Raw genomic sequence first — 56673 nt, forward strand, 5'->3', positions numbered from 1 at the left:
TCGGGCTCCAGCTTCAGCAACGGGCCAAACCAGATGCTTTGCGGAATGATGTGCTGGCTCTCCAGCTGCGCTTCCAGCACCACGCGACCGCTGCCGGCCGGCAGGGTATACAGGGTTTCCTGGTGAATGGTTAATGGCGTCGCGGCAAAGCGTTCAATCTGCCAATAGCTAAATGCGGCAGCCAGACCAGCGATGACTACGGCGCCGGCAACTATTTTTTTCATTCGGGTCATGATGCTTCCATCGTCTGGCAACTGGCGAGCAGTTGCTGGTACAGCGTGCGTGCGGAAAAGGTGACATCGTCAATTTGCCGCACGGGTAATACTGGCATCAGCGCGTTACAGATCACCACTTCATCGGCGCTTAACACCGCCGATCGGCTGGCCTCCACCTGCTGGCAGTCGTAACCGGCCTGTGCCAGCTGTGCCAGCAGATAACGACGCATGATGCCATCAACGCCAGCCAGCGCGAGGCGCGGCGTGAAAATGGCCTCACCGCTGCGCCAGAATAAATTGGCCGCACAGCATTCCACTACCGTCCCGGCGGTGTCAAGCACCAGCGCTTCGTCTGCGTCGCACGCATCCAGCTGCTGGCGAATCAGCACCTGCTCCAGCCGGTTGAGATGTTTGATGCCGGCCAGCAGCGGGTTCTGCGCCAGCCGCACCGGGCTGGTCACCAGCCGCGCGCCCTGCTGCTGCAGCGTGGCGTAGTGCTGTGGCCAGGGGGCGAGCGCGATGATACGCGTGGGTTGTGTGCAGCCGGCGCGACTGTAGCCGCGTCCGCCCGCGCCGGGCGTCAGGATCACTTTGAGCACCGCTTCGCGCTGGCCCGCCGCCGCGCGGCGCATCTCTTCCGCCAGTAAGGCGCGATCCGGCGCGGCCATCAGCAAACGCTGGCAGCCGTCCTGCAGACGCTGCAGATGCGCCTCCAGCAGCTGGATACGGCCCTCTCTGACTGCCGCCGTGGTGAAACAGCCGTCACCAAACTGCACCGCGCGGTCGCGGGCAGAAAGGGTGTCCTGTGCCACTCCGTTAATCCACATGCGCTTCTCCTCTGCCGCTGGCGTCAGCGTTGAATAGCACTGTGGCGCGTAACATTCCACGCCACTGCGTGACAAAATATAAAAAAGGCCCGCATTGCGGGCCTCTGTTCGGCTGGATAGCGCTTAAACCTTGCGGAAGATCAGCGAGCCGTTGGTGCCGCCGAAACCGAAGGAGTTACACAGCGTGTACTCCAGTCCGCTGACCTGGCGCGCCGTGTGCGGCACGAAATCCAGATCGCAACCTTCGTCAGGATTGTCGAGGTTGATGGTCGGCGGAACCGCCTGGTCGCGCAGCGCCAGAATCGAATAAATCGCTTCTACCGCGCCCGCTGCACCCAGCAGGTGACCGGTCATCGATTTGGTCGAGCTGACCATTACGCTGTGCGCGGCCGCACCAAACACCGACTTCACCGCCTGCGCTTCGGCTTTGTCACCGGCCGGCGTTGAGGTGCCGTGCGCGTTAACATAGCCAATCTGCGCCGGGTCCAGCTGCGCATCACGCAGCGCGTTGACCATCGCTGCGGCTGCACCTGAACCGTCTTCCGGTGGTGATGTCATGTGGTAAGCGTCGCTGCTCATGCCGAAACCAACGATTTCCGCATAAATCTTCGCACCGCGTTTTTTCGCGTGTTCGTACTCTTCCAGCACCACGATACCGGCACCGTCGCCCAGCACGAAACCGTCACGATCTTTATCCCACGGACGGCTCGCCGCCTGCGGATTATCGTTACGGGTAGAGAGCGCACGCGCCGCGCCGAAACCGCCTACGCCCAGTGGCGTACTGGCTTTCTCAGCACCGCCGGCCAGCATCACATCCGCGTCGTTATACGCGATGATGCGCGCCGCATGACCAATATTGTGCACGCCGGAGGTACAGGCGGTCGCAATCGAGATGCTCGGGCCTTTCAGGCCGTACATAATGGTCAGGTGGCCAGCGACCATGTTAACGATGGTTGAAGGCACAAAGAATGGGCTGATTTTGCGCGGACCGCCATTGACCAGCGAGGTATGGTTATCTTCGATCAAACCCAGACCGCCGATGCCGGAACCGATAGCCGCACCGATGCGTCCGGCATTCTCGTCGGTTACGACCAGACCGGAGTCCGCCATAGCCTGAATACCGGCCACAATGCCGTACTGGATGAAGTCATCCATCTTGCGTTGATCTTTGCGCGAGATGTATTCATCGCAGTTAAAATCTTTCACCAGACCCGCAAAACGCGTTGCGTAGGCACTGGTATCAAAATGGTCGATCAGGTTAATGCCGCTCTGACCGGCAAGGAGAGCACGCCAGGTAGACTCTACGGTATTGCCGACAGGAGACAACATGCCAAGACCGGTCACAACTACACGACGCTTAGACACGTTCGTCCTCCAGGGAGGGAAATAATGACGCTATGTGGGGCAAACATAAAACTCAGGCGGTCGAATGACCGCCTGAAGATATTCATTAACCTTTATGGTTATTGATATAGTCGATCGCTGCCTGAACGGTAGTGATTTTCTCAGCTTCTTCGTCTGGAATTTCAGTATCAAACTCTTCTTCCAGAGCCATTACCAGCTCAACGGTGTCAAGAGAATCTGCACCCAGGTCTTCAACGAAAGAAGCGCCGTTAACCACTTCGTCTTCTTTAACGCCCAGCTGCTCAGCTACGATTTTCTTAACGCGTTGTTCGATATCGCTCATACTATTTAATTTCCTATCAAAACTCGCTTTCGCGATGGTTTTCGTAGTGTATAAAATGTTGAAAAAGATGCAACAAAATCCCGGCTGGTCGAACCACGATTTTGCGTTATTCTGCGGTGTTTACCGCAGATAATGCAAATGATTTCGTGATTATCAGACCATGTACATGCCGCCATTGACGTGCAGCGTCTCACCCGTGATGTAGGCGGCTTCGTCAGAGGCTAAGAATGCAACAGCATTGGCAATCTCCTGCGGGTCGCCTAAACGACCTGCCGGCACTTCTGCCAGAATGCCCGAGCGCTGATCTTCGTTCAGTGCACGCGTCATGTCCGTCTCAATAAAGCCCGGAGCCACGACGTTTACGGTAATGCCACGTGACGCAACTTCTCGCGCCAGTGATTTGCTAAAGCCAATCAAACCTGCTTTTGCTGCAGCATAGTTTGCCTGACCCGCGTTACCCATGGTTCCAACTACCGAACCGATGGTAATGATACGGCCCACGCGCTTTTTCATCATGGCACGCATGACCGCCTTCGACAGGCGGAACACCGATGTCAGGTTGGTATCGAGGATATCCGCCCACTCATCGTCTTTCATGCGCATCAGCAGATTGTCACGCGTAATGCCTGCATTATTGACCAAAATGTCAACTTCGCCAAATTCGGCGCGAACTTTCTCGAGCACGCTCTCAATAGAGGCCGCATCGGTCACGTTCAGCAGCAGACCTTTGCCCTTGTCGCCGAGGTAAGCACTGATGGCTTCCGCGCCGCTTTCGCTGGTGGCAGTACCCACCACTTTTGCACCGCGTGCCGCCAGCGTTTCCGCGATGGCACGTCCGATACCGCGGCTGGCGCCGGTCACCAGCGCTACTTTACCTTCAAAGCTCATGATTTTCCTCTTATTCCTGGCCAGGCGCCGCAGCCAGTGACGACGGATCGTTCACCGCTGCAGCCGTCAGGCTGTCCACAATTCGTTTGGTCAGGCCGGTCAGCACTTTACCCGGGCCGATTTCCAGCAGTACGGTCACGCCCTGCGCAGCGATAAACTCAACCGCCTCAGTCCAGCGTACCGGGCTGTAAAGCTGACGCACCAGCGCGCTGCGGATTGCTGCAGCGTCGCTTTCGCATTTAACGTCAACGTTATTCACCACCGGCACCGAAGGTGCATTGAAGGTCACGCTTTCCAGCGCCACCGCCAGCTTATCAGCGGCCGGCTTCATCAGCGCACAGTGCGACGGCACGCTGACCGGCAACGGCAGCGCGCGTTTGGCGCCTGCGGCTTTACAGGCGGCACCGGCACGTTCTACCGCTTCTTTATTGCCGGCGATCACCACCTGGCCCGGCGAGTTGAAGTTGACCGGCGAAACCACCTGGCCCTGCGCGCTCTCTTCACAGGCTTTGCGAATTGCCGCGTCGTCGAGACCGATAATCGCCTGCATGGCGCCCGTGCCTTCCGGCACCGCTTCCTGCATCAGTTTGCCGCGCAGTTCAACCAGCTTGATGGCGTCAGCAAAATTCAGTACGCCCGCACACACCAGCGCAGAGTATTCACCGAGGCTGTGTCCGGCCATCAGCGCGGGCTGCGCGCCATTTTTGCTCTGCCAGACGCGATAAATCGCGACCGAGGCTGCCAGCAGCGCCGGCTGGGTCTGCCAGGTTTTGTTCAGCTCTTCAGCCGGGCCCTGCTGGACCAGCTGCCATAAGTCGTAACCCAGCGCGTCAGAAGCTTCACGGAAAGTGGCTTCAACCTGTGGATTTTCCGCTGCCAGATCGGCCAGCATGCCGACGGTCTGCGATCCCTGTCCCGGGAAAACAAAAGCAATTTGCGTCATCTTGCGTTCCTGTCAATCAAAAGCGAACCAGCGCCGAGCCCCAGGTGAAACCGCCACCAAAGGCCTCGAGCAAAATCAGGTGTCCGGGCTTGATGCGGCCATCACGTACCGCTTCGTCCAGCGCGCTTGGCACCGACGCTGCCGAGGTGTTGCCGTGTCGATCCAGCGTCACCACCACTTTATCCATGCCCATGCCGAGCTTTTTGGCGGTGGCGCTGATGATGCGCAGGTTGGCCTGATGCGGCACCAGCCAGTCAAGCTGTTCACGATCGAGATTATTCGCCTGCAGCGTTTCATCGACGATATGCGCCAGCTCAGTGACCGCGACCTTAAACACTTCGTTGCCGGCCATGGTGAGGTAAGCCGGCTCATCCTGATGCGCGCGATCCTGGTACGGCAGCGTCAGCAGCTTACCGTAGCGGCCATCGGCATGCAGATGCGTGGAGAGAATGCCCGCTTCTTCGCTTGCGCCGAGCACCACGGCACCCGCGCCATCACCAAACAGGATGATGGTGCCGCGATCGTCAGGATCGAGGGTGCGAGCCAGCACATCCGCGCCGATCACCAGCGCGTGCTTCACCGCACCGTTTTTGATGTATTGATCGGCCACGCTCAGTGCATAGGTAAAACCGGCACAGGCTGCGGCGAGATCGAAGGCGGCGCAGTCGTTGATTTCCAGCATCTGCTGAATCATGCACGCTGAGCTCGGGAAGGCGTGGCTGGACGAGGTGGTTGCCACGATGATCAGGCCAACGTCGCTGGCTGCCACGCCCGCCATCTCCAGCGCACGCTGGGCAGCGGTGAAGCCCATGCTGGCTACCGTTTCATCCGGTGCCGCAATGCGACGTTCACGAATACCGGTCCGGGTGACAATCCACTCGTCCGAAGTCTCCACCATTTTTTCCAGGTCCGCGTTGCTGCGAACCTGCTCAGGCAAATAGCTGCCCGTACCGATAATTTTGGTAAACATCTACGCTTTGTCACTCCTGGCTAATACAGCGTCAAGGCGCGCGGCAATTCTCTCGGGAACTTGCTTGCGCACCGCCTGCTCTGCCTGTTCTATCGCCACGGCAAACGCGCGTTGATTCGCCGCGCCGTGGCTCTTGATCACTGTCCCGCGCAATCCTAACAGACAAGCGCCATTGTACTGGTCGGGGTTGAGATGACCGAAACGTTTAGCCAGACGCTTTTGGATCCAGCGTCCCAGCCATTTCAGCCACCAGGCCCGTTTTTTTCCTTCGCCTGACGATTTGAGCAGAGAAAGAAACATTCTTACCACGCCTTCCATGGTCTTCAACGTGACATTACCCACGAAGCCATCACAGACCAGCACATCCGTCTTGCCGGTGAGGAGATCGTTCCCCTCAAGGTAACCAATATAGTTGATCTGCGGCGAGGCCCGCAGCACCGCCGATGCGGCGCGGATCGTCTCCAGCCCCTTCGTCTCTTCCTGACCGATGTTGAGCAGCGCGACGCGCGGCTGGCTGATTTCCAGCACTTCTTCCGCCATCACCGCACCCATCACTGCAAACTGCACCAGCATTTCACTGTCGGAATCGACGTTAGCGCCCAGATCCAGCACCACCGTCTTGCCGTGCTGCTGATGCGGCAGCACGGTCATCAACGCCGGACGCTCAATGCCATCCAGCGGCTTCAGTAATAATTTTGCCAGGCCCATCAGCGCACCGGTATTGCCGGCACTGACGCACGCCTGCGCTTTCCCCTCTTTCACCAGCTCTAACGCCACGCGCATGGAGCTGCCGCGGCTGTTACGAATCGCCTGCGAGGGTTTGGCATCACTTGCAATAACCGATTCGGCAGGGATTACCTGCACACGCCCCAGTAACGAGGAATCCGCTTTGGCAAGAAATGACGAGATGATGTCGGGATCGCCGACCAGAAGAAGAACCAGCTGCGAATGAGAGGCCAGTGCCTGCAAGGCTGCAGGCACTGTCACGCAGGGACCGAAGTCCCCGCCCATGGCATCAACTGCCAGGGTCAAACGTGTCAAGGTATCGCCTTGCGTAACCGCAAAGAATTACTTGGTGATAACCTTGCGACCGCGGTAGTAACCATCCGCAGTGATATGGTGACGCAGATGAGTTTCACCAGAAACTTTATCTACTGACAGAGTGGTAGTGGTCAGCGCATCGTGCGAACGACGCATACCACGCTTAGAACGGGTTGGTTTATTCTGTTGTACGGCCATGGACCTTACTCCTATTACTTACGCTTTAAACTGGCTAATACGGCAAATGGGTTTGGTTTTTCCGCCTCTTCAGGCAGCTGGCCAAAGACCATGTCCGCGTCGGACACTTCACAGTGTTCAGAATCATGCACCGGAACGACCGGCAGCGCGAGGATGAGTTCATCTTCGATCACCGCCAGCAGGTCGATTTCACCGAAATCGTTGACATCGACCGGCTCGTAGGCTTCCGGCAGTGCCTCGGCCTGCTCATCAGAAGAGGCAGGACTGAAGCAATAGCTTACGTGCACAGCATGCGGGAACGGTTGGTTGCAGCGTTGACATAACAACGTTACCTGCACATCGGCTGTTCCTTGCAGAACCGCGAGGCGCTGGTTGTCAACCGCAAACGACATGGCACATTCCACATCACTGTCCACACTCACGACCGTTTCGGCCAGGCGCGCCACCAATTCAGGTGCGTAAACACCGTGATAATCCAGGCGTTTTTGCGCGGCGCGGACCGGATCGAGCGTCAGGGGTAATTTTACCTTTTGCATAGGGCGCGCATATTAACTTTGTAACGTCATAGAGTCAAAGAAAAAGGCCGGTTTACAGCATCTTTCACCCGTTAGTCGCATCCAGTGCGGCGCATAGTTTAAAATGCCTGTCATCTTTACGCTATCACTTCTGCAAAAAAATGATGACACCGCTGGTTTTAGCCTCAACCTCTCCTTTCCGTCAGGCGCTGCTGCGCAAGCTCGGCCTGCCGTTTATCACTGCCGCCCCTGAAAGCGATGAAACGCCGCTGCCGGGAGAAGCCGCGCCGCAGCTGGTGCAGCGGCTGGCCATCGCCAAAGCGCAGGCGCTGGCCGCGCGCTATCCTGCGCACTGGATCATTGGGTCCGATCAGGTCTGTGTACTGGACGGCCGCATCGCCGGCAAGCCGCATACCGCAGAGAACGCCTGCCAGCAGCTGGCGCTGGCGAGCGGTAAAGCCATTACCTTTTATACCGGCCTGGCGCTGATTCACCCCGCCAGCGCGCAGCAGCATGTGCTGTGTGAACCCTTTACCGTGCATTTTCGGCAACTGAGCACGGCTGAGATCGCGCGCTACGTCGAGCTGGAGCAGCCGCTGCAGTGCGCCGGCAGTTTCAAAAGTGAGGGACTGGGGATTTGTCTGTTCGAACGGCTGGAAGGGCGCGATCCCAATAGCCTGATTGGCTTACCGCTGATCGCGCTGAATGGCCTGTTAAGGCAGGCGGGCATCAATCCGCTGGGCTGATGCCACGCTGTCAGGCTTTTTTCTGCTGGCGCAGCTGGGACAGGCAGTGCTTTAGTGCCTTATCCAGCGGCGCTTCCATACGCAGGCTTTCGCCGGTGTTGGGATGGGTAAACGTCAGCGCGGCAGCATGCAGGAACAGCCGCGCCAGACCGGTTGGTGCCAGCTGGCGATCGAATTCGCGATCGCCATAACGATCGTCAAAGGCAATCGGGTGTCCGCCATGCAGGGTATGCACGCGAATCTGATGCGTACGTCCGGTCACCGGACTGGCTTTAACTAATGTCGCCAGGCCAAAACGTTCTTCAACTTTAAAGCGCGTTTCTGAGGGCTTGCCCTCAGCGCTGACCCGCACCACGCGCTCGCCGCTTTGCAGAATATTTTTCAGCAGCGGTGCCTGCACTACTTTCAGGTGCGATGGCCAGTCGCCGCGCACCAGCGCCAGATAATCCTTCTGCATGCCCTTCTCACGCAGCTGCTCGTGCAGTGAACGCAGCGCCGAGCGCTTCTTCGCCACCAGCAAAATGCCGGACGTGTCACGATCGAGACGGTGCACCAGTTCAAGGAAACGCGCCTCCGGGCGCAGCGCGCGCAGCCCTTCAATCACGCCGAAGCTCAGCCCGCTGCCGCCGTGCACCGCGGTGCCGGACGGTTTGTTCAGCACCAGCAGATAATCGTCTTCATACAGAATGCACGACTCCAGCGCCGCTACTTTATCCAGTTTGGGCGACACTGCCTGCTCTTCACGCTCGGCCACGCGCACCGGCGGCACGCGCACTTCGTCGCCGTCTTCCAGCTTATATTCAGGTTTTACGCGCTTCTTATTCACCCGCACCTCGCCTTTACGCAGAATGCGGTAAATCATGCTTTTCGGCACCCCTTTCAGCTGGGTGCGCAAAAAGTTATCAATGCGTTGACCGGCATTTTCAGCCGTGATGGCGACAAATTGTACGCCGGGATTCTCTGTTTTCATGGCGGCGATTCTAAATAGTGTCCCCGGATAGCGCCACCCCTTTTTCTGTGCTTAACTCTGACTTTATCGCCGCGTTACGCGGCCAGAATGCTGGCTTTTTCAACGATGCGATGATTACCCCTGCAAATGAACAGGTTAAGGATGAACAAACTTCACAGCTCGGTAAAAGTCGCCTTGCTATAAGTTGCTAAGCAATGGAATAATGCAGAGGTTTCTGTCCTGGAAAGAGTCAGGCAGGAAAAAGAGCGAAATTAAGGTATTTTGCCGGATGAAACGGACACGCAGCAATGGCGTAAGACGTGATGTTTAATCAGGCACTTAGCGGGCTGCGGGTTGCGGCCTGGACGACAGACTGGGATGTGTGGATTTTTGAATACTCTGTAGCACTTCCACCTTCAGGCGCTGGTTTTCCTTATGAAAAACAGGCCACCGACAAGATTTGCGCCCCTTTAGCCGCCGACAACCGTGAGGTTGACGTCAGTGCATGCAGACACGGGGCCATCGGTTGATTCTCGTCCAGGGTAACGATGCCCGCAGCTTTATCACTCATGTGAGAATAACGAGTAAGTCACGATGAAAAGAATGTTAATCAACGCAACTCAGCAGGAGGAGTTGCGCGTTGCCCTTGTTGACGGACAACGTCTGTACGATCTGGATATCGAAAGCCCCGGACACGAGCAGAAAAAAGCCAACATCTACAAAGGTAAAATCACCCGTATTGAACCCAGCCTCGAAGCTGCGTTTGTTGATTACGGTGCCGAGCGTCACGGTTTCCTCCCTCTGAAAGAAATTTCCCGCGAATACTTCCCTGCTAATTACAACGCGCATGGCCGTCCGAACATCAAAGATGTGCTGCGTGAAGGCCAGGAAGTGATCGTACAAATTGATAAAGAGGAGCGCGGTAATAAAGGGGCAGCACTGACCACCTTTATTTCGCTGGCTGGTAGCTATCTGGTGCTGATGCCCAACAATCCGCGCGCCGGCGGCATTTCCCGCCGTATCGAAGGTGACGACCGTACCGAGCTGAAAGAGGCGCTGTCAGCGCTGGAGCTGCCGGACGGCATGGGCCTGATCGTGCGTACCGCTGGCGTCGGCAAATCTGCCGAATCGCTGCAGTGGGACCTCAGCTTCCGTCTGAAGCACTGGGAAGCCATCAAAAAAGCCGCAGACAGCCGCCCGGCACCGTTCCTGATTCATCAGGAAAGTAACGTGATTGTGCGCGCCTTCCGCGACTACCTGCGCCAGGATATCGGTGAAATCCTTATCGATAACCCGAAAGTGCTGGAGCTGGCGCGTCAGCACATCGCCGCGCTCGGTCGTCCTGACTTCAGCAGCAAAATCAAACTGTATACCGGTGAAATTCCGCTGTTCAGCCATTACCAGATCGAATCGCAGATTGAATCGGCGTTCCAGCGCGAAGTGCGCCTGCCGTCCGGCGGTTCTATCGTTATCGACAGCACCGAAGCGCTGACCGCCATTGATATCAACTCCGCCCGCGCGACACGCGGTGGTGATATCGAAGAGACCGCCTTCAACACTAACCTGGAAGCCGCCGACGAGATTGCCCGTCAGCTGCGTCTGCGCGACCTCGGTGGTCTGATTGTTATCGACTTCATCGATATGACGCCTGTGCGCCATCAGCGCGCCGTGGAAAACCGTCTGCGTGAAGCGGTACGTCAGGATCGGGCGCGTATCCAGATCAGCCACATTTCACGCTTTGGTCTGCTGGAGATGTCGCGTCAGCGCCTCAGCCCGTCACTGGGTGAGTCCAGCCATCACGTCTGCCCGCGCTGTAGCGGCACCGGCACCATTCGTGATAACGAATCGCTGTCGCTGTCGATCCTGCGTCTGATTGAAGAAGAAGCGCTGAAAGACAACACCAAAGAAGTGCACGCCATTGTGCCGGTTCAGGTGGCCTCTTACCTGCTGAACGAAAAACGTGAAGCGGTCAGTGCGATTGAGAAACGTCAGGGCGGCGTGCGTGCCATCATCGTGCCAAACGATCAGATGGAAACGCCGCACTACTCGGTGCTGCGCGTGCGCAAAGGTGAAGAGACGCAAACCCTCTCCTATCACCTGCCGAAACTGCATGAAGCTGAGATGGCGCTGCCTTCGGAAGAAGAGCACGCTGAGCGTCGTCGTCCGGAGCAGCCAGCACTGGCCGCCTTCGTGATGCCAGATGCACCACCGGCTCCGGTTGAAGTAAGTGAAGAGAGCCAGCCGGCAGCGGTTGACGTCAAAGCCAAACCGGCGGTCGCAGCACCCGCGACCGTCAGCACCGGTTTTGTTGCGCGCCTGCTGGGTGGCCTGAAAAAACTGTTTGCTGGTGATGCCCCCGCCGCGGCCCCTGCTGAAGAGAAGACCGAAGCGAAAACGGCTGACGGTGAGAATACGCAGCAGCGTGGTGAGCGTCGTAACAATCGTCGCAACAACAACAATCGCCGCGAGCGCACACCGCGCAACGGTGAGCATGCGCAGAGCCGTGAAGGCCGTGAGCCACGTGAAGCGCGCGAGCCGCGTGAACCACGTGAGCCTCGTGAAGCCCGCGAGCCACGCGATCAGGATAACCGCCGTAACAAGCGTCAGAATGACGCGCGCGGCGAGCGTCCGGCGCTGACTGAAGAGCAACTGCAGCAGCGTGATGAGCAGCAGCAACAGCGTCGCGAACAGCGTGCTGAGCGCCAGCGTCGTCGTCAGGAAGAGAAGCGTGCGCAGCAGGAGCCGCAAGTGGCTGAGCAGGTGCCTGTTGTTGATAGCGTTGATGACAGCGTTGCGCAGGAAGACGAACGCGTTCAGGTTATGCCGCGTCGCAAACAGCGCCAGCTCAGTCAGCGCGTGCGCGTAGGTGACAACGCTGAGGCGATCCCTGCTGAGCTGCCTGCCGCCGCCGTTACTGAAGCGGTGCAGGAAAACAGCCAGCGCGCCCAGCTGAAAGAGCAAGCCGAAACCGCTCAGGATGAGCAGGATGACAGCGAGAACCGTGACGGGGCCAACATGCCGCGCCGTTCACGTCGCTCACCGCGTCATCTGCGCGTCAGCGGTCAGCGTCGTCGTCGCTATCGTGACGAGCGTTACCCTACGCAGTCTGCGATGCCGCTGGAAACAGCTGCAGCCTCACCAGAGATGGCGTCAGGCAAAGTGTGGATCACCTATCCGGTCACGCAGACTCACGAGCACTTCACTTCTAACCAGGCGCTGAACGAAATGCCAGACTATGGCTATCAGGATGCCGCCCCGGCGGAAGAACTGCCTGTGGCTGTCGAAGCCGCAGCCGTGGCACAGCCAGAAACGCCAGCGCCAGAAGTGGTGCATCAGGCTGAACCGCAGGCGCACACTGAGGTGCCGGTGGTGAATACTGATGACCTGACGCCAGTGGCGGTACCGGTTGATCACCAGCCAGCAGTGATTTCCGCAGCCGATGAAGCAGTTGCACAGGAAACCGCAGCAGAAGCGCAACCGGCTGTTACGCCTGCCGAAGAGACGCCGCCAGTGGTTACCGAAGCGGTTAGCGCAGCGGAACAGGCTCCGATCGAGGTGTCACCCGCAGTCGAAGCGCAGGTAGAAGAAGTGCTGTCCGCGCCGGTAGCGGCCGAAGCACCTGTCGCGCCGGTCACCGAACCGCACGCACCGGTTGCCGCCCGTGATACCGGGGTCAGCCATGCTGAGACCCGCTTTAAGCATCACGCTACGGCGCCGATGACCAAAGCACCGGCACCGGCATGGGAACCTGAGCCCGTGCGTCACAGTGACTGGGTCCGTCCGGCCTTCAACTTCGAAGGACGCGGTTCAGCCGGTGGTCACAGCGCCACGCATCAGGCTACCGCACCGGCTACCCGTCCGGAAAGCGCGTAAGTCTCTGCTGTAGAGCACTACCGTCTCCAAACCCCGGCTGGTCCGGGGTTTTTTATTGCCCGCATTCTCCCCTTCCACCTGACTGAACACTCTGAATAAAAGCCAAAAAAAATCCCACGGCCCTCGCAGGCAGTGGGAAAAACTAAGCGTACCCGGTTTAAGTACGCTCAAACAGTCAGGTTTATTTATTCATCTGGAACAGCGACATCTTCGACATATCGCTAAAGGTGGTGTACGACGCCTGCAGCAGCTGCTGCTGCATGGTGTAGGTAGAAATGGCTTCGGTGTAATCGACGTTAACCAGCGTGCTCATCTGATCTTTCAGCGTCACCTTGCGGTCGTCACCTTTTGCATCCAGCGTATCCAGTTCGTCCAGCTGGGTACCAATCTCAGAACGCACCGCCAGCACATTGTTCAGCGAGTTGCTGAAGCCACGGTTGGCTTTGTCCATCGCCGCGCTGAAGGTCTGTTTAGTGGCATCGTCAGCATCATTCTGCGGCACTTTCAGCGCCGCAATGGCGTCATCCAGCATATCGAACAGGTTAGTCTGGCTGGCGCTGCCATCCGGCTCTGGCTTGGCGTTGCTGGTCAGCTGGTCAAAAATTGAATTACCGGTATGGCCCACCGTCATGGTGCGTTCGCTGTCGACTTTCTGGGTGATCGCGTCGCTGCCACCGCTATAGATGATTTTACCGCTGGCATCTTCGGTGAACGGCGGCTTGTCGGACGCATAGCCGGCAAACAGGTAGCGGCCGTTCCCGTCTTTGCTGTTGGCCAGGTTGAGCAGCTGCGAGCGAATGCCCTCCAGCTGGGTAGCATAAGAGGCGCGGTCATCGTCACTCAGCGAGCCGTTACCGGCGCTGATCAGCGTGGATTGCGCCGACTGAATCGCCGTCGTGACATCACTCAGCGTGCTCTCTTCCAGCGACAGGCCCTGATTCGCGAACGAACGCGCCAGCGCGAACTGGCTGTCGCGCGCCTGCGTCTGCGACAGCACCACGGCGCGCGAAGCGGCGATCGGATCGTCAGACGGATTGGTCACGCGGCGACCGGTTGACAATTGTTCACCCGCTTTCAGCCAGGAGGATTGCGCATCAGTGACGCCGCGCACCTGCTGGTCGAAAATCATATTGGTACTGAGTCTCATCGGTCAGGCCTCCCGTATTAACCGCGAATGCTCATCAGAGCATCGAAAATGGTATTGGCGGTTTGCAGTACCTGCGCGTTCGCCATGTAAAATTGCTGATATTTGCTCAGGTTGGCGTACTCTTCGTCGAGGTTTACGCCAGAAACCGACTGCTGACGTTCGGTCAGCTGCGTCACCACGCCCTTCTGGGTGGTAGCGGCGGTTTCGAGGTTTTTGGTTTTGTTGCCGACGGTGCTCACCAGGCTGGCATAACCCTGCGCCAGCGTGGCGTTACCGTTAATCAGTTTGGCATCCTGCAGGTCCAGCAGCTTTTGCGCGTTACGGTTATCGCTGGCGCCACCCGCAGCCGAAGCTGCCGCGATCTGCGATTCACTGGTGATAGCCACTGACATGCCGCTAATCACATCCTGCAACGGTTTGACCAGGAAGCTGTCTTTGGCGTTAGCCGTTCCGTTTACCGTTAATGACAGTCCGTCAAAGCTCATGGTGGTATTGCCGGCACCGTCGCTGCCCATGGTCGGCGTCACTTTCACGTTGTCCGAAAGACGCGTCACCGACCAGTTGCTGCCGTCATAGCTCACGCTGTAATTAGAGGCTTTCATCGCCCCGGTGTCGGTCCAGCTGGCACTGACGGTGGCGGCAGAAGTGTTTTTGCTGTTGGTCACCACTGTCGGGCTACCAATATTGAAGAAGTTGATGCCGGTGTTGCCTTTGCTGTCATAGCCCTGGCTGTGCACCTGGTTGAAGCTGGTGGTGAATGCCGCTGCCAGCTGTCCGAGCTGGTTCTGCGCGTTATCCAGATCCTGGGTACGGAACGCCAGCAGGCCCCCGAGCGAACCGGTGGTCAGCGTTTTTTCCGGGATCTCAACGTTACCGGCCTGCTTATCGACATAGCCCACGGTAATGCGCGACGCATCGCTGCTGGAAGGCATGGCGATCAGCGAGGTGGTTTTGCTGCCGTTGACCAGCGTGGTGTTACCCATCGAGACGATATAGTTACCGTCCTGCTGCGACACGTTCACGCCGACCAGGCCATTCAGGTTATTGACCAGCTGATCGCGCTGATCGAGCAGGTCGTTAGGCGCAGAGCCGCCGCCGGTGGTCAGCTTGGCGATCTGCGTGTTGAGATCGGCAATCTGGCTGGAATAGGTGTTGATCTGCTCGACGCTGGCTTTGATGTCCGTATTGACGCTGTTTTGCATGCTGGTCAGATACTGTGCGGTGGTCTGGAACTGGTTTACCAGCCCCTGCGCATAGCTGAGCATAGACTGACGCGCAGAAGGATCGTCCGCGTTACTCACCACGTTCTGCACGTTAGTGAAAAAGCTCTGAATCGAGTCAGACAGGCTGGTGGTCGACGTCGACAACAGATCATCAATATTCGAAATCTGGTTGTACTGTGAATTGACCGCGCTGTAGTTGGCACTGTTACCGCGCAACTGGGCGGTAATAAACTCATCGTATTCACGCTGCACGCCGGTCACATTGACGCCGTTGCCATAATAGTTGCTGCCCTGCAGCGTACTGTTGGCCTGCGACAGCAAAATCGTCTGGCGCGAATAACCGGCCACGGTGTAATTACTGATGTTGTTACTGGTGGTGCTTAATGCGGCCTGTGCGGCGCTCAGCCCGCTCATCGCGGAGTTAATTATGCTGGACATCTCGGTTCCTTTTTCCCGTTAACCGGGCTGGCAGTCATCAGTGCGATTGCGCGGGCCACAACGCCCGCGGCATGTGAAGGTTATCGGCGTGCTTAAGCGAAACTTGAGCGGAAAAATCAGAACAGATCGGTGAAATCCTGGCTGTAAGCCTTAACCACTTTTTCGCCCATGTTTTTGAATTGCTGGATCATTCCTACCAGTTTCTGCGCATATTTCGGGTCAGTCGCATAGCCAGCCGCCTGCAGCGCGCGCGCGCCCTGCTCGGCGCTCGGTGCGTTCGCCACCGCCGCATAACGTGGGTTACTGGAAATCAACCGCACGTAATCGCTGAGTGCTTCGAAATAGGAGCCATAAACGCGGAAGGTGGCGCGCACTTTCTTCGCTTCACCGCCCTCGTATTCCGTGGTCATGATGTCGGTGGTTTCGCCCTTCCAGTCGCCGCTGGCTTTGATCCCGAACACGTTGTAGCTCGGCTTACCGTCGCGCGTCAGGATCTGCCGCTGGCCCCAGCCGGACTCCAGTGCCGCCTGCGCCAGAATCAGATGGTGAGGAATGCCGCTCTGCTGGCTGGCTACTTTCGCCGGCTGCGCCAGCTGGGCGATAAACTCATTGCTGTCACCCGGCAGGCTGGCCGGCGAGACCGGCAGACGCGGCACCGCTTTGCGCACCATCTGCTCCAGCTGCGTGGGCGCCATGCTGCTATAGATGAAGCTGTTATCCAGTTTCATCGGCACGGTACCGGCGCTTTCGTCCGGTGCCTGCGCCGGCTGCATCTGTTTGACAATGGTGTCGGCCAGACCCAGCCCGCGCTTGCCGATTTCCTGCGCAATCTGCTGATCGTAAAGCGAGGTGTAAAGCCGCGTCTGATCGTTGCTCAGCATGCCATCCTGCGGCAGCGCTTCACGCATGCTTTTCAGCATCATCTGCACGAACATCCCTTCGACCTGCTTCGCCACCTGCAGCGCTTTGCCTTTCGGGTCCACGGCAGCCTGGCGTTTCAGTTCGTTCAGCGAGCGGCTGTCATACGCCGCGTTCATCAGCGATTGCGTATCGGTCATCAGATAATTTCCAGCTTCGCGCGCAGGCAGCCCGCGCTCTCCATCGATTGCAGAATCGACATCAGCTCAATCGGTGTCGCACCCAGCGCATTCAGCGCCCGCACTACGTTGTTCAGGTTGGCACTGGCGTTAACCCGCTGCAGCGCGCCACCGCTCTGACGCAGATCGATCTGCGTTTGCGTGGTGGCAACCGTCTGACCACCGGCAAACGGCGTATCCGGCTGGCTAACGTTCTGCTGCTGATTAACCGTGACCGACAGGTTGCCCTGCGCCACCGCACAGGTATTGAGCGTCACTTCGCGATTCATCACCACCGAACCGGTGCGCGAGTTGATGATCACTTTGGCGTCTTCCAGCGGTACCGACACGTCGATGTTCTGGATCTCCGCCAGCAGACGTACCTGCGAGCTGTTATTCGGCGACACGCGGATTTGCACGGTACGGGCGTCCAGCGGCAGCGCTGACCCCACGCCACGGCTGTTGATGGCATCAGCAATGCGCTGTGCCATGGTGAAATCTTCGTTGTTAAGCTGCAGGTTGATGGTGTTCTGGCTGCCGAAGTTGCTCTGCAGCTCACGCTCGACGGTGGCGCCACCGGTAATGCGGCCGCCGTTGAGCTGGTTAACCTGCACGCTGCTGCCACCGGCCGAGGCGCCCGCCCCTCCAACCAGAATGTTACCCTGCGCCAGCGCGTAAACCTGGTTATCGACGCCCTTCAGCGGCGTCATCAGCAGCGTACCGCCGCGCAAGCTTTTGGCGTTACCCAGAGAGGACACCACCACGTCAACCGTCTGTCCCTGACGGGCAAACGACGGCAGTTTGGCGGTGACCATCACCGCCGCCACGTTTTTCAGCTGCATGTTGGTGCCGGCAGGCACGGTGATGCCCAGCTGCGACAGCATGTTACTCACCGTTTGCGTGGTGAACGGCGTCTGGGTGGTCTGGTCACCGGTGCCATCAAGGCCAACCACCAGACCGTAACCAATCAGCTGGTTATCGCGTACGCCCTGCACGCTGGTGAGATCGCGGATGCGATCGGCCTGCGCCATCAGGCTGCTGATGCCGAGCAACAGGCCCAGGCCCAAACGCAGCAGTGTAGTGTTTTTCATCATGACCTCTTACATCGGCGAGACGTTCAGGAAGAAGCGCTGGAACCAGCCCATGGTCTGCGCCTCATTGATATAACCGTTACCGACGTACTCAATACGTGCATCGGCGACCTGCGTTGACAGCACCGCGTTGCTGGCGCTGATGGTGCGCGGGTTCACTACGCCAGAGAAGCGAATAAATTCGGTGCCCTGGTTGATTTCAATCTGTTTCTCGCCGACCACGCGCAGGTTGCCGTTCGACAGCACCTGGTTAACGGTGACGGTGATGGTGCCGGTAAAGGTGTTGTTGGCGGTCGCGCCACCTTTGCCAGCGAAATCGTTTTTGCCGTTGGCATCGAGCGCGGCTTTTTCGCCGCCGGCGCCCACCAGTCCGGCCAGGCCGGTTGGGATGGCGCTCAGGCCAAAGCTGTTACTGCCGTCGCGGCTGGCATTGGCTGAAGAGCTTTTGCTGGCGCTGACGTTTTCCTGCAGCGTAATGGTCAGGGTGTCACCAATGTTACGTGGACGACGATCCTCAAACAGCGGCTGATAGCCGTAGTTGAGCGGCGCCACGCCCTGAAAAATGGAACCGTTCACCACCGGCGGTGCGGATGGCGTCGGCTCAGCCGTCGTCGCGCCCTGTACCAGTGGCGTGCGCGGCACCAGCGCACAACCGTTAAGGGTCAGTAGCAGCGTGGCTACTAACCAATGCCCAGGCTTGAGAATCACTTGCTTCGCCACGGAGTTCTGACCTTTTTCATGTTCTTAATCGGGCCAGACGCGCTGGCCCAACGATCCCGGCATTACAGCTGGGTTAACTTCTGCAGCATCTGATCGGAGGTGCTGATCGCTTTGCTGTTGATCTCATAAGCGCGCTGCGTCTGGATCATGGTCACCAGCTCTTCCGCCACGTTGACGTTGGAGGTTTCCACGTAACCCTGATACAGCAGACCGGCCCCGTTCTGGCCCGGCGTGCTTTCGGTCGGCGCACCGGAGGCCTGGGTTTCCTGATAGAGGTTTTCCCCGACGCTATCCAGTCCGGCATCGTTCATGAAGGTGCTGAGCGTCAGCTGGCCAACCTGTGCCGGCTGCGTCTGCCCCTGCTGTGTCACCGTCACCACGCCGTCACGCGCAATGGTGATGCTGGTGGCGTTCGCCGGAATAGTGATGCCTGGCTGCACCGGGAAACCGGCGTTGGTCACCAGCTGGCCGTTCTGATCCACCTGGAACGAGCCGTCGCGGGTATACGCCGACGTACCGTCCGGCATCTGCACCTGGAAATAGCCCTGACCATTAATCGCCACATCTTTTGAGTTGCTGGTCTGCGACAGGTTGCCCTGGTTGTGCAGACGTTCGGTGGTCACCGGACGCACACCGGTACCGATCTGCAGGCCCGACGGCAGCGTGGTCTGTTCTGACGACTGCGCACCCGGCTGACGCAGGGTCTGGTACATCAGATCTTCGAACACCGCGCGTGAACGCTTAAAGCCGTTGGTGCTGACGTTCGCCAGGTTGTTGGCGATGACGTCCATGTTGGTCTGCTGTGCGTCAAGACCGGTTTTCGCGATCCATAAAGAACGAATCATTCTGTTTTCCTTAAGCCTTAGCTGCTCATATTGAGTAGCTGATTAGCCCGCTGTTCGTTTTCATCGACGTTGGAGATCACTTTCATCTGCATCTCAAAACGTCGGGCGTTGGCGATCATGTCGACCATGGTTTCCACGGGCTTCACGTTGCTGCCCTCCAGCACGCCCGGCATCACCTGCACGGTCGCGTCATTCGGCAGCGCCGCGCCGCGCTGTGCCTGAGTGGCGGCGCTGGGACGGAACATGCCGTCATCACCGCGCGTCAGTTCCTGGCCTGTGGCACGTACCAGCTTCAGCCGTCCAAGCTGCACCGTGGCGTTCGGCGCGTCACCGGCGTTAAGCGCGGTGATGGAGCCGTCGGCGGCAATGGTCAGTTGCGCGCCCTGCGGCACGGCAATCGGACCGCCATCGCCCATCACGGGATTGCCCTGAATGGTCAGCTGGCCGGTCGGGCTAATCTGCATGTTACCGTTGCGGGTATAAGCTTCGCTGCCGTCAGCGGTACGCACCGCCAGCCAGCCATCCTGCTGCACCGCCACATCGAGCGGACGCTCAGTGTAATCGAGCGAGCCCTGCGACATATCGGCACCCGGTGTGGAAGCGGCCACCAGCGTACGTGTTGGCAGCGACCAGCCGTTGACCGGCACCGCGCGCAGCGCATTGAGCTGAGCGCGAAAGCCCGGCGTCGAGGCGTTGGCGAGGTTGCTGGCGGTGACAGACTGTTGCTCCATCGTCTGACTGGCCGCGCCCATCGCGGTATATATTGCGTGATCCATAAAGCAATCCCGTTAGCGTATTAACGAAGGTTGACCAGGGTGTTAAGAATCTGGTCCTGCGTTTTGATGGTCTGGCTGTTGGCCTGATAGTTACGCTGGGCAACGATCATATTCACCAGCTCTTTACTCAGGTCGACGTTGGACGCTTCCAGCGCGCCGGAGGTCAGGTTGCCGTAGGTACCGGTGCCTGCCAGACCGACTGCCGCCTGGCCCGAGGAGTTGGTCGCCGACCAGACGTTATCGCCTTCGGACTTCAGCCCTTCCGGGTTAGAGAAACTCGCCAGCACAATCTGACCCAGCAGCTGGGTTTTCTGGTTGGAGTAAGTCCCGGTGATGGTGCCATCGTCGTTGATGGTGTAGCTGGTCAGATCGCCCGGTGCATAGCCATCCTGGGTTGGGTTACCGAAGTTGGTTTTGCCGGTGTTCTGCTGCAGGCTGCCGAGCACGCTGAGGCTGACGGCCTGGTTGGCCGCGGCACCGTTGGCACCCTGAATGGTCAGCGCCACTGTGCTGGCCGAGGTCAGGTTACCGCTGGTATCGAATACCATGTTGAAGTTACCGGCAGCCTGACCAGTGGTGGAATCAATCGCGTGCACCGTCCAGTTGTTGTCGGCCGTTTTGACGTAGTACAGATCCAGCGCGTGGTCGTTACCCTGCGAGTCGTATACGGTCACGGTGCTTTTGGCGTTGTAAGTATCCACGTTGGTTGCCGTGAACGCACCGCCGGTTGGCACCGCATCGGTTGAGTTCAGGTTGGATACCATGGTGGCGGTAGTGGTGGCGCGCGCCGACATCTGGGTGGTCGGAATGCTCAGCGCGACCGGGTTGGCACCGGCCTGAATGGTTGGCGGGGTGCCGTTAGCCGGATAGCCGGTTACGGTCAGGCCCTGGGTGTTCACCAGGTTACGGTTTTCGTCCAGCGTGAACTGGCCGTTACGCGAATAGAACACGCCGCCGCTGGCGTCGGTCAGACGGAAGAAACCGTTGCCGCTCAGCGCCACGTCCAGCCCACGGCTGGTAGAGGTGGTGGTGCCGTCGTTAAAGTTCTGAATCACCGCTGCGACTTTGGTACCCATACCGACGTTCGAACCGGCGAACATATCGGCAAACGCGATGGTGCTGGATTTAAAGCCGGCCGTCGCCGAGTTGGCGATGTTGTTACCAATAACGTCGAGGTTGCTGGAGGCAGCGCCCAGGCCGCTCACCGCTTGTGAAAATGACATGCTATTTCTCCTGCTAAGAGGTTAGTCAGAGAATCTGACGAATTTCATCGAGGGTCGCGGAGCCCATGGTGCCGAGATCCAGTTTTGCGGTGTTATTCACGGTGCTGACGCCGTTGACATAGGCGTAGTTCAGCGGCTGTGCCACCAGTTGGGTGCTGCCATTGCTGGCGGCGAGTGAAACCGTATATTTGCCGTCCGGTGCGGCGCTGCCATCGTCCATCTTGCCGTCCCACGAGAAGGTGTGAACGCCGGCGCTGAGACCGCCGAGATCGATGGAGCGCACTACGCTGCCGTTGCCATCTTTGATGGTGACGCTGGTGGCGGTCGACGCGGTACCCAGTTCCACGCCAAACGGCGTGCTGGTGCCGCTGCCGACCAGCACCTGGCTGCCCTTCACCATTACGCCATGGCCGATCAGCGTTGAGCTCTGCAGCGACTGGCTGGTGCTGATCTGACCGGAGATCGATCCCAGCGTGGTATTGAGTTTTTCAATGCCGCTCAGGGTGTTGATCTGCGTCAGCTGGGTTGTCAGCTGACTGTTGTCCATCGGGTTAGTCGGGTCCTGATTTTTCAGCTGCGTCACCAGCATGTTCAGGAACTGGTTTTGCAGATCCTGCGCGCTGTTGCCGCTGCCGGTGCTGCTGCTGGAGCTGAGGACCGTGGGGTCGAGGTTGTCTTTAATCCCTACTGCAAGGCTCATAATGCGTCTCCGTTACTGACCCATGGTGAGGGTTTTCATCATCATTGACTTCACCGTGTTCAGCACTTCGACGTTGGCCTGATAGCTGCGCGACGCGGACATGGTGTTAACGGTTTCGGCGACCACGTCGACGTTAGGCATTTTGACGTAGCCTTTCTGGTCAGCCAGCGGATTACCCGGGTCATACACCAGTTTGGCGGGCGTCGGGTCGTTCACGACACCGGCCACTTTGACGCCGCCGGTGGCCGCGCCCTGAGCGGCATCGGTCTGGAAAATCACCTGCTTCGCCACGTACGGCTGACCGTCCGGCCCGGTGACGCTGTCGGCGTTGGCCAGGTTACTGGCGCTGACGTTGAGCCGCTGTGACTGTGCGGTCATCGCAGAACCGGCGATATCAAAGATATTCAGCAATGCCATGATTATTGCCCCTGCAGAACGCTCATCATGCCTTTGATCTGGCTACTGATGAGGGTGAGATCGGTTTGGTATTTCAGGCTGTTATCCGCAAACTGCGTACGCTCGCGATCCATATCCACGGTGTTACCATCCGCGGCAGGCTGATCGGGAATGCGGTACAGCAGATCCAGTGCGGGCTGTGAATTGGTCTGCGCTTCAATGTGACGTGATGACGTGACATTGAGCGCCAGGCTGCTGCCTTCGGCACGGCCGTTCTGCATCACCTTGCTCAGCTGGCTGGCAAAGTCGATATCCCGCGCCTGGTAGCCCGGGGTATCGGCGTTGGCAATGTTAGACGCCAGAATCTCCTGGCGCTGCGCCCGCAGGTTTAATGCTTCTGTACCAAATCGCAGCGCGGCATCGAGTTTGTCGAGCATGCTTCCTCCGCGAATGAGAATTTCGAGCTGACAGCTTAATGGGACAAAAGCAAGGGCTATCGTCTGAATAGCAGCAAAAATCGTGGCTATTTTTCACCTTGAATTTTTGGTGTGCGGAGTAGACTCAGTGCCATCTTTTCGACAGGAGGCGTTGATGCGTACAACTTCTTCCCTGCTGGCCCTGCTGTGGCTGGCCTTCGCGACGCCCGGCTATGCTGCCGATCTCAGCGCGCAGCTGACTCAGTTCTTTCAGGCGCGCGATCCGCAGCACGCCGCCGGTATGACCGTGGTGGTCCGCACGCCGCAGACGCAGTGGCCCGCCTGCGACACACCGCAGCTGCTGCTACCGGGGAACAGTCGCCAGTGGGGCAATCTGAGCATTGCCGCCAGCTGCGGCCAGAATCGTCGCTATCTGCAGGTGCAGGTGCAGGTCACCGGCGAGTATCTGGTAGCCAATCGTCAGCTGGCGCGCGGCAGCAACGTCAGCGCCAGTGATTTCCGCCTGGAGAGTGGCCGGCTGGATACGCTGCCGGCGCGCGCGCTGCTCAGCAGCAGCAATCTGGCGGACGCCATTGCCCTGCGTGACATTGCGCCAGGCCAGCCGGTGACGGCCACCATGCTGCGCCAGCCGTGGCGGGTGAAAGCCGGTCAGAATGTGATGGTGATTGCCAGCGGCAACGGCTTTAATGCCAGCAGTGAAGGTCGTGCGTTAAACAACGCCAGCGCGGCGCAGACGGTGCGCGTGCGCATGAGCAATGGCCAGGTGGTAAGCGGTCGTGTCAGCGAGGATGGGAATATTCTGATATCGCTATAAAGCGTTAAAGAACGCTGTTGTTCTGCCGATAGAGATATCAACAATGATATTACCCTATGCTGACTCAGTTGGCTGATCCCCAACTGACCCTAACAGGAGCCACACCATGAGTATCGACAGAACGCAGCCTTTAAAACCGGTGAGCACTGTACAAACCCGTGACAGCAGCGACAACCAGGCAAAAGTGCGTCAGAACAGCGCACCGGCCACCAGCACCAGCCAGAATGGTGCGGAAGTGACGCTGAGTCCCGCTCAGGCGCAGCTGATGCAGCCGGGCAGCAAAGATATTAACACAGCGCGCGTAGAGCAGCTGAAGACCGCCATTCGTAATGGTGAACTGAAAATGGATACCGGTAAGATCGCCGATGCGCTGATCGCCGATACCAGGGCGTTTTTAGAGGGTAAATAGTCCCGATGGATAATCTGCTGACCACCTTAGATAAAATGCAGGATGTGCTGAGTTCGCTTAACGTCGTGATGGATGAAGAGCAGCAGCAACTTTCTGCCGGACGGATTAATGGCAACCTGCTGCAGCGCATTACAGAAGATAAAAGCGCGCTGCTGACGACGTTGAATTATCTGGACGAGATGCGCCGCAAAACCGAGCTGTCGCTGGGTACCAAAGCGCCTTATCGTGGTCACAGTGACATCGCACGCCGCTGGCACAGTATTCAGCAACATACCCAGCGTCTGCGCGACGCCAATCAGCACAATGGCATGCTGTTGCAGCATCAGATGACCTTTACCGAACAGGCGCTGTCGGTGCTGAAACCGCATCAGACCCAGTCATTTTACGGCCCGGACGGTCGTGGTTTAGGCCAGACGACGCTGAGCCGCAAAGGCTAAACGCAGCCGTGCTGCGGGTCCGCTGAATCAGGGTCGCCACGCCGGGCGACCCTTTTTTATTGTGCGCTCACACCGCTGTGCGGCGGGCAAAATCGCGCGGGCGGAAGCCCAGTAAACCGAGCATCACGAAGTAAGCGCCGCCGCCAATGGCGCACACCGCCGCCAGCCGCAGTAGCCGCCACCACATCTGCCCCTCTTCCCACGCCGGCATCACCTGCAGAATGCCCAGCAGCGCAGCAGCCATCACCGCGACGGCGACCAGCAGACGCAGCAGGAAACCGTGCCAGCCCGGCTGCGGCTGAAAGATTTGCTGTTTGCGCAGCTGCCAGTAGAGCAGCGCCGCATTCAGGCAGGCAGCCAGACCAATCGACAGCGACAGACCGGCGTGCTTCAGCGGGCCGATAAACGCCAGGTTCATCAGCTGCGTCATGATCAAGGTGGCGATAGCAATCTTTACCGGCGTTTTGATGTCCTGCCGCGAATAAAAGCCCGGCGCCAGCACTTTCACCACGATCAGCCCCATCAGCCCAACCGAATAGGCAATCAGCGCGCGCTGGGTCATCGCCGCATCAAAAGCGGTAAATTTTCCGTACTGGAACAGCGCCACGGTGAGCGGACCGGAAAGAATGCCCAGCGCAACCGCGCTCGGCAGCGCCAGCAGGAAGCACAGACGCAGGCCCCAGTCCATCAGACGGGAATATTCATCGTGGTTGCCGCTGGCAAAACTCTTCGCCAGCGACGGCAGCAGGATGGTGCCGAGCGCGACGCCCAGCACGCCAGAGGGAAACTCCATCAGACGATCGGCGTAGTACATCCACGACACCGAGCCGGAGACCAGAAACGAGGCGAAAATGGTATTGATGATCAGCGAGATCTGGCTCACCGACACGCCGAGAATCGCCGGGCCCATCTGGCGCATCACCCGCCACACGCCGGCATCGCGCAGGTTGACGCGCGGCAGTACCAGCATGCCAATCTTTTTCAGGTGCGGCAGTTGATAAAACAGCTGCAGCAGCCCGCCCACCACCACTGCCCACGCCAGCGCCATCACCGGCGGATGGAAGTGCGGCGCGGCAAACAGCGCAAAGCCGATCATGCTGATATTCAGCAGCGTGGGCGCGAACGCCGGGACGGAGAAGCGGTTCCAGGTATTAAGAATCGCCCCGGCCAGCGACGCCAGCGAGATCAGCAGAATATAAGGAAAGGTGACGCGCAACAGCGAACTGGTTAAGGCGAACTTGTCGGCGGTATCGGCAAAACCCGGCGCCGTTACCACGATTACCCAGGGCGCAGCGACCATGCCCAGCACCGTCACCACCGCCAGCACCAGCGTCAGCAGGCCTGATACATAGGCAACAAACACCCGCGTGGCGTCTTCGCCCTGCTTGCTTTTATATTCGGCAAGAATTGGCACGAAGGCCTGTGAAAAGGCGCCTTCGGCGAAAATACGGCGCAGCAGATTGGGCAGTTTGAACGCCACGAAAAAGGCATCGGTGGCCATGCCAGCCCCGAAAACGCGCGCCACGATGGCGTCGCGGGCAAAGCCCAGCACGCGGGAAAACAGGGTCATCGAACTGACCGCAGCCAGCGATTTCAGCAAATTCATAATGAGTGGCGCATCCTGAAAAGTGTCGGATAAATGAGCAACTTAGCGCGGACATCCAGCGATGTCCGGCGATAGTCTACTGCTGCGGTGGGAAATGACCAGCATTGAGTGTTACAAGGGATTATTCCTGCACGGCGTCGCGCCACAGTTTTTCCACCAGACGCTGCGCCGCCAGCGCCTGTTCACCACTGGTTTCAGGCATCGTCTGATTTTCCACGCACTGGATAAAATGCTGCGCCGCACCGCTAAAGCCACGCTGGGTCAGATGACTTTGCCACGCCGGCGGGACATCACTGCGCAGGCCACTAAGCGTCTCTTCACGCCAGTCGCGCATCTCATTAATTTCGATGTAACGCCCGTCGCAGATGGCGCTGACCACTTCACGCTGCGTGCCCGCGCGGCGATGCATACTGGTGGTAATTTGCAGCGATCCGGCCGAGAAATGGTGCTCGCCATAGCGCATCGCGCCGTCCTCGTTGGTGTCGATGTGGCCGAGCTCCAGCCTGAGCTTGCCGCCGGCCAGCCACAGCGCGGTATCGACCACATGCAGATAGTCATCCAGCAGGGTAAAGCGCAGGTCGTGCGGGCCGACGCTGTCTGCCCGGTGTTTCTCAATGCGCAGCGAGGACGCGCCCGGCAGCTGCGCTTTCAGCTGCTGGTAGCGCGGTGCAAAGCGCCGGTTGAAGGCCACCATCAGTTTACGTTTGCGCTTTTCCGCCAGCGCCACCAGCGTCTCCGCCTGCTGCAGCGTTTCGGCCAGCGGCTTATCGACACAAACATCTTTACCGGCCAGCAGCAGCGCCTGCACTACCTCAAAATGGCTGGCGGTGCTGCTGTGCACAAACACCGCATCGCTGGCCGCCGCCAGCGTATCCAGCTGACTAAAATAAGGAATACGGTAACTGTCGCAGACCGGCTGTGCCCGCGCCTGGCTGGGCGAGAACGCGCCGACCAGCTGCCAGCCGCTGGCCTGCGCCAGCACCGGCAGCCAGGCTTTCTGCGCGATACCGCCAAGCCCAACCACACCAATACGCAGCGTCATTTCACGCCTCCCGCTGCAGCAGTTGCTGCAGCTGAGCGTCAAGGCGCGCCACCTGCGCTTCCAGCTGAGCAACGCGCGCGGCCAGATCGTCAGACTCAGGCGACGCTGTGTGGCTGGCAGGTAGTTCGTCCGTCACCTCGCCGCCAAACAGATGCATATAGCGGCTTTCTCGCTTGCCCGGCTCGCGCGCCAGACGCACCACCATGGGGCCGTCATCGCGCGTCGTCAGCCCCTCCAGCGTGCGTTCCACTTCGGCCATGTCCTGAAACTCATGCAGACGACCACTGCGGGTACGCAGTTCGCCCGGCGTCTGCGCGCCGCGCAGGAACAGTAGCGTCAGCACCGCCACTTCGGCGGCATTCAGCTGCAGATTGCCAAACGCCGAGTTGCAGAAACGCTGTTCATATTTGCTGACGCGCTGACCGAAACCGCTGTTAGCGGTGACCAGATGCTTTTTCACCAGCTCATCGAGCTGAGCCTGCACCTCATTTTCGCTCAGGTTCATCACCGGCTCGCGGTTAGATTTCTGATTACAGGCGGTGACCACGCCATTGAGGGATAACGGATATTGATCCGGCGTGGTGACCTGCTTCTCCAGCAGGCAGCCGATCACGCGCAATGCCTGCGCGGAGAGAGCCATCTTCATTACGTGTTCCTTTTATTATTGTCCGCGACGATCCGGGTTCCATTCGCGCCAGGTAAGCGCCGTCAGCACATGATCCTGCCAGCGGCCATCAATCAGTAAATAGTCTTTGGCGTAGCCCTCTTTTTCAAAACCGAGGCGCGCCAGCAAATCACCGCTGCGCTGATTGTGCGGCATATAGTTGGCCATGATGCGATGAATGCGCTGCTGACGCTGCATATAGCGAATCGCCGCCTGCAGCGCCTCAAACATCATGCCCTGCCCCTGCCACTTCTCTCCCAGCGAGTAGCCGAGATAGCAGGCATGAAACGATCCGCGCAGCACATTGCTGAAGTTGGCGACGCCGCGCACTTCATGCTCTTCCGGATCCATCAGCACAAAATAGAACGCGGAGCCTTGTTTATGCATGTCGGCAATTAAACCCAGGCGCGCCTGCCAGCCGGAAGGATAACAGTGGCTCTCATCGCGCACCGGTTCCCAGGGTTTAAGAAAGGCGCGGTTTTCGGCGTAGTAATCCGCCAGACGCCAGGCATCGCGTTCATGTACTAAACGCACCACCAGACGATCGGTGTTAAGCCGCACGCGCGGGCCAGCAGAGCGATAGCCAAACATCATGACTCCTGAAATCCATAACGAAAGAAAGATGTACGCCAGCGGCGTTACTTCTCACTATAACCGTCACCCCGGCTGCGGTAAAACCCCGCGCATCGCTCACGGCAATTGATTCCGATTAAGGATTAATTTCTCTTCAGGCTGGATAAAAAAATATCATCCTGAAAACGCTATTTTTCCCGCCGGAGCAGGCAGAAAATAGACCAACTGGTCACTTTTCCTTCTCACTTGCTCAGGATTCAGCATGTCAAGGTTTGCGCGGGCACGACGCCTTGGAAAAACGTTTCTGTTAGTCGATAACATGCTGGTGGTAATGGGATTCTTTGTGGTGTTTCCCCTGATCTCCATTCACTTTGTGGAACAGCTTGGCTGGGCCGCGCTGCTGGTGGGCATTGCGCTCGGCCTGCGTCAGCTGGTGCAGCAGGGGCTTGGTATCTTCGGCGGGGCCATTGCTGACCGTTTTGGCGCGCGGCCGCTGATCGTCACCGGCATGCTGATGCGCGCCGCCGGTTTCGCCTGTATGGCGCTGGCGCATCAGCCGTGGCTGCTGTGGCTGGCCTGCCTGCTGTCCGGACTGGGCGGCACGCTGTTCGATCCGCCACGCAGCGCGCTGGTGGTGAAACTGGTGCGGGCACGCGAGCGCGGACGCTTCTTTTCGCTGCTGATGATGCAGGACAGCGCCGGCGCGGTGCTGGGCGCGCTGATTGGCAGCTGGCTGCTGGCGTGGGATTTCCGTCTGGTGTGCTGGGTCGGTGCGGCGGTGTTTGTCGTCGCCGCCATCTTTAACGCCGTGTGGCTGCCAGCATGGCGCATCTCTACGGAGCGTATCGCCATGCGCGAGGGAATGCAGCGCGTGTGGCGCGACCGCCGTTTCCGCCTGTATGTCTTTACCCTGACCGGCTATTACATCCTCGCCGTGCAGGTGATGCTGATGCTGCCGGTCATGGTCAATCAGGTGGCGGGCGCACCGGCGGCGGTGAAGTGGATGTACGCGATTGAAGCGCTGCTGTCACTCAGCCTGCTCTATCCGCTGGCGCGCTGGAGTGAAAAGCGCTTCCGCCTCGAGACGCGCCTGATGGCCGGGCTGTTTCTGATGACCTTCAGCCTGCTGCCGGTTGGCATGACCGATTCGCTGCCGTCGCTGTTTTTGCTGATCGCCGTCTTCTATCTCGGATCGATCATCGCTGAACCGGCGCGTGAAACCCTGAGTGCGTCCCTGGCCAGCGCCCGGGCACGCGGCAGCTACATGGGGTTCAGCCGGCTCGGCCTGGCGATTGGCGGACTGATTGGCTACTCCGGTGGCGGCTGGATGTTCGATATGGGCCAGAAGCTGGCGCTGCCGGAGCTGCCGTGGATGCTGCTCAGCACCGTCGGTATCATCACGCTGCTGGCGCTGTGGTGGCAGTTCCAGCCGCGCCAGGTGGCACCGGCGATCTTCAGCAGCTAGTTTGCCGGTTCAGGCGTTCTCTTCCATACTTCCCGCACGTCCGGAAAAAGGGTGACCTCCGTCACCCTGAGAATCACAGGAGAAACGGGATGAAACTTTACATCTACGATCACTGCCCTTTCTGCGTCAAAGCACGCATGATATTTGGCCTGAAAAACCTGCCGGTTGAGCTGATTGTGATGCTCAATGACGATGAAGCAACGCCGAAAAAGCTGATTGGCCAGAAAATGGCGCCGATTCTGCAAAAAGCCGATGGCAGTGCGATGCCAGAGAGCATGGATATCGTGCGCTTTGTCGATAATCAGGATCGCCAGCCGCTGCTGACCGGCAAGCAAAATCCCGCCATCGCCGACTGGCTGCGACGGGTCAATGGCTACATCAACAAGCTGCTGCTGCCGCGCATCGCTGAGGCCGCCTTTGCTGAATTCGCCACTCCCGAAGCACGTGATTACTTCCGCGAAAAGAAACAGGCCAGCCTCGGTGACTTTGCCGAACTGCGTAAACATGCCCCGGGTTTCATCAAAAATATCAGCGATGATTTGCGCCAGCTGGATAAATTGATCGTCAAACCCAACGCGGTGAACGGCGAGTTGTCTGAGGATGACATTCATCTGTTTCCGCTGCTGCGCTCGCTGACGCTGGTTTCCGGTATCGAATGGCCGAGCCGCGTCGCCGACTACCGCGATAATATGGCGAAACAGACGCAGGTGAATCTGCTGTCGTCGATTGCGGCCTGATGGCGCTGTGATGAGAAGCGCGCGGCTGCGTTTCTCATCTCTCTCCTGGTGACACCTGGCCCTGAATCAGGCAGGCTTAAGGCTGTTTGGCCGTATCAACCAGGAAGAAGAAATGATGAAGAAGGCGTTTCCCGGGCTGTTTGCCCTGTTTTTTGCCGTGCTGCTCAGCGGCTGTAACCAATTGACGCAATACACCATCAGCGAGCAGGAAGTGAATCAGGCGCTGCAAAAGCGCAACAACTACGAGAAAGACATCGGCGTGTCCGGGCTGGTGAATGCCCATATTGTACTGACCGACCTGAGCAGCCAGATTGGCCGTGAAGAACCCGGCAAAGTGACGCTGTCTGGTAAAGCCAACATCAACGTCAGCTCGCTTTTTGGTCCGCAGCAGGCCGAAATGCAGCTGAAGATGAAAGCGCAACCGGTGTATAACGCGCAGCAGGGCGCCATTTATCTGCAGGACCTCGAAATCGTCGACGCACAGGTGCAACCTGAGAAGATGGCGTCGATCATGAAAACCCTTACGCCGTATCTGAACGAATCCCTCAAGCGCTATTTCAATGAAAAACCCGCCTACGTGCTAAGCGCCGACCGCAGCAAAGGCGAGGCGCTGGCGAAGAAACTGGCTAAAGGGCTGGAAGTGAAGCCTGGCCAGCTGGTGATTCCGTTTACCGATTAACGTTGCAAGCGGCCGTTCTCAGCGGCGGCCATGCATAGCGTGGCAGGATGCCGGCATGATTCTGCCCGCGCCTGCCACGCAGCTACGCAACCTGCCGCGCCTGCGGTTATTTCTCTCCCGCACTGCAAAATCCCGTGCAAACGGTTGCCCGCCCCCTTATGATTAGTCCCCGGCCTAAACGAGCCATTTCGTTTTCACCTCAGCCGGAGCCTTTTTGAATGACAGCCCAACCCCAGCAAATCACGATTCGCCGCCCTGACGACTGGCACATCCACCTGCGCGATGGCGCGATGCTCAATGCAGTGCTGCCCTATACCAGCGCGGTGAATGGTCGTGCGATTGTCATGCCAAATCTGGTTCCGCCGGTCACCAGCGTTGCGGCTGCCGAAGCGTATCGCGCACGCATCATGGCGGCGCTGCCTGCTGAGCATCACTTCACGCCGCTGATGACCTGTTACCTCACCGATTCGCTTGATGCGGACGAAATCGAACGCGGCTTCCGCAGCGGTATTTTTACGGCGGCAAAACTCTATCCGGCACACGCCACCACCAACTCCAGCCATGGCGTCACCAACATTGCCTCAATTGCCAGCGTGCTGGAGCGCATGCAGGAAATCGGTATGCCGATGCTGGTGCACGGCGAAGTCACCGATGCGCACATTGATATCTTTGATCGTGAAGCGCGCTTCATCGAAACCGTGCTGCAGCCGCTGCGCCAGCAGTTCCCGGGCCTGAAAGTGGTGATGGAACACATCACCACGAAGGAAGCTGCGGAGTATGTGGCCGCCGGCAATGAACTGCTTGGCGCGACCATTACGCCACAGCATCTGATGTTCAACCGCAACCACATGCTGGTGGGCGGCGTGCGCCCGCATCTCTACTGTCTGCCCATTCTGAAGCGCAACATTCATCAGGAAGCGCTGCGTAACCTGGTGGCAAGCGGCAACCGTCGTGTCTTCCTGGGCACCGACACGGCACCGCACCTGCGCCATCTGAAAGAAGCCAGCTGCGGCTGTGCCGGCGTATTTAATGCGCCGACGTCGCTGCCCGCTTATCTGACCGTGTTTGAAGAGCTTGGCGCACTGGAGCATTTTGAAGCCTTCTGCTCTGAGAACGGCCCCAGGTTCTACGGCCTGCCGCTCAACGACGGTACCCTGACGCTGGTGCGTGAGCCGTGGACAGTGCAGGAGAGCATCACGGTCGCTGACGATACGCTGGTTCCGTTCCTCGCCGGTGAAACCCTTAACTGGCGCATCAAAGAATAATCATCTGCCGCTTGCCTTCGGGAATTTTATACTGTACAAATAACCAGTATATTATCCCGGAGGCGTTTATGCGTGTTGAAATTACCGTAGCAAAGACTCAGCCCCTTCCCGCCGGTGCACTGGATGCACTGAGCGCTGAACTCACTCGCCGTATCTCCCGCGATTTTCCCGACGACAATCATCACGTCAAAGTGCGCTATGCCGGTGGTAACCAGCTCAGCGTGTTTGGCGGCTGTAAAGAATCACGCGACCGCATTAGCGATATTTTGCAGGAAACCTGGGAAAGCGCTGACGACTGGTTTATTACCGATTAACCGCCACTGTGCCGTTTTTGCCGGGCCCGCCGCCCGGCTTTTTTGTTTTTATTTCCCGCTCGCCAGAAAAACCCGCGCCAGCTAGACTCTGATTAAACGATGTCCTATTCTTGCCTCGTCGTGCTTACAGGAGGTGTGTTGCACATGACTACTGAAAAACCAGAAGAGGCGATGACGTTTGGGGAATTGCTGGCCTTCATTGCTGAACAGCAACGCCGTTTGACCGTGCTGGAAAATGCCTTTGCTACGCTGACCTTCTGTCTGGACGATCGCGCCAGCCAGCTGCTGGCACACAATCTGACGCTCGAAGCGCAAAATCAGAATCATGACGCTCAGTTACAGCAGCATTTTGCCCGGCTGGCGGACGAGATCCACCGGCGCAAAGGGCAGTTGCCTGCCGAGTCGCAGGGATAATTTCAGATTTTTACCCTGGCGTTCAGCCCGTTAAAGTTTTAATGCTGAGATGCCGATAATCGGTATGACGACACGTTGCGCTGCGACAATAAATACCCAGCTGCGTAAGGCGTTTATTTATTCGTTGAAAACCGGCTTTTGGCTGCTTTTATTTTGCTGTGTTTTTAGTCACCACACTTTTTAACTACTGTACTGTTAATTCCATGTTATAATTATCTCGCTAGTGCAAGATACAGACGCATTGAACCTCGAAAGCACTTCGTTTAACGAGTAATAAGGAGGTTATAATGGACAGAAGTAAAGACGTCATCCAGACCCATCCGCTGGTGGGATGGGATATCAGCACCGTTGACAGCTATGACGCCATGATGATCCGCCTGCACTCGCTATCATCGCAGGACCAGAAAGAAGAAGAAGCTGACGTGGGCCCAACATACTGGCTGACAACTGACGTAGCCAGACAGTTTATCTCTATCCTCGAAGCTGGCATTGCAAAGATCGAGTCCACTGAGCAATACCTACGCGATAATCGCAAGCACTAATCATCACCATCGCGTGAAAAGGCACCCTACAGGGTGCCTTTTTCATGGGCGCACTCTTTTGATATGCTATTGAAAAAAATCGCCGTTTTGCAGGAGTGATGTCGTCATGGTTTATGATCTGATTGTGGTGGGAAGTGGTTCCGTCGGAGCTGCCGCGGGTTTCTACGCAACCCAGGCGGGCCTGTCGGTGCTGATGATCGACAGCGCGCACCCGCCCCACAGCCAGGGGACGCATCACGGCGAAACCCGCCTGATTCGTCACGCTTACGGCGAAGGTGAACGCTATGTGCCGCTGGTGCTGCGCGCCCAGACGCTGTGGGATGAGCTGGAGCGCCAGAGCGGCGAACGCATCATGCACCGTAGCGGCATTCTTAATCTGGCGCCGGCCAGCTCGGATTTCATTCACAACGTGATCGACAGCGCTAACCGCTGGCAGTTGGCGGTGCAGGTGTTACAGGCCGATGAGGTGCGTAAACGCTGGCCGCAGCTTAGCGTACCGGACGGCTACGTAGGCGTGTTTGAGCCCAACTCTGGCTTCCTGAAATGCGAACAGGCGGTGCGCAGCTGGGTGCAGCTGGCGGAACAGGCCGGCTGCGCGCAGCTGTTTAACTGCCCGGTCAGCGCGATTGGGCGCGAGGGCGATCTGCAGCAGGTCACCACCAGCGATGGCATATTCCGCGCGCGCAAGCTGCTGATCAGCGCCGGCACCTGGGTCAGTCAGCTGGTGGACAATCTGCCCGTTACGCCGGTGCGCAAGGTGTTTGCCTGGTATCAGGCCGATGGGCGCTACAGCGAAAATAACCAGTTCCCCGGCTTTACGGTAGAGATGCCGGATGGCAGCCATTTCTACGGCTTCCCGGCAGACAATAATGCCCTGAAAGTGGGACGCCACGATGGCGGTCAGCCGATGCAGACGCCAGCGGACCGCAAACCGTTCGGCAGCATCGCCGCTGACGGTAACGAAGCCTTTAGCTTCCTGCGCCAGTTTCTGCCAGGCGTAGGTGTGTGCCTGCATGGCGAAGCCTGCAGCTATGACAATACGCCGGATGAAGACTTTATTATCGATACCCTGCCCGGCGAGCCTGACCGACTGATTATCACCGGCCTGAGCGGCCACGGGTTTAAATTCGCCAGCGTGCTGGGTGAACTGGCCAGCGAGTTTGCGCAGAATAAACCGTTCTCCTTTGACCTCACGCCCTTCTCACTTACGCGTTTTGCCTGATGTTGTTGCTGCCGGTGCGGAGCGCACTGGCAGTTATTGACCTTTCCTGACACAGATTTACTTTCCGCCCGCAGTTATGGCGCATTTGGTGTAGCAATAGCCATTGCCGCCAGGGCTAAAACGGCTATTTGCTTATCTATTCAGAATTATTGAATTACACCGCCAGCCTTTCGCCATATATATCGAACCCGTAAATTCAAAGTTATAGAAAAGTAAGGACGATTGATTTTCTATTTCAGGTTGTAGATTCTCATTACCACTTATTTCCTGATAACGGCTTAACTATGTGGCGTAATTCTCCACGGCATTACGGTGCGTTAACCATTGCGTTGCACTGGCTGATGGCGCTGACGATTTACGGTATGTTCGCGCTGGGTTTATGGATGGTCGGGCTTGGCTACTACGACGGCTGGTATCACAGCGCCCCTGAGATTCACAAAGGCATCGGCATCTTACTGTTTGCCGTTCTGCTGCTGCGCCTGTGCTGGCGCGTCATATCGCCGCCGCCGGCACCGCTCACCAGTTACTCGCCGCACGTGCGCCGTGCCGCCCATGCGGCGCACTGGCTGCTGTATGGCCTGCTGCTGGTGTTGCTGATCAGCGGCTATCTGATCTCTACCGCAGACGGCAAGCCGGTCTCAGTGTTTGGCTGGTTTGAGGTACCGGCACTGTTTACCGGCGCGGGTGAGCAGGCCGATGTCGCCGGTGAGGTCCATTTATGGCTGGCGTGGGCTCTGGTGCTGTTGTCTGCCCTGCACGCCCTGGGCGCGCTGAAACACCATTTTGTCGATCGCGACATGACGCTGAAACGGATGCTCGGTTACCGCATCCCCTTAACCTCTGAAAAGGAAAAGTAATATGATCAGGAAAACCCTGCTGGCGCTCAGCGCCGCTGCCCTCTTTTCGACCAGCCTGAGTGCCAGCGCGGCTGAGTATAAGTTTGATAAAGAGGGTCAGCACGCGTTTGTTCAGTTCCGCATTCAGCATCTTGGCTACAGCTGGCTGTACGGCAGCTTTAAAGATTTTGATGGCAGCTTTACCTTTGATGAAGCCAATCCGGCCGCGGACAAGGTCAACGTGACCATCAATACCAACAGCCTCGATACTAACCATGCCGAGCGCGATAAGCATTTGCGCAGCGCGGATTTCCTCAATACCGGCAAATTCCCGCAGGCCAGCTTCAGCTCGACTGAGGTTAAAAAACAGGGCAAGGATTATAAGATCACCGGCAACCTGACGCTCAACGGCGTAACGAAGCCGATCACGCTGGATGCGCAGCTGATTGGGGAAGGCAAGGATCCGTGGGGCGGTTATCGCGCCGGCTTTGCCGCCAGCGGCGAAATTGTGCTGAAAGAGTTCAACATCAGCAAAGATCTCGGTCCGGCCTCACAAAAAGCCGAGCTGATCATTTCAGTCGAAGGTGTGCGTCAGTAATCAGCAGTACAGCCTGGCGGGCAATGCGCCAGGCTGTTAAGCCATTACTTTTTGTCCGGCGCGGGGATCGCCATGGTCATGTTGAGTAAACCGCGCGATTTATTGAACACTTTGTTGCCATTTTCACGGCCAGCGCGGCGCGCGCGCTGCTCTTCCGGCGCCAGTTTCGACTCTTCCATGCACAGCGGGCTGCAGCAGTTCTGATACTTTTCTGCACAGCTCGGGCACTGAATAAACAGCAGATGGCAGCCGTCATTAACGCAGTTGGTGTGGCTGTCGCACGGCGCACCACACTGGTGGCAGCTGGAGAGAATATCGTCAGAGATACGCTCGCCCATGCGCTCGTCAAACACGAAGTTTTTGCCTTTGAAGCGCACCGGTAAACCCTGCTCGCGCGCGCGACGGGTATATTCGATGATGCCCCCTTCAATGTGGTAAACATCATCAAAACCGTTGTGCTTCATCCACGCACTGGCTTTTTCACAGCGGATGCCGCCGGTACAGTACATGACGATTTTTTTGTCTTTCTGCGCCTGCAGCATATCCACCGCCATCGGCAGCTGGTCGCGGAACGTATCGGCTGGCACTTCCAGCGCGTTGTCGAAGTGGCCCACTTCGTATTCGTAGTGGTTACGCATATCCACAAACACCGCATCCGGATCGTCGAGCATGGCGTTGACTTCGGCCGCTTTAAGATAGTTACCGACGTTACTGGCGTCGAAGCTACCGTCTTCAATACCGTCAGCCACGATGCGATCGCGCACTTTCAGGCGCAGCACCCAGAACGATTTGCCGTCGTCATCCAGCGCGATGTTCATGCGCAGATTGTCGAGCGCCGGGTCAAAGGCATAGAGCATCGCCTTCATCGCCTCATAGCGACTGGCCGGCACGCTGATTTGCGCATTAATCCCTTCCTGCGCCACGTAGACGCGGCCGAATACCTTCAGCTGGGTTAAGGCAACATAGAGACGGTCGCGGAATGCCTGTGGATCGGCGATCTGGAAGTATTTATAAAAAGAGACTGTGGTACGCGGCTCGGTTTCGGCCAGCATACGTTCTTTCAGCTCTTTATTGGAAACGAGGTTGTGTAACACTGGCATGGTGAACACCTGTTAGCAATCAGAGAAATTTAGCGCGCATATGATACCTGAATTGAGCGTGATGCAAAGCCTCTGGTGCAATTCTCCTGCCATCAGCCACAATCGACGGGGTTCTGCGTTGTGCTCGCTAATATCTGCGCAGAAATGCTGTTCGTCGTGCGCTGACGCACGGATGGTTGATTTCAGTCAGAGAGAAAAAATGGCATAATCCCGGCCAATTACAGAAACCGGACTCTCTGGTACACGACGCAGGACATTGATATTTCCATGACGCAACTTCCGCAATTTACCCGCGAACTCCTTCATCCACGCTACTGGCTGACCTGGCTGGGCATCGGTTTCCTCTATGTGCTGGTGCTGTTGCCCTACCCGCTGCTGTACGTGACTGGCTGCGGGCTGGGACGCCTTGCCATGCGTTTTATGAAGCGTCGTGTTCAGGTCGCGCAACGCAATCTGGCGCTGTGCTTCCCGGATATGCCGACCAGCGAACGTGAAGCCATGGTGAAGCACAATTTCGAATCGGTGGGAATGGGGCTGATTGAGACCGGCATGGCGTGGTTCTGGCCGGACTGGCGTATTCGTAAATGGGTCAGCACCAGCGGCCTGGAGCACGTTACCGAGGCGCTGGCCCAAAAGCGCGGCATCCTGCTGATTGGCATGCACTTCCTGACGCTGGAGCTGGGCGCGCGCGTGTTTGGCATGTACAACCCGGGCATTGGCGTGTATCGCCCTAACGACAACAAGTTACTGGACTGGCTGCAAACCTGGGGACGCATGCGTTCCAATAAAAGCATGCTGGATCGCAAAGACCTGAAAGGCATGATCCGCGCCATGAAGAACAACGACATCATCTGGTATGCGCCCGATCACGACTACGGCCCGCGCAGCAGTGTATTCGCCCCGTTCTTTGCCGTTCAGGAAGCCGCGACCACCACCGGCACGCATATGCTGATTCGTCTGGCCAATCCGAGCGTGGTGCCGTTTCTGGCGCGCCGCCTGCCGCACGGCCGCGGCTACGAACTGAAAATGATGCCGGATATCCGCCACAAATTCTCACTGGAGAGTGAACTGGATACCGCCATCGTGATGAATAAAGTGGTGGAAGAGACGGTGCTGCTGGCGCCTGAGCAGTATATGTGGCTGCATCGCCGCTTTAAAACCCGACCCGAAGGGCAGCCTTCACGCTATTGATCGGTTGCGGGGTATTATCAATGCCCCGCGTTATTTACCGCACATTTGCCTTAATTCACGTGATTCTCTGCGCAGTGGCGCGCAAAAAAAGGCCCAGCCTGAACTGCTATGTCTTCCACTCGCTGACACTTAAGTTAACGGCAGCCTTTACGCCTCCTGCTGCTATCTTGCGCATTAATCACGGTTTTTCGCTGCTACGCTAACGCTTTCTCCCTCGCCCGCCGCTGCTTTTCAGTGCCTGAGTTTATACAGCAATACGCGTAAAATTTGACGGGTGCGGATCTGATTTTGACGACTTCCAGGCCTTTTCCTATTTAATTTTACTCAGGCTTGCCTTCTTACTTACTTATCTAATAAATTTTACTGATTAAACAAGTATTTGTCTGAAAGTTCACCGCCATATTCTCTTTTGATTAAAAATTCATCTTTAATATATCTTTATGGAATTGGTTAGCCCGATCGAATCCAGTTAGTTTCGACCCTGACAGTTAGTTCGTTAACTGCGCGTTTAAAAATATAAAAAGATTACACACAGCAAATATATTCAGGACACATAATATGAATAAAGGTATCTACTACTACGTGACGATCAGTACCGATCAGGAGGGTTACCATCTGCTGCATCGGAAGGAGTGTAAACGTCTGCCGGTTAAGGAGGATATGGTGTTCATCGGTACGCTCTATAATTTAAATCAGGCTTTGGCCACCGCACGAATTAATTTTAAAAAGGTGAAACCCTGTATTAAATGCTGCATCCGTTATTCTGCACCCGTGTTACGCGAGTCGGTACGACCGGTTCTGCACTTTCCGCAAAAAATGATGTAACCGGCGCGGGTGGATGACTTTTTACCCATCCACCCCGTCATTGTTCTCTCCCGCCCTGACAGCCGCCAATTTTCGTCTATTCTTCTGTGAAATCCCTTTTTGCACTGACAAGGAGTTGCAGATGAGCCTGTATAGTACGTTAGAAGAAGCCATTGAAGCCGCACGCGAAGAGTTTCTCGCCAGCCAGCCTGAGCTGGAGCAGGATGACGCCAGCGTCAGCCAGTTTGCGCTGCAGAAGTACGTGATGCAGGATGGCGACATTATGTGGCAGGCGGAGTTTTTCGCTGATGAAGACGGCCAGGGCGAATGCCTGCCAATCTGCAGCGGTGAAGCGGCGCAGGCGGTGTTCGACGGTAATTTCGATGAAATTGAGCTGCGCCAGGAGTGGCAGTCGGAAAATACCCTGCACGAATGGGACGAAGGCGAATTTCAGCTGGAGCCGCCGCGCGACCTGGAAGAAGGCGAGGCAGCGGCCGAAGAGTGGGAAGACGACGACAGTCCGTCAGACAACTGGGCGTAAGTTACTCGTACGGGCCGTGCTGTGCGTCAACCGGCAGTAGCAGCGTGTCCATCACCAGCGACAGCGGCAGATCGAGAATGGTCAGCACGCGCCACGGCCCGTCACGCACATCCCACTGCACGCCCGGATAATACTGGTTACCGTGCCCCTGTCCGGGTACGGTCCGGCTGATAATGCTGCCACAGCCCGTGAGCAGTAAAATGGCGGCGCACAGCGCAATTAACTTCAGGCAATATTTCACTGCATTTACTCACCCTGAACTGACACCCCTGATTCTGATGTGCGTCAGTGACTGTTTAAATGTGCTCAGGAACGCTGGCACGCGTCATCGCGCCATTTTAGCTGCGGGTGCAGCTAAACCGCTATGTCTTTATGCGTAAAGATTGTGTGAGGCGCGTTAAGCACTTCGCTGAAGCGCAGGCACAAAAAAAGCGGCATCGCTGCCGCTTTTTCATCACCGTTAGCCTGTCAGGCGCGCTGAGGCAGCGCCTGCGGGTTAAGCGTGAGTTTCTGATAACTCTCAACCCACTGATGATATTTATCCGCACTTTCCCACAAGCGCGTGTGCACGCGCGCCAGCACCACCGGATCGCTGATCAGCTGCAGACGCTGTTCGCGATTCAGTTTTTCCGGCGCATCGCTCAATGCCTGATCGACGCGGCGATCGCGTGCGTGATCCAGTAGTGCACTCTGCTTATGGCGCGATGTCGCCATCGCCGTCGCCAGCGCGTTGAACGCCGGATTGAACAGCGCATGCATGAAGCCATGCTTCAGCGCACGTTCACGGTTCAGCTGCAGATAGTGATCGGTGTCGACCAGCTCTTTCGGTGGCTCATACTCTTCCGGGATCAGGAACAGCCTGGCACGCTTACTCTTCAGCCCGACTGTGGCGCGACTCGACATCACCGAGACAAACGGCGACAGAATCAGCGAGAAGACGATTGGCGCCAACCACCACAGGAAGTTGAGATCGAGCACGCCCATCCCGACGGCCCAGACAATGCCCAGCAGCATCTGTGAACCGTGGCGACGGAACGCTTCGCTCCACGGCGTGGCATCATCGTCACGCTGCGGCGAGTTCCACACCACTTCCCAGCCGAGGAAGGCGCTGACCACAAACACGGTGTGGAACAGCATGCGCACCGGTGCCAGCAGCACCGAGAACAGCATCTCAAGCAGCAGCGAGAGGAACAGGCGGAATGCGCCACCGTACGCTTTGGCCCCTTTAAACCAGATCAGCACCACGCTGAGCAGTTTTGGCAGGAACAGCAGCACCAGCGTGGTGGAGAACAGCGCAATCGCCAAATCCGGACGCCACTGCGGCCACACCGGGAACAGCTGACGCGGCTGCAGGAAGTAGGTCGGTTCCATCAGCGTATGCACCACCTGCAGGGCGGTCGACAACGCAAGGAACATAAACCACAGCGGCGCCGACAGGTAGGACATCACGCCGGTCAGGAACACCGCGCGGTGCACCGGGTGCATGCCTTTTACCAGGAACAGGCGGAAGTTCATCAGGTTGCCGTGGCACCAGCGACGGTCACGCTTCAGCTCGTCCAGCAGGTTCGGCGGCAGCTCTTCATAAGAACCCGGCAGATCGTAGGCGATCCACACGCCCCAGCCGGCACGACGCATCAGCGCCGCTTCCACGAAGTCATGTGACAGGATCGAACCGGCGAACGAACCTTCACCCGGCAGCGGCGCCAGCGCACAGTGTTCAATAAACGGCTGCACGCGAATGATGGCGTTGTGCCCCCAGTAGTGCGATTCGCCCAGCTGCCAGAAGTGCAGACCAGCGGTAAACAGCGGCCCGTAAACGCGGGTGGCGAACTGCTGACAGCGCGCATACAGCGTATCCATGCCTGACGCTTTTGGCGACGACTGGATAATACCGGCGTTCGGGTTCGCTTCCATCATGCGCACCAGACCGGTAAGACACTCACCGCTCATCACGCTGTCGGCGTCCAGCACCACCATGTAGCTGTAGTTGCTGCCCCAGCGACGGCAGAAGTCATCAATGTTGCCGCTTTTACGCTTCACGCGGCGGCGACGACGGCGATAGAAGATCTTGCCCGCCCCACCGACATCCCGCACCAGCTCCATCCACGCTTTTTGCTCGGCGATGGCGATGTCGGCATCGTAGCTGTCGCTCAGGATGTAAACGTCGAAATGCTCCGCGTTACCGGTGCGTTTCACCGACTCCCAGGTGGCGCGCAGACCGGCGAACACGCGTTCCACGTCTTCGTTACAGATTGGCATGATCAGCGCGGTGCGATGTTCCGGATTGAGCGGCTCATCACCGGTGGTCGAGTACGAGATGCTGTACTTATCGCGACCGATCAGCAGCTGCAGGAAGCCCATCAGCGCGGTCCAGAAACCGGCCGATACCCAGCAGAACAGGATGGCAAACAGGAACAGGATGCCGGTCTGCAGAATATACGGCAGGATCAGCTCCACCGACTGCAGCCAGTTCTGGTTAAACAGCTCGACCGGATCGAGCAGCGTCCAGCCCTGATACGGCAGAATGGTTTTCATGTACCAGGTGGCGACCACGGTCTGCAGAATGGTCAGAATCAGCAGCACGTAGCGACGCATGGAACCTACGTGGCGCCATTTGTCTTCCGCTTTCTGCTCTTCCACCGTGGCATAGCGTGGGTTGCCTTTCTGCCCGCGCAGGGAATCCCAGGCGCGCGCGATCGGGTTAGTACGCCAGGCTTCCGGGAACATCAGCGAACGCTTCACCGGCGGCATCGCCTTCAGCGTGGTGCGGTCGAGATAATCTTTACTGAGCTGCTGGCCATCGGCGAGCGAATCCGGCCACGCCATGGATACGCGCGACGAGACCGATTTCAGCGGCGCATCGTCCGGCCGTTCGCTGGCGGCGATATCCTGCCCCAGCGCGCTATGAATGGCATGAAACGCCTGCGCATTCTGCAGCGAGGCGCTGAGCGTGGCGCGTGCTGCCGCATCAAGCGGCAGCGCCTCCACGTAAGATTGAGGTAAATAAGTCGATTTATTCATTGGCAGGTAACTGATAGCTCCAGGTTTCCGTCAATGTCTTGTCGCCGCTCACCAGCGCCGCACGCATTTCGGTCGGCTGCTTGTTGTCTTTCACGCGCAGACGCAGCACCAGACGCCAGCCTTTGGTGACCGGGTTGTAGCGTACGCTCTGCTCGACCACGTCGGCGTTGTTACCGACGCTGACCTGCGGTGCCACCTGGGTGTTTTCCGGCAGCTTGCTCATCGCTTTACCGACAAAGTCCACGGTAAAGGCGATGGAACCATCCGGCTGACGCACCAGGTTAGACTGCTTCACATCGCCCGCAGAACGCAGCGTGTCTTTCACCCAGGCCACATCGTCCTGGTGCAGCTGGTTTTCATCGCGCGTAAAGTGCAGACGATATTTGAAGTTCATCTCTTTGCCTGGCTCTGGCAGGCTCTCCGGCGTCCAGAAGGCCACGATGTTATCGTTGGTTTCATCTGCCGTCGGGATTTCCACCAGCTCTACGCGGCCTTTGCCCCAGTCGCCCTGCGGCTCAACCCAGCCGCTTGGACGCAGATCATAGCGGTCGTCCAGGTCCTGGTAATGGCTGAAGTCACGGCCACGCTGCAGCAGACCGAAGCCTTTCGGGTTTTCGATGGTAAAGGTGCTGACCGCCAGGTGTTTCGGGTTATTGAGCGGACGCCAGATCCACTCGCCATTTCCGGCGTGAATCGACAGGCCGTTCGAATCATGCAGCTCCTGACGGAAGTTGCTGACCGGCGACGGCTGGTTAGCGCCAAACAGGAACATACTGGTAAGTGGGGCTACGCCGAGTTTGCCGACGTTGTCACGCAGATACACTTTAGACTGCACGTCCACGGTGGACTCTTTGCCCGGCTGGATCACAAAGCGATAGGCACCGGCGGCGCGCGGAGAATCCAGCAGCGCATAAATCACCAGCTGTTTATCCTGCGGCTTCGGCCGCTCGATCCAGAACTCTTTAAAGCGCGGGAACTCCTCACCGGAAGGCAGCGCGGTATCAATCGCCAGACCACGCGCCGACAGGCCATACACCTGGCCTTCGCCAATCACACGGAAATAGCTGGCACCCAGGAAGCTGGTGATCTCATCGTCTTTACCCTTTTTATTTAAAGGATACAGCACTTTGAAACCGGCAAAACCGAGGTTTTTCACCGCATCGGCATCGTGTTTCACGTTGCCGAAATTGAAGTAGTCAGGGTTATATTTGATTTCACGTACCGAAGACGCGGTGACTTCATTGATTTTCACCGGCGTGTCGAAATACATGCCCTGATGATAGAACTCGAGCTTAAACGGCGTGCGCAGTTTGCCCCAGTATGCTTTGTCGTGGTTAAACTGGATCTGCTGATAGTCAGCAAACTTCATTTCACGAAACTGAGAGGGTAAATTGCTTTTTGGCGCTTCAAAACCTTTCCCTGCCAGCGCCTTAGCTTGCTTTGCCACATCATCAATGTTGAACGCCCAGCTATTGTTGGCGTACAACGCCAGCAGAACTGCTGCGCCTACCCAGCGCATCTTCACCAGCCCGCCATTATTCTTCACTTTAGTCAGCACATCCCCCCCTTTCGTGTGCTTAGATCAAACCCATTTATCTTAAAGGATTATTCGGTTTTCCGACAGCTTATGTAAAAGATTGTTCCCCTGATTCGTAAGCCGAAAGTGTACTTTTCGGATAATTAAACCCGGAAGATTAAGAAACAGATTCACCTGATAGTATACGCTGTTTACAGCCGGTAGAATTTCGTCCGGCATAATCCGGTTTCAGGGTGAAACCGGCAAGTAAACTGACAAACCGGAAGCTTATGAGTTCAGCCAAACCCGAACGTGAATATTTCCTCGACTCGATTCGAGCGTATTTAATGCTGCTGGGCGTGCCTTTCCACGTCTCGCTGATTTACTCGACCCAACACTGGTCGGTTAACAGCCAGGACGCCTCACTGTGGCTGACGGTGCTGAATGATTTTATTCACGCCTTCCGCATGCAGGTGTTCTTTGTTATTTCAGGTTATTTCTCGTATATGCTCTATCTGCGCTATCAGCCCAACCGCTGGCTGAAGGTGCGGCTGGAGCGCGTCGGCATTCCGCTGTTAACTGCGGTGCCGCTCATTACCCTGCCACAGTTTTTTATGCTGAAAAATCTCACCAGCAAAGTCGGCGACTGGGCAAACTTCTCGCTGTATGACAAGTACAACGCGCTGATGTGGGATCTGATTTCGCACCTGTGGTTTTTACTGGTACTGGTGATTCTCACCGCGTTTGGCATGCTGAGCTTCCGCTGGCTGCGCGATCAGCAGCGCCGCATCGATTATCAGCAGGTTGGCTGGGGCAAGCTGACGCTGGCCCTGCTGGCCTATGCGCTGGTGTGGTGCGCCTTCCGCCGGCTGATTTTCCACTTTGCTCCCGCGCTGTTAATGGATGGCCTGTTCAGCATTGCGGTTATGCAGTCGCTGTTCTTCCTGCCGTTCTTTATGCTGGGTGCGCTGAGCTGGAAACATCAGGCGCTGAAAGCGCTGTTTGTGCGGTTTAATCCGGTGATGTGCTTTGGTGCCATTGCGATGTTTATCGTGTACAGCCTGAATCAGCGCTACAGCAGCGGTGAAGGCTGGCTGTACGAGCTTGATGCCATCATTTCTACGCTGATGGGCTTGTGTATGCTGAACGTCTGCTTTAGCTTCGGCCACAAGCTGCTGAACAGCCACTCGCCGCGCATCATGTATCTGGTGAACGCGTCGCTGTTTATTTATCTGGTGCACCATCCGCTGACCATCCTGTACGGCATCTACGTTACGCCACACATCAGCAGTAATACGCTGGGCTTCTTTGTCGGACTGCTGATGGTGTTTGGCGTTGCCTTTGCCCTGTACGAGATTCATCTGCGTATCCCGCTGCTGCGCTTTTTGTTCTCCGGCAAGCCGCAGCGCAAACCAGAGACCTCCGCGCAGACGTAACGGCGTACTTACCCGCCGGGCTGCGCGCGTTGCAGCCCGGCTATAGCAGCCACTCCACCGGCAGACGCCATACCAGCCGCACCAGCAAACGCTGCAATAGCGTGCACTGCGGCTCGTGCTTATGTACCACTTCCCGCGCTTCGCCGCTGTACTCTACCCAGTTAACGCGGCCCCACTTATCCAGTCGCAGTGCCCAGGCGCGGTCGCGCATGCCGCTGCTGAAGCGCTGATGGGTCTGCTGCGCCAGCGCTTCGCTCTCAATCACCAGCCCCATCTCCGTATTCAGCACCGCCGAACGCGGATCGAAATTAAACGAGCCAATAAACACTTTGCGGTTATCGACGGTGAAAGTCTTGGCGTGCAGGCTGGAGCCGGAATTCCCGGTCAGACCGCGATCGTGCGGGGCATCCGCGGCATTGGCCTGCGGCTTCAGTTCGTAGAGCGCAATGCCGTGACGCAGCAGCTTCTTGCGCCAGCGCGCATAGCCAGCGTGAACCACGGTGACATCATTGGCGGCCAGCGAGTTGGTTAAGATGGCGATCTTAACGCCCCGCCGCTTCAGCGCCAGCAGCTGCGCCACGCCGGCACGGGTCGGGACAAAATAGGCCGAGATGATATCGAACTGCTGCTGCGGCGTGCCGATCACCTCCAGCATGCGCTGCGGCAGCAAAGAGGAGCGCTTCGCTTTGCCCAGCCCTTTGCGCGGATCGTCACTTAACAGCCGCGTGTGTGCCCAGGTCATGCTCAGCGAGCCCTGCTCCAGCTGGCTGACAAACGAGGATTTCTCCAGCCGCGCCAGGTAGCGCTGCACCGCCTCGCTCTGCTGCCACTCCGGCGGTAAACGCACCGCTTCATGCGGCGGTGCGCCGGTGTCCACGACGCTGCGCAACGGCGATACCGCTTTGCTGTGCCAGTAGCGGGCGAAATCTTCCGCCACTTCATCTACCGCCGGTCCCAGCGCCAGCACGTCGAGATCGGTAAACAGCGGCTCATTGCCGGTGCCAAAATATTCGTCGCCGATGTTACGGCCGCCCACCAGCGTTACCGCGCCGTCCACGGTCAGGCTTTTGTTGTGCATCCGGCGATTCAGGCGGGCGAAGTCAGTCAGATAGCCCAGCGCGCGCAGGGTTCGAAACGAGAAGGGATTAAACAGCCGCACGGCGATATTCGGATGCCGATCGAGTTCGGCCAGCGTTTCATCCAGCCCGGGCGTATTGTTGTCATCCAGCAGCAGGCGCACCTGTACGCCGCGCTCCGCCGCATCCAGCAGCGCGCTGAACAGCAGGCGTCCGGACATGTCGTTGTGCCAGATGTAATACTGGACGTCGATGGTGTGCTGCGCCATGCCCATCAGCAGATAGCGTGCCGCAAACGCATCCAGCCCATCGTTCAGCGGATGAATGCCGCTCAGTCCCGGATGATGGGCACATTGCTGTTGCGCATGTTCTCTCAACCCGTCGCCTGGCCGTTCGCGTGAGGAACGCAATGCCGCTTCGCTCATACTCAATCCCTGCTTACCCTGAAGCTGTTATTGTTGGTATCACCGCACGTAAAGGCAATCAGAGCCGTCTACTTCCGCGTCAGGTGCGGCGTTAATTTAGTCTAGACTTAGCCAGGCGTTCTGCATCCGGCGTTCTTCGTGAGGAGAAGATCATGACTCAGCTATCCCCGCGCCATCAGCCCCGGCTATTTCGCAGCTTTTTTCAGGGCAGCTTCCCCTGCTCTACCGCCTGCCGCAGCGGCGGGCGACGACTGGATATGGTCATCAGCAGCGGCCACGACATGCTGCTGGAGAAAGATTACGCCGCGCTGGCGCAGGAAGGATTGCGCACCGCGCGCGACGGCGCCCGCTGGCACCTGATTGAGGCCACGCCAGGTGAATACGACTGGCGCACCTTTCTGCCGATGATTCACGCGGCGGCGCGCCATGATTTACAAATCATCTGGGAGCTGGCGCACTTTGGCTACCCCGATCATCTCGATATCTGGAAGCCGGCGTTTGTGGAGCACTTTGGCCGCTTCGCGCGCGCCATGGCTCAGCTGATGCGGGATGAGGGCGTGGAGCAGCCGTTCTTTACGCCCATCAATCAGATATCCTTCTGGTCCTGGGCCGGCGCCGATGTCTCGTGGCTCGATCCCTACGCCAGCGCGCGCGGTCGCGAACTGAAACGTCAGCTGGTGCGCGCCTCGCTGACGGCCATGCACGCCATTCGCGGCGTCTATCCGGACGCCCGCTTCGTGCTGACCGACCCGCTGGTGCAGATCGCCGCCGATCCGCATAACCCCGACAGTAAACCCTATGCCGACAGCCAGCATCAGGCGCAGTTTGAAGCCTGGGACTGGCTGGCAGGACGCGATGCGCCGGAGCTGGGTGGTCAGCCCGATTTTCTCGACATCCTGGGGCTGAACTATTATCCCGACAACCACTGGTTCTTCTCCGGCGACACCATTCCGCCCGACCACCCGCAGCGTCAGCCGCTGCACCGGCTGCTGATGCAGTGCTGGCAGCGTTATCAGCGCCCGCTGTTGCTGGCAGAAACCGGCGCGGAAGGCGACGCGCGCGCGCCCTGGCTGCGGCATGTCAGTGATGAAGCGCGGCTGGCCTTAGCGCAGGGCGTGGCGCTGGAAGGCATTTCGCTCTATCCGGTGGTGGAGTATCCGGCGTGGGCCGACGATCGGCGCTCGCCTGGCGCGCTGTTTGGTCTGGGCGATCCCAATGGCAATCGCACCCTGCACGAAGCGCTGGCGCTGGAGTTACGCAGTCAGCAGATTAAATGGCGCACTCAGGATTAAGAGTGCTGCACCGGGCTGGCGGTTTTGGGCGGGCAGGTTTGTACATCCAGTGACGGATCGGCTGGATGGCGCACGTCCGTCAGCCAGGTCATAGTGAAAAGGAACACTACGCCGATCAGGCAGGCGGAAAGCAGTCCAATGATGGCGATCAGTTTGTCATCCCGGGATTCCATCGACATCTCCTTGCGGGCGTCCGTAGTCGGTTGCTGGCCTCAGCTCATCCATAATGTAAGCATCAGGACGAAGATTATAAGGGTAACCGAGGTCACTGCAAGTACCACAATGGCGAAGTGCGCATCATCCAGCGGTTGCCGTAAAGGTTCGTCGTGATCGTCAGGTGGCGCGGGTGAACTCATGATGACTCAACAGGAAAGAGGCGTTTTTCAGCGGGATTGCCGCACAGAGTGTAATGGAATAGCGGCCAACGTACAGCACTATTTCTGACGGAAAAGACCACGGAGCGTCATTACGCCCCGTGGTGGCCGCTTAGAAATCGTAGCTCATGCTGATTTTCAGCGTGCGCGGGTCGCCCTGCGCGAGATAGGTGCCGGTGTCATCAACGTTTGACCAGTACTTCTCATTGGTGACGTTTTCGACCGCCACGCGCCACACCAGATCGTTCTGATTCACCTTCATGCGGTAACGCATACCAAGATCCAGCGTGGTATAGCTGTCCAGCTTGAGGGTGTTGGCCGAGTTGGCATACTGAGAGCCGCTGTGGTTGAGCAGCGCCGTGGCCGTCAGCCCCTCCACCGGCTTGATGTCATACTCCGCGCCCAGCACGTAGGTGTAGCGCGGCACGCCGATCGCCTGTTTGCCATCATAAGTGCCGCCGGCGGTTTTCTTCATCACCGGATCGATCCAGGTGGCGCTGGCGTTGAGGCGCAGGCCCAGCACCGGCTCACCAAACACGTTTGCTTCCACGCCGCGATGGCGCTGCTCGCCGTCCATGACGTAGACATTGTCACTGTTGATCAGGCCGGACGGTTTCTGGATTTCGAACAGCCCCAGCGAGCCGCCGATGCGGCCGAAATCCGTTTTCACGCCGATCTCATTCTGCTTCGAGTGCGCCACGCCGGTCACGGTGCCATAGTTGACGGCGTCTTTAGGGGCCACTTCACCTGGCTGCAGCGCTTCCGTATGGTTCGCGTACAGCGCCACTTCTTTCCACGGCTTGTAGACCACGCCGTAGGTTGGCATCCAGCGGTCGTTGGTGAAGCGCGAATCAACGCTTTCCGCGCCGGTGTTGTAGTTATAGCTGCGCACCACCACTTTCTGATGGCGAGCACCGACGGTCACCAGCAGCGTATCGTCCAGTAATCCGAGCGTATCGCTCAGCAAATAGCCCTGGGTGCGGGTGCGTGACGTGGTAAGCGGATCGGAGAACTTGCCGCCGGCGAAGGTGGCCGCCGGTTCCGCCACGTCACCGCTGTGGTAGATATTAAACGGCGTGCCCACCAGCGACATGTCGTAGGCATTTTTCGCATTGGTGGTCAGCGCCGAGTAACCCACGTTGACTTTATGACTGACGAGACCGGTGTGGAACTCACCGCGCAGCCCCACCATGCCGCTCATGTTGTCCTGAATACGGTTGGAGTAGAAGCTGCTGATGGTACCGTCACCGTTGCTGTTGGTAATGGTCGGCGCGCCGTAGTTGCCGGTTTCATGAGCGTGCTGTGCGCCGAGACCGGCATAGGCCGTCCAGCTGTCGGTAATATCGTATTCTGCTTTGGCGATACCGAATTCAGATTCCATATCGCTGTACACCCATTTCTGGCTGTAGTTGTGCGAATTTGAAGGCACCGCCGGGATCACCCCGGCGCTGGCGAATTTCACGCCCTGTAAGCCGTCATGGAAGGTTTTCTTCTGATAGCCAACGTCCAGCGAGGTGCGCAGCCGGTCGCCGCGATAATCAAGACCGACCGAAGCCGCCGTGGTGCGTTTTTTCTCGCCGTCAACGCCGGTTTCACCTTCGCGATGTACGGCATTAACCCGCACGCCAAACTGATTGTTATCGCCAAAGCGGCGCCCCACGTCCAGCGTTCCGCCAACCTGAGACGAGGAGGTGTAATCGAGGCCCACGCGATTGATCGGCGTATCTTCGGCATGTTTCGGCTCGAGGTTGATCATACCGCCGACGCCGGAACTGGCTGCGCCGTTAACCAGACTGTTGGCGCCTTTGAAGATCTCCATGCGATCGATCAGCGAAGCGTCCATCACCTGGCGCGGCACCACGCCCGGCAGACCGCCGAAAGTCATATCATCGCCGTCGAGAGTGAATCCCCGAATGCGGTAAGTTTCAGCGAAATTGCCGTAACCTTTGACGTTCTGCACGCCCGCATCGTTGCGCACCACATCGGCGATGGTTTGCGCCTGCTGGTCCTGAATCATTTTTGCCGTATAGCCGATGACGTTGAACGGCACGTCCATGGCGTTTTGCTCGCCCAGCATGCCGAGGCGACCGCCGTGGGCAATCTGGCCGTCGAGAAAGGCCGGTACTAAGTCGTTGCCGCCGGGTTTGAATTCACTCTGCGGCGTGGCGGTGACGGTCAGCGTCTGCTGTTCGTTAGCGCCCTGAGGTGCGTTACTGGTGTTAGTGGTAGCAGCCATCACTGGCAAACAACCGGCGCTGACCAGCATGGCCAGCAGCGTCGGTTTCATTCCGGGATTGAAAGGCGTTCTGCGCATGGTTATCCCCTGATGTAAATTATACTGAGAATCATTATTATTGCGGTTTGCGATTATGCGCAGCGTACAGCTAAATGCAAGCAATTTGCTAAAAGTGATGTTCAGTGAGAGGAGAGGCAAGAACCGCCGCTAAACAAGGAAAGCGTTGCAGCAGTCACGTACCAACGTAACTGCCGCAGTGTTACCCCTGCCAGCCGCCACCAAGTGCGCGGTAGAGATCGATTTGCGCCAGCAGCAGCGTGTTTTTCACCGCCACAATATTCAGCTGGGTGCTGAACAGCGTGCGCTGCGCATCAAGCTCATCGAGATAGGACGCATAGCCATTCTGATAACGGTTGCGCGCAATCCGCCACGCCTCGGCAACGTAGCGTTCCTGCGCCTGCAGTTCCGTCAGCTGCTGCTGGCTGCGCGTGATGGCATCCAGCGCGTTATCCACCTCGGCAAAGGCGTTGCGCACCACCCTTTCGTAGCCGTACAGCGCCTGGTTGCGCGACGCCATCGCCACATCCACCTGGGCGGTCAGCGCTTCGCGGTTGAGCAGCGGTGCCAGCACGCTGCCGCCGATACTCCACAGGCGGAACGGATTATCCAGCAGATCGTGTAGCTGGCTGCTCTGCAGCGTGCCGGACGCCGTCAGGTTGAGCGATGGCAGCAGCTGTGCCTGCGCCGCCGCCAGCGACGCGTCGCTCGCCAGCAGCAGGCGCTGCGCCTGGACTATGTCAGGCCGGCGATTCAGCAGCTGCGACGGCAGCAGCGCCGGCAGTGCGTGGGGTCGCAGCTGGTCGAACTGGCTGCTGCGTGCAATCTGGCGCGGATTCATGCCAACCAGAATGCTGAGCGCGTTCTCCTGCTGGGCGATCTGATGCTGCAGCTGCGGAATTTGCGCTTTCGCTGTCTGATACTCCGACGCCGCCTGCATCCATTCGAGCCGCGAGGTATAGCCGGTTTCGAACTGACGCTGCGCCAGGTTCAGCGAGTTCTGCCGCGTTTCCAGCGTGGCCTCGGTCACGCGCAGCTGCTCGTCGAGCGCGCACAGGCTGAGGTAACCGGACGCGACCGAACTGGCCACCGTCAGCTCGGCTGCCGAGGCCGCCGCACGCTGCGCCGCCAGCGTGGCTTCCGCCGCGCGGATGCTGTTGCTGCGGCTGCCCCATAAGTCGACCTCATAATTCGCCTGCAGCAGTCCCTGAAATACCGCACTTTCGTACGGCTGACCGGTCGCCGCTGACAGCGCACGCTGATGGGTTGCCGCCACGCCCGCCGACAGCGTCGGGAAGTTGTCGCCCTGCGCAGCGCGCAGCTCGGCGCGATACTGATCGACGCGCGACCGGGCAATGAGAATATCGCTGTTGTGCTGCAGCGCCTGGTTTACCAGCCAGTTGAGGCGATCATCACCAAAGCTGCGCCACCACTGCGCTTCCGGCGCGGCGGCGGGCCCGACCTGCTGGCGCCAGTCAGGCGGAATCGGCAGCGACGACGGCGCCTGCTCCACTTCGCGGGCGCAGCCGGTCAGCAGTAGCGCGATGAGCGCCGCGAGTAACGGCCGCTTCATAACGCATCCCGGTTTGGTTCGGCGGCGGTATCAATGTCGACTTCCACTGACATCCCGGGCCGCAGCTGCTGCAGATCGTCACCAAGAATTTTGATGCGCACCGGAATGCGCTGGGCGATTTTCACGAAGTTACCGGTGGCGTTATCTGGCGAGATAGCGCTGAACTCAGATCCGGCAGCGGGCGAGATAAACTCAACGCGGCCATCAAAGCGCTTGCCGTCCAGCGCATCAACGCGGATCGACACCGGCAGGCCGGGGCGCACACGCGCCAGCTGGGTTTCCTTCAGGTTGGCAATCACCCATTTATTATCCGGCACCACCGAAGTCAGCCGCGTGCCGGCAGTAACGTAGGTGCCTTTGCGCACCGACAGCTGACCGAGCTGGCCGCTGTCCGGCGCGATAATGCGCGTGTTGTCCAGATCGATATTGGCCAGCTCCAGTGCCGCCTGTGCGCTGGCTACGTCGCCGGCCAGCGCCGCGCGGTTAACGATGGTGGTTTGCAGATTCTGCTGCGAGACCGCCACCTGCGCCGCCGCCTGGCGCAGCTGGGCCTGCGCCTGCGCATTGGCTGCGCGCGCGGCATCACGCTCGCGTACCGACAGCGAGCCATCCGCCGCCAGATTTTCCACCCGCTTCAAATCCAGACTGCTTTTCAGCGCCTGCGCTTTGGCATTCTCCAGTGCGGCTTTATTGCTGGCGATTGTGGCCTCCGCACTCTTCTGCTGCTGCTGGTTGTTATTCTGCGCGGCAATCTTCATCGCCAGCTGTGCCTGCGCCTGATGCACGCGCTGGCGATAGATACGATCGTCAATGGTCATCAGTAGCTGTCCTTTGCGCACCGGCTGCAGATCCACCACCTCAACGTTCGTCAGGTAGCCGCTGACCTGCGGGCTGATAAAGGTCACCTGGCCGCGCACGTAGGCGTTTTCCGTTGACTGGATGGTGCTGGTAAAGGGCCACAGCTGCCAGGCGTATAAAATCACCAGCACGCCCACGATGGCGATACCGCTCCCGGCGGCGATAGAGAGAATGCGTCGGCGGTTGGTGCGCTCGCGCTCCGCAGCCTGTAGATCGTCCTGTTGACTCATGGGGTCTCCGTTCGGTTTGCTGGCGCAGCCTGCTGCTGTTGCTCAGTCAGATTATGTCGCGCCTGGCGCCAGTTGAGATAACGCAGCCGCGTCAGGCGCCACAGCACCCACATCAGCGTTACCATTGCCAGCGCGGCAGTCAGTAAATAGGTATCGTTATAAGCCAGCACGTTGGCCTGCAGCGTGGCCACGGTTTGCAGCTGACTGTTGCTCTGCGCGCTGAGCAGGCCGCTGTCCGCCAGCTGGCTGCGAAACAGCGCGCTGTACTGGCTAAGGCGATCCACCACATTGGGATCGAGCAGCGACAGCTGATCGCCCAGCAGGCTGGAGTGATATTTTTCGCGCCACGTCTGGAAGGTGCCGAGAATGGCGGAGCCAATCAGCCCGCCAAGATTCTGGCTCATGCCAAACAGCACGACAAAACTCACCAGATTTTTCGGCTGAGTCACCACGCCGCCGATGCCAAGCAGCATCGCTGGCCCAAGGAAAAAGGCACTGCTGAAACCGAGCAGAAACTGGCTGAAGTAGAGATTGCTGGCGCGCGTCAGCGGGCTGGATTGCGCATCCATCAGCGAGGCGACAATCATTACGGCCAGCGAGACCACGATTGGCCAGCTCAGATGGTTGGGTTTGATGGTCAGCGCGCTGGCAATCATGCCGCAGATCACGCCCGCAATGATCGCCAGCGCCAGCCCGCGCATCTGATCGTTGAGCAGGCCCAGCTGCTGCAGAAAGCCGACCGCGCCGGTATTCTGCTCGGCCAGCACGATGCGCATCATGATCATCACGATGCCGAGCCGCACGATCATGCCATTGCTCAGCCAGCGGGTGTTAATCAGCGGGTTAGCGCGGTTATGCTCCAGCACCACCGCCGCGACAATCAGCACCAGCGCCAGCGCCAGACAGACGCCAAGCCAGGGGGTGCTGAACCACCACTCAATGCGCCCGAGCGACAGCACGCCGCACAATAACGCCATGCCCGGTGCCAGCAGCATAAAGGTGACGAAATCGAGCTTTTCGAACGCTTTGATGCGGTCGCCCGGCGGCAGCTTGACCACCAGCACGCAGCCCAGCGCAATCATCGCCAGGCCCAGTTCAAACAGATAGAGGCCGCGCCACTCCTCCAGCTGCAGCAGCTCGCTGGAGAACAGCCGCGCCAGCGGAATCGCCAGCTGTGAGGCGGTAATGCCAATCACCAGCGCTTTAAGACGGTGCTTCGCCGGCCAGGCCTGGATCTGATAATAGATGCCCAGCGAGCTGAGCGCCGCGCCCACCATGCCGTGCGCGGTACGCACGATAATCGCCGAGCTGAGATCGTTCGCGAGGATGTGAAAAAACGCCACGATGACGTACAGCACCAGAAAGGCTTCGGTAAACAGCCGCAAACCAAACTGCTGGCGGAACTTCACCAGCAAGAGATTAATGGAGATATTGCCCATCACGTAGACCGCCGGCAGCCAGGCGATTTCGTTGCTGTATGCGGCGAAGGTGCCCTGCAGATTGGTGAGGTTGGCGGTCACCAGCGCATTACTCAGCGCGCCGGTAATGGAGATCAGCAGGCCGATCAGACCAAACGCGATGCGTTTCGATGGCGCATGCAGCGGTGTCGAGGGCGATCCCGGCAGCATCGGCTTTTCGTGCGGCAGCCATTCGCGAGGCGCATACGGGTTACGTTTCGCCACGGCTATACGTTTCCTAAGCGTTCAAGCAGCTGCTGCAACACGTTTTCGGTTACTGCCAGCGCGGCGGGATCGATATCGGCCAGCAGCTGGGCGCGCAGCGCATCCGCCTGCGTTTTCACCGTAGCGAACGCCTCGTTGCCCTGCTCGGTTAACACCAGCAGGCGCTTGCGACGATCTTCCTTTGGCTGCACCCGTGCCAGCAGCTGCTGTTTCACCAGCCGATCGACCAGCGGCACCACACTGGCTTCCTCCAGCCCCAATAGCTGTGCCAGCGCCTTTTGCGTCGGCGGTTCACTGGCGGTCGCTACGCTGGCAATTGCCAGCCAGCTACTCATACTCAAACCGCTCTCTTTCAGGCGGCGATCAACCGCCAGCCGCCACGCATGGGCAGTAAGATGCAACAGACGGGAAAACGGTTGTGGATGGTCAGTCAAAGCGTAGCGGCCTAATGGTTAGATTTCTAACTAAATGGGAGGGTTATTATAAGCTAAGCGACGTGCGAATGAAAAGTTTGCTTACATCAGCAAATTTAGTCGTGCTGCGCGCAGATTACCAGTTTCACTTAAGTCGCGGAAAGGCCCGGTCAGGTCGTGTGTACAGCTTGCCTGTATAACTTTTTTCGGCAAAATACTCTATAATATTGAGTAAATTAGCCTGATAAGCACGAAATGCACAAGCCGCCGCTTGTACAGATTAGGGGTTACTGTATAACTTTAGCCG

General features: G+C 58.2%; 57 protein-coding genes (1 of these 57 running past the window's edge). 20 read left to right on the forward strand and 37 right to left on the reverse strand.

All coding sequences use genetic code 11. The annotated features are described in order from the left end of the window. The 10 genes from mltG to yceD form a co-directional block, all read right to left on the reverse strand. Positions 1-233, reverse strand: partial view of an endolytic transglycosylase MltG gene (gene mltG, locus AC6I79_RS11765; RefSeq protein WP_159378272.1) — the 5' end (the start) only. 787 nt of this gene lie to the left of the window's left edge; 233 of the gene's 1020 nt are visible here — the first part of the coding sequence; its start codon is at positions 231-233; its stop codon lies beyond the left edge, outside the window. After that, the gene (gene pabC, locus AC6I79_RS11770; protein WP_159378273.1) at positions 230-1042 is read right to left on the reverse strand and encodes an aminodeoxychorismate lyase; all 813 of its coding nucleotides are present in this window, start codon (positions 1040-1042) and stop codon (positions 230-232) included. Before pabC ends, mltG begins: the two co-directional genes overlap by 4 nt. 123 nt (positions 1043-1165) lie before the next feature. Further along, entirely contained in the window at positions 1166-2407 is a 1242-nt protein-coding gene (fabF, locus tag AC6I79_RS11775) for a beta-ketoacyl-ACP synthase II (protein ID WP_058769628.1), read from the reverse strand. Positions 2408-2492: 85 nt separating this feature from the next. Further along, positions 2493-2729 (reverse strand): acyl carrier protein, encoded by a 237-nt coding sequence (gene acpP / locus AC6I79_RS11780; protein WP_010617251.1) that lies wholly within the window; start codon positions 2727-2729, stop codon positions 2493-2495. A gap of 153 nt (positions 2730-2882) precedes the next feature. After that, positions 2883-3617 (reverse strand): 3-oxoacyl-ACP reductase FabG, encoded by a 735-nt coding sequence (fabG, locus tag AC6I79_RS11785; protein ID WP_021506405.1) that lies wholly within the window; start codon positions 3615-3617, stop codon positions 2883-2885. A gap of 10 nt (positions 3618-3627) precedes the next feature. Further along, positions 3628-4560 (reverse strand): ACP S-malonyltransferase, encoded by a 933-nt coding sequence (gene fabD / locus AC6I79_RS11790; RefSeq protein ID WP_058775428.1) that lies wholly within the window; start codon positions 4558-4560, stop codon positions 3628-3630. A gap of 16 nt (positions 4561-4576) precedes the next feature. Further along, the gene (locus AC6I79_RS11795) at positions 4577-5530 is read right to left on the reverse strand and encodes a beta-ketoacyl-ACP synthase III (protein ID WP_021506407.1); all 954 of its coding nucleotides are present in this window, start codon (positions 5528-5530) and stop codon (positions 4577-4579) included. Continuing rightward, positions 5531-6571 carry a phosphate acyltransferase PlsX gene (gene plsX / locus AC6I79_RS11800; protein WP_058759470.1) on the reverse strand — a complete coding sequence of 347 codons (1041 nt, stop codon included), beginning with the start codon at positions 6569-6571 and terminating at the stop codon, positions 5531-5533. Positions 6572-6598: 27 nt separating this feature from the next. After that, positions 6599-6769 carry a 50S ribosomal protein L32 gene (gene rpmF, locus AC6I79_RS11805; protein WP_016192161.1) on the reverse strand — a complete coding sequence of 57 codons (171 nt, stop codon included), beginning with the start codon at positions 6767-6769 and terminating at the stop codon, positions 6599-6601. Between the two features lie 14 nt (positions 6770-6783). Further along, complete coding sequence (yceD, locus tag AC6I79_RS11810) at positions 6784-7305, reverse strand: 23S rRNA accumulation protein YceD (protein ID WP_159378274.1); 522 nt, start codon at positions 7303-7305, stop codon at positions 6784-6786. Between the two features lie 143 nt (positions 7306-7448). On the opposite strand from yceD, the gene AC6I79_RS11815 reads away from it, so the two are divergent. Continuing rightward, a complete protein-coding gene (locus AC6I79_RS11815; RefSeq protein ID WP_193751874.1) occupies positions 7449-8030 on the forward strand; it encodes a Maf family protein in 582 nt (193 codons plus the stop codon). A gap of 10 nt (positions 8031-8040) precedes the next feature. Here the strand turns inward: AC6I79_RS11815 and rluC are convergent, their stop codons facing one another. Then, entirely contained in the window at positions 8041-9000 is a 960-nt protein-coding gene (gene rluC, locus AC6I79_RS11820; RefSeq protein WP_021506411.1) for a 23S rRNA pseudouridine(955/2504/2580) synthase RluC, read from the reverse strand. A 573-nt stretch (positions 9001-9573) separates the two neighbouring features. Between rluC and rne the strand changes: the two genes are divergently transcribed. Continuing rightward, complete coding sequence (gene rne / locus AC6I79_RS11825) at positions 9574-12852, forward strand: ribonuclease E (RefSeq protein WP_159378275.1); 3279 nt, start codon at positions 9574-9576, stop codon at positions 12850-12852. Between the two features lie 181 nt (positions 12853-13033). Here rne and flgL read toward each other — a convergent pair whose 3' ends face one another. The 11 genes from flgL to flgB form a co-directional block, all read right to left on the reverse strand. Next, positions 13034-13999, reverse strand: coding sequence for a flagellar hook-associated protein FlgL (gene flgL / locus AC6I79_RS11830; RefSeq protein ID WP_059010446.1), 966 nt, complete (start codon positions 13997-13999; stop codon positions 13034-13036). 17 nt (positions 14000-14016) lie between these two features. Next, entirely contained in the window at positions 14017-15660 is a 1644-nt protein-coding gene (flgK, locus tag AC6I79_RS11835) for a flagellar hook-associated protein FlgK (protein ID WP_498027305.1), read from the reverse strand. 116 nt (positions 15661-15776) lie between these two features. Next, positions 15777-16718 (reverse strand): flagellar assembly peptidoglycan hydrolase FlgJ, encoded by a 942-nt coding sequence (gene flgJ / locus AC6I79_RS11840; RefSeq protein WP_021506415.1) that lies wholly within the window; start codon positions 16716-16718, stop codon positions 15777-15779. Next, a complete protein-coding gene (locus tag AC6I79_RS11845) occupies positions 16718-17767 on the reverse strand; it encodes a flagellar basal body P-ring protein FlgI (RefSeq protein WP_230201060.1) in 1050 nt (349 codons plus the stop codon). The genes flgJ and AC6I79_RS11845 overlap by 1 nt, the downstream gene beginning before the upstream one ends. Before the next feature lie 69 nt (positions 17768-17836). Beyond that, complete coding sequence (locus AC6I79_RS11850) at positions 17837-18547, reverse strand: flagellar basal body L-ring protein FlgH (RefSeq protein ID WP_021506417.1); 711 nt, start codon at positions 18545-18547, stop codon at positions 17837-17839. Between the two features lie 62 nt (positions 18548-18609). Continuing rightward, complete coding sequence (gene flgG, locus AC6I79_RS11855) at positions 18610-19392, reverse strand: flagellar basal-body rod protein FlgG (RefSeq protein ID WP_021506418.1); 783 nt, start codon at positions 19390-19392, stop codon at positions 18610-18612. Positions 19393-19409: 17 nt separating this feature from the next. Next, positions 19410-20168: a flagellar basal body rod protein FlgF gene (locus AC6I79_RS11860; RefSeq protein ID WP_058759464.1), complete on the reverse strand. Its 759-nt coding sequence runs from the start codon at positions 20166-20168 to the stop codon at positions 19410-19412. A gap of 20 nt (positions 20169-20188) precedes the next feature. Further along, the gene (flgE, locus tag AC6I79_RS11865) at positions 20189-21391 is read right to left on the reverse strand and encodes a flagellar hook protein FlgE (protein ID WP_021506420.1); all 1203 of its coding nucleotides are present in this window, start codon (positions 21389-21391) and stop codon (positions 20189-20191) included. Positions 21392-21416: 25 nt separating this feature from the next. Further along, on the reverse strand, positions 21417-22091 hold the full coding sequence (gene flgD, locus AC6I79_RS11870) for a flagellar hook assembly protein FlgD (RefSeq protein WP_021506421.1): 675 nt from the start codon (positions 22089-22091) through the stop codon (positions 21417-21419). 12 nt (positions 22092-22103) lie between these two features. Further along, positions 22104-22508: a flagellar basal body rod protein FlgC gene (flgC, locus tag AC6I79_RS11875; protein ID WP_021506422.1), complete on the reverse strand. Its 405-nt coding sequence runs from the start codon at positions 22506-22508 to the stop codon at positions 22104-22106. Positions 22509-22510: 2 nt separating this feature from the next. Next, positions 22511-22924 (reverse strand): flagellar basal body rod protein FlgB, encoded by a 414-nt coding sequence (flgB, locus tag AC6I79_RS11880; protein ID WP_021506423.1) that lies wholly within the window; start codon positions 22922-22924, stop codon positions 22511-22513. A gap of 154 nt (positions 22925-23078) precedes the next feature. On the opposite strand from flgB, the gene flgA reads away from it, so the two are divergent. From flgA to flgN, 3 genes are all read left to right on the forward strand, one after another. Further along, positions 23079-23738, forward strand: a complete 660-nt coding sequence (gene flgA / locus AC6I79_RS11885; protein WP_021506424.1) for a flagellar basal body P-ring formation chaperone FlgA — start codon at positions 23079-23081, stop codon at positions 23736-23738. Between the two features lie 106 nt (positions 23739-23844). After that, entirely contained in the window at positions 23845-24147 is a 303-nt protein-coding gene (gene flgM, locus AC6I79_RS11890; protein WP_104186892.1) for a flagellar biosynthesis anti-sigma factor FlgM, read from the forward strand. Between the two features lie 5 nt (positions 24148-24152). Further along, a complete protein-coding gene (gene flgN, locus AC6I79_RS11895) occupies positions 24153-24584 on the forward strand; it encodes a flagellar export chaperone FlgN (protein WP_058769621.1) in 432 nt (143 codons plus the stop codon). Between the two features lie 67 nt (positions 24585-24651). Here the strand turns inward: flgN and murJ are convergent, their stop codons facing one another. From murJ to rimJ, 4 genes are all read right to left on the reverse strand, one after another. After that, the gene (gene murJ / locus AC6I79_RS11900; protein ID WP_058759461.1) at positions 24652-26190 is read right to left on the reverse strand and encodes a murein biosynthesis integral membrane protein MurJ; all 1539 of its coding nucleotides are present in this window, start codon (positions 26188-26190) and stop codon (positions 24652-24654) included. A gap of 121 nt (positions 26191-26311) precedes the next feature. After that, positions 26312-27232 (reverse strand): Gfo/Idh/MocA family protein, encoded by a 921-nt coding sequence (locus tag AC6I79_RS11905; RefSeq protein WP_159378276.1) that lies wholly within the window; start codon positions 27230-27232, stop codon positions 26312-26314. Between the two features lies 1 nt (position 27233). Next, a complete protein-coding gene (locus AC6I79_RS11910) occupies positions 27234-27878 on the reverse strand; it encodes a DUF480 domain-containing protein (protein WP_159378277.1) in 645 nt (214 codons plus the stop codon). Between the two features lie 15 nt (positions 27879-27893). Then, entirely contained in the window at positions 27894-28487 is a 594-nt protein-coding gene (rimJ, locus tag AC6I79_RS11915; RefSeq protein ID WP_059010453.1) for a ribosomal protein S5-alanine N-acetyltransferase, read from the reverse strand. Between the two features lie 244 nt (positions 28488-28731). On the opposite strand from rimJ, the gene mdtH reads away from it, so the two are divergent. The 10 genes from mdtH (at position 28732) to AC6I79_RS11965 (ending at position 36541) form a co-directional block, all read left to right on the forward strand. Beyond that, positions 28732-29934: a multidrug efflux MFS transporter MdtH gene (gene mdtH, locus AC6I79_RS11920; RefSeq protein ID WP_159378278.1), complete on the forward strand. Its 1203-nt coding sequence runs from the start codon at positions 28732-28734 to the stop codon at positions 29932-29934. Positions 29935-30023: 89 nt separating this feature from the next. Next, on the forward strand, positions 30024-30671 hold the full coding sequence (gene grxB, locus AC6I79_RS11925) for a glutaredoxin 2 (protein WP_021506432.1): 648 nt from the start codon (positions 30024-30026) through the stop codon (positions 30669-30671). A gap of 115 nt (positions 30672-30786) precedes the next feature. Then, positions 30787-31350, forward strand: a complete 564-nt coding sequence (locus tag AC6I79_RS11930) for a lipoprotein (RefSeq protein ID WP_021506433.1) — start codon at positions 30787-30789, stop codon at positions 31348-31350. Positions 31351-31568: 218 nt separating this feature from the next. Next, entirely contained in the window at positions 31569-32615 is a 1047-nt protein-coding gene (gene pyrC / locus AC6I79_RS11935) for a dihydroorotase (protein WP_021506434.1), read from the forward strand. Positions 32616-32683: 68 nt separating this feature from the next. Beyond that, complete coding sequence (gene dinI, locus AC6I79_RS11940; protein WP_021506435.1) at positions 32684-32929, forward strand: DNA damage-inducible protein I; 246 nt, start codon at positions 32684-32686, stop codon at positions 32927-32929. Between the two features lie 144 nt (positions 32930-33073). Beyond that, positions 33074-33343, forward strand: a complete 270-nt coding sequence (locus AC6I79_RS11945; protein ID WP_010617279.1) for a hypothetical protein — start codon at positions 33074-33076, stop codon at positions 33341-33343. 287 nt (positions 33344-33630) lie between these two features. Further along, a complete protein-coding gene (bssS, locus tag AC6I79_RS11950) occupies positions 33631-33885 on the forward strand; it encodes a biofilm formation regulator BssS (RefSeq protein WP_021506436.1) in 255 nt (84 codons plus the stop codon). A 106-nt stretch (positions 33886-33991) separates the two neighbouring features. Then, positions 33992-35107 carry an N-methyl-L-tryptophan oxidase gene (solA, locus tag AC6I79_RS11955; RefSeq protein WP_159378279.1) on the forward strand — a complete coding sequence of 372 codons (1116 nt, stop codon included), beginning with the start codon at positions 33992-33994 and terminating at the stop codon, positions 35105-35107. Positions 35108-35391: 284 nt separating this feature from the next. After that, positions 35392-35964 (forward strand): cytochrome b, encoded by a 573-nt coding sequence (locus tag AC6I79_RS11960; RefSeq protein ID WP_159378280.1) that lies wholly within the window; start codon positions 35392-35394, stop codon positions 35962-35964. Between the two features lies 1 nt (position 35965). Next, positions 35966-36541 (forward strand): YceI family protein, encoded by a 576-nt coding sequence (locus tag AC6I79_RS11965; RefSeq protein WP_021506439.1) that lies wholly within the window; start codon positions 35966-35968, stop codon positions 36539-36541. Positions 36542-36585: 44 nt separating this feature from the next. Here the strand turns inward: AC6I79_RS11965 and trhO are convergent, their stop codons facing one another. Further along, entirely contained in the window at positions 36586-37641 is a 1056-nt protein-coding gene (gene trhO / locus AC6I79_RS11970) for an oxygen-dependent tRNA uridine(34) hydroxylase TrhO (RefSeq protein WP_021506440.1), read from the reverse strand. A gap of 267 nt (positions 37642-37908) precedes the next feature. Here trhO and AC6I79_RS11975 point away from each other — a divergent pair, with 267 nt between their 5' ends. From AC6I79_RS11975 to AC6I79_RS11985, 3 genes are all read left to right on the forward strand, one after another. Further along, a complete protein-coding gene (locus AC6I79_RS11975) occupies positions 37909-38832 on the forward strand; it encodes a Kdo(2)-lipid IV(A) acyltransferase (protein ID WP_021506441.1) in 924 nt (307 codons plus the stop codon). A gap of 558 nt (positions 38833-39390) precedes the next feature. Continuing rightward, entirely contained in the window at positions 39391-39657 is a 267-nt protein-coding gene (locus AC6I79_RS11980) for a hypothetical protein (RefSeq protein ID WP_021506442.1), read from the forward strand. A 121-nt stretch (positions 39658-39778) separates the two neighbouring features. Beyond that, positions 39779-40177 carry a MysB family protein gene (locus AC6I79_RS11985; RefSeq protein WP_021506443.1) on the forward strand — a complete coding sequence of 133 codons (399 nt, stop codon included), beginning with the start codon at positions 39779-39781 and terminating at the stop codon, positions 40175-40177. A gap of 1 nt (position 40178) precedes the next feature. On the opposite strand, the gene AC6I79_RS11990 is transcribed toward AC6I79_RS11985, so the two are convergent. The 3 genes from AC6I79_RS11990 to AC6I79_RS12000 all read right to left on the reverse strand — a co-directional run bounded on the left by AC6I79_RS11990 (position 40179) and on the right by AC6I79_RS12000 (position 44726). Further along, a complete protein-coding gene (locus AC6I79_RS11990) occupies positions 40179-40418 on the reverse strand; it encodes a YceK/YidQ family lipoprotein (protein WP_021506444.1) in 240 nt (79 codons plus the stop codon). A 227-nt stretch (positions 40419-40645) separates the two neighbouring features. Then, a complete protein-coding gene (gene mdoH, locus AC6I79_RS11995; RefSeq protein ID WP_104092802.1) occupies positions 40646-43198 on the reverse strand; it encodes a glucans biosynthesis glucosyltransferase MdoH in 2553 nt (850 codons plus the stop codon). Further along, positions 43191-44726 (reverse strand): glucan biosynthesis protein G, encoded by a 1536-nt coding sequence (locus AC6I79_RS12000; RefSeq protein WP_182688977.1) that lies wholly within the window; start codon positions 44724-44726, stop codon positions 43191-43193. Before AC6I79_RS12000 ends, mdoH begins: the two co-directional genes overlap by 8 nt. 278 nt (positions 44727-45004) lie before the next feature. Here AC6I79_RS12000 and mdoC point away from each other — a divergent pair, with 278 nt between their 5' ends. Next, complete coding sequence (gene mdoC, locus AC6I79_RS12005; RefSeq protein WP_159378281.1) at positions 45005-46150, forward strand: glucans biosynthesis protein MdoC; 1146 nt, start codon at positions 45005-45007, stop codon at positions 46148-46150. 40 nt (positions 46151-46190) lie between these two features. Here mdoC and AC6I79_RS12010 read toward each other — a convergent pair whose 3' ends face one another. Beyond that, positions 46191-47651: a phospholipase D-like domain-containing protein gene (locus tag AC6I79_RS12010; RefSeq protein WP_159378282.1), complete on the reverse strand. Its 1461-nt coding sequence runs from the start codon at positions 47649-47651 to the stop codon at positions 46191-46193. Between the two features lie 152 nt (positions 47652-47803). On the opposite strand from AC6I79_RS12010, the gene AC6I79_RS12015 reads away from it, so the two are divergent. Then, the gene (locus tag AC6I79_RS12015; protein WP_498027306.1) at positions 47804-48943 is read left to right on the forward strand and encodes a beta-glucosidase; all 1140 of its coding nucleotides are present in this window, start codon (positions 47804-47806) and stop codon (positions 48941-48943) included. On the opposite strand, the gene AC6I79_RS12020 is transcribed toward AC6I79_RS12015, so the two are convergent. The 6 genes from AC6I79_RS12020 to AC6I79_RS12045 all read right to left on the reverse strand — a co-directional run bounded on the left by AC6I79_RS12020 (position 48940) and on the right by AC6I79_RS12045 (position 56387). After that, positions 48940-49116, reverse strand: a complete 177-nt coding sequence (locus AC6I79_RS12020; RefSeq protein ID WP_021506450.1) for a hypothetical protein — start codon at positions 49114-49116, stop codon at positions 48940-48942. The genes AC6I79_RS12015 and AC6I79_RS12020 overlap by 4 nt on opposite strands. 313 nt (positions 49117-49429) lie before the next feature. Beyond that, on the reverse strand, positions 49430-51631 hold the full coding sequence (locus AC6I79_RS12025) for a TonB-dependent receptor (protein WP_159378283.1): 2202 nt from the start codon (positions 51629-51631) through the stop codon (positions 49430-49432). 181 nt (positions 51632-51812) lie between these two features. After that, positions 51813-53183, reverse strand: a complete 1371-nt coding sequence (locus tag AC6I79_RS12030) for an efflux transporter outer membrane subunit (RefSeq protein ID WP_159378284.1) — start codon at positions 53181-53183, stop codon at positions 51813-51815. Beyond that, entirely contained in the window at positions 53180-54271 is a 1092-nt protein-coding gene (locus AC6I79_RS12035; RefSeq protein ID WP_159378285.1) for an HlyD family secretion protein, read from the reverse strand. The genes AC6I79_RS12030 and AC6I79_RS12035 overlap by 4 nt, the downstream gene beginning before the upstream one ends. After that, positions 54268-55953 (reverse strand): MFS transporter, encoded by a 1686-nt coding sequence (locus AC6I79_RS12040; protein ID WP_058759699.1) that lies wholly within the window; start codon positions 55951-55953, stop codon positions 54268-54270. The genes AC6I79_RS12035 and AC6I79_RS12040 overlap by 4 nt, the downstream gene beginning before the upstream one ends. 2 nt (positions 55954-55955) lie before the next feature. Next, positions 55956-56387: a MarR family winged helix-turn-helix transcriptional regulator gene (locus AC6I79_RS12045; protein ID WP_058759700.1), complete on the reverse strand. Its 432-nt coding sequence runs from the start codon at positions 56385-56387 to the stop codon at positions 55956-55958. Positions 56388-56673: the final 286 nt, after the last annotated feature.

The sequence above is a fragment of the gamma proteobacterium symbiont of Scutellera amethystina genome (assembly GCF_059730845.1).

Bases quoted from the DNA above. Each gene is read 5' to 3' on its own strand.
- pabC (WP_159378273.1), bottom strand. From the start codon at position 1,042: ATGTGGATTAACGGAGTGGCACAGGACACCCTTTCTGCCCGCGACCGC.
- acpP (WP_010617251.1), bottom strand. From the start codon at position 2,729: ATGAGCGATATCGAACAACGCGTTAAGAAAATCGTAGCTGAGCAGCTG.
- fabG (WP_021506405.1), bottom strand. From the start codon at position 3,617: ATGAGCTTTGAAGGTAAAGTAGCGCTGGTGACCGGCGCCAGCCGCGGT.
- fabD (WP_058775428.1), bottom strand. From the start codon at position 4,560: ATGACGCAAATTGCTTTTGTTTTCCCGGGACAGGGATCGCAGACCGTC.
- AC6I79_RS11795 (WP_021506407.1), bottom strand. From the start codon at position 5,530: ATGTTTACCAAAATTATCGGTACGGGCAGCTATTTGCCTGAGCAGGTT.
- rpmF (WP_016192161.1), bottom strand. From the start codon at position 6,769: ATGGCCGTACAACAGAATAAACCAACCCGTTCTAAGCGTGGTATGCGT.
- yceD (WP_159378274.1), bottom strand. From the start codon at position 7,305: ATGCAAAAGGTAAAATTACCCCTGACGCTCGATCCGGTCCGCGCCGCG.
- AC6I79_RS11815 (WP_193751874.1), top strand. From the start codon at position 7,449: ATGACACCGCTGGTTTTAGCCTCAACCTCTCCTTTCCGTCAGGCGCTG.
- rluC (WP_021506411.1), bottom strand. From the start codon at position 9,000: ATGAAAACAGAGAATCCCGGCGTACAATTTGTCGCCATCACGGCTGAA.
- rne (WP_159378275.1), top strand. From the start codon at position 9,574: ATGAAAAGAATGTTAATCAACGCAACTCAGCAGGAGGAGTTGCGCGTT.
- flgL (WP_059010446.1), bottom strand. From the start codon at position 13,999: ATGAGACTCAGTACCAATATGATTTTCGACCAGCAGGTGCGCGGCGTC.
- flgK (WP_498027305.1), bottom strand. From the start codon at position 15,660: ATGTCCAGCATAATTAACTCCGCGATGAGCGGGCTGAGCGCCGCACAG.
- flgJ (WP_021506415.1), bottom strand. From the start codon at position 16,718: ATGACCGATACGCAATCGCTGATGAACGCGGCGTATGACAGCCGCTCG.
- AC6I79_RS11845 (WP_230201060.1), bottom strand. From the start codon at position 17,767: ATGGCGCAGGCCGATCGCATCCGCGATCTCACCAGCGTGCAGGGCGTA.
- flgG (WP_021506418.1), bottom strand. From the start codon at position 19,392: ATGATTCGTTCTTTATGGATCGCGAAAACCGGTCTTGACGCACAGCAG.
- AC6I79_RS11860 (WP_058759464.1), bottom strand. From the start codon at position 20,168: ATGGATCACGCAATATATACCGCGATGGGCGCGGCCAGTCAGACGATG.
- flgE (WP_021506420.1), bottom strand. From the start codon at position 21,391: ATGTCATTTTCACAAGCGGTGAGCGGCCTGGGCGCTGCCTCCAGCAAC.
- flgD (WP_021506421.1), bottom strand. From the start codon at position 22,091: ATGAGCCTTGCAGTAGGGATTAAAGACAACCTCGACCCCACGGTCCTC.
- flgC (WP_021506422.1), bottom strand. From the start codon at position 22,508: ATGGCATTGCTGAATATCTTTGATATCGCCGGTTCTGCGATGACCGCA.
- flgB (WP_021506423.1), bottom strand. From the start codon at position 22,924: ATGCTCGACAAACTCGATGCCGCGCTGCGATTTGGTACAGAAGCATTA.
- flgA (WP_021506424.1), top strand. From the start codon at position 23,079: ATGCGTACAACTTCTTCCCTGCTGGCCCTGCTGTGGCTGGCCTTCGCG.
- flgM (WP_104186892.1), top strand. From the start codon at position 23,845: ATGAGTATCGACAGAACGCAGCCTTTAAAACCGGTGAGCACTGTACAA.
- flgN (WP_058769621.1), top strand. From the start codon at position 24,153: ATGGATAATCTGCTGACCACCTTAGATAAAATGCAGGATGTGCTGAGT.
- murJ (WP_058759461.1), bottom strand. From the start codon at position 26,190: ATGAATTTGCTGAAATCGCTGGCTGCGGTCAGTTCGATGACCCTGTTT.
- AC6I79_RS11905 (WP_159378276.1), bottom strand. From the start codon at position 27,232: ATGACGCTGCGTATTGGTGTGGTTGGGCTTGGCGGTATCGCGCAGAAA.
- AC6I79_RS11910 (WP_159378277.1), bottom strand. From the start codon at position 27,878: ATGAAGATGGCTCTCTCCGCGCAGGCATTGCGCGTGATCGGCTGCCTG.
- rimJ (WP_059010453.1), bottom strand. From the start codon at position 28,487: ATGTTTGGCTATCGCTCTGCTGGCCCGCGCGTGCGGCTTAACACCGAT.
- mdtH (WP_159378278.1), top strand. From the start codon at position 28,732: ATGTCAAGGTTTGCGCGGGCACGACGCCTTGGAAAAACGTTTCTGTTA.
- grxB (WP_021506432.1), top strand. From the start codon at position 30,024: ATGAAACTTTACATCTACGATCACTGCCCTTTCTGCGTCAAAGCACGC.
- AC6I79_RS11930 (WP_021506433.1), top strand. From the start codon at position 30,787: ATGAAGAAGGCGTTTCCCGGGCTGTTTGCCCTGTTTTTTGCCGTGCTG.
- pyrC (WP_021506434.1), top strand. From the start codon at position 31,569: ATGACAGCCCAACCCCAGCAAATCACGATTCGCCGCCCTGACGACTGG.
- dinI (WP_021506435.1), top strand. From the start codon at position 32,684: ATGCGTGTTGAAATTACCGTAGCAAAGACTCAGCCCCTTCCCGCCGGT.
- AC6I79_RS11945 (WP_010617279.1), top strand. From the start codon at position 33,074: ATGACTACTGAAAAACCAGAAGAGGCGATGACGTTTGGGGAATTGCTG.
- bssS (WP_021506436.1), top strand. From the start codon at position 33,631: ATGGACAGAAGTAAAGACGTCATCCAGACCCATCCGCTGGTGGGATGG.
- solA (WP_159378279.1), top strand. From the start codon at position 33,992: ATGGTTTATGATCTGATTGTGGTGGGAAGTGGTTCCGTCGGAGCTGCC.
- AC6I79_RS11960 (WP_159378280.1), top strand. From the start codon at position 35,392: ATGTGGCGTAATTCTCCACGGCATTACGGTGCGTTAACCATTGCGTTG.
- AC6I79_RS11965 (WP_021506439.1), top strand. From the start codon at position 35,966: ATGATCAGGAAAACCCTGCTGGCGCTCAGCGCCGCTGCCCTCTTTTCG.
- trhO (WP_021506440.1), bottom strand. From the start codon at position 37,641: ATGCCAGTGTTACACAACCTCGTTTCCAATAAAGAGCTGAAAGAACGT.
- AC6I79_RS11975 (WP_021506441.1), top strand. From the start codon at position 37,909: ATGACGCAACTTCCGCAATTTACCCGCGAACTCCTTCATCCACGCTAC.
- AC6I79_RS11980 (WP_021506442.1), top strand. From the start codon at position 39,391: ATGAATAAAGGTATCTACTACTACGTGACGATCAGTACCGATCAGGAG.
- AC6I79_RS11985 (WP_021506443.1), top strand. From the start codon at position 39,779: ATGAGCCTGTATAGTACGTTAGAAGAAGCCATTGAAGCCGCACGCGAA.
- mdoH (WP_104092802.1), bottom strand. From the start codon at position 43,198: ATGAATAAATCGACTTATTTACCTCAATCTTACGTGGAGGCGCTGCCG.
- mdoC (WP_159378281.1), top strand. From the start codon at position 45,005: ATGAGTTCAGCCAAACCCGAACGTGAATATTTCCTCGACTCGATTCGA.
- AC6I79_RS12010 (WP_159378282.1), bottom strand. From the start codon at position 47,651: ATGAGCGAAGCGGCATTGCGTTCCTCACGCGAACGGCCAGGCGACGGG.
- AC6I79_RS12015 (WP_498027306.1), top strand. From the start codon at position 47,804: ATGACTCAGCTATCCCCGCGCCATCAGCCCCGGCTATTTCGCAGCTTT.
- AC6I79_RS12020 (WP_021506450.1), bottom strand. From the start codon at position 49,116: ATGGAATCCCGGGATGACAAACTGATCGCCATCATTGGACTGCTTTCC.
- AC6I79_RS12025 (WP_159378283.1), bottom strand. From the start codon at position 51,631: ATGCGCAGAACGCCTTTCAATCCCGGAATGAAACCGACGCTGCTGGCC.
- AC6I79_RS12030 (WP_159378284.1), bottom strand. From the start codon at position 53,183: ATGAAGCGGCCGTTACTCGCGGCGCTCATCGCGCTACTGCTGACCGGC.
- AC6I79_RS12035 (WP_159378285.1), bottom strand. From the start codon at position 54,271: ATGAGTCAACAGGACGATCTACAGGCTGCGGAGCGCGAGCGCACCAAC.